Origin of the sequence: Kitasatospora sp. NPDC048365 (assembly GCF_043200835.1) — a bacterium.
Classification (GTDB): Bacteria; Actinomycetota; Actinomycetes; order Streptomycetales; family Streptomycetaceae; genus Kitasatospora; species Kitasatospora terrestris.
The window spans coordinates 56913-113619 of record NZ_JBICYJ010000029.1 but is presented as its reverse complement, the minus strand read 5'-3'; the positions used below and the strand labels follow the sequence as shown (position 1 = coordinate 113619).

At 73.1% G+C, this 56707-nt stretch carries 47 protein-coding genes and 1 riboswitch (2 of these 48 only partly in view); of the genes, 24 read left to right on the top strand and 23 right to left on the bottom strand.

Annotation, left to right across the window (positions count from 1 at the left end):
* Together ACGFX4_RS26975 and ACGFX4_RS26970 are read right to left on the bottom strand one after the other, a co-directional pair.
* Positions 1 to 730: the 5' portion of an SDR family NAD(P)-dependent oxidoreductase gene (locus ACGFX4_RS26975; RefSeq protein ID WP_393079369.1), read on the bottom strand. The gene continues 17 nt to the left of window position 1, outside the view; only the first 730 of its 747 coding nucleotides appear in the window; it begins with the start codon at positions 728 to 730; its stop codon lies beyond the left edge, outside the window.
* Positions 727 to 2127, bottom strand: a complete 1401-nt coding sequence (locus ACGFX4_RS26970) for a DUF6421 family protein (RefSeq protein ID WP_393079366.1) — start codon at positions 2125 to 2127, stop codon at positions 727 to 729. The genes ACGFX4_RS26975 and ACGFX4_RS26970 overlap by 4 nt, the downstream gene beginning before the upstream one ends.
* Before the next feature lie 329 nt (positions 2128 to 2456).
* Here ACGFX4_RS26970 and ACGFX4_RS26965 point away from each other — a divergent pair, with 329 nt between their 5' ends.
* The 3 genes from ACGFX4_RS26965 to ACGFX4_RS26955 all read left to right on the top strand — a co-directional run bounded on the left by ACGFX4_RS26965 (position 2457) and on the right by ACGFX4_RS26955 (position 8771).
* Positions 2457 to 2984 carry a DUF5134 domain-containing protein gene (locus tag ACGFX4_RS26965; protein ID WP_393079363.1) on the top strand — a complete coding sequence of 176 codons (528 nt, stop codon included), beginning with the start codon at positions 2457 to 2459 and terminating at the stop codon, positions 2982 to 2984.
* A 144-nt stretch (positions 2985 to 3128) separates the two neighbouring features.
* Positions 3129 to 4073 carry a M56 family metallopeptidase gene (locus ACGFX4_RS26960; protein WP_393079360.1) on the top strand — a complete coding sequence of 315 codons (945 nt, stop codon included), beginning with the start codon at positions 3129 to 3131 and terminating at the stop codon, positions 4071 to 4073.
* A gap of 258 nt (positions 4074 to 4331) precedes the next feature.
* On the top strand, positions 4332 to 8771 hold the full coding sequence (locus ACGFX4_RS26955; protein ID WP_393079357.1) for an FG-GAP-like repeat-containing protein: 4440 nt from the start codon (positions 4332 to 4334) through the stop codon (positions 8769 to 8771).
* A 70-nt stretch (positions 8772 to 8841) separates the two neighbouring features.
* Here ACGFX4_RS26955 and ACGFX4_RS26950 read toward each other — a convergent pair whose 3' ends face one another.
* Positions 8842 to 9276, bottom strand: coding sequence for a MarR family winged helix-turn-helix transcriptional regulator (locus tag ACGFX4_RS26950; protein WP_393079354.1), 435 nt, complete (start codon positions 9274 to 9276; stop codon positions 8842 to 8844).
* A gap of 88 nt (positions 9277 to 9364) precedes the next feature.
* Between ACGFX4_RS26950 and ACGFX4_RS26945 the strand changes: the two genes are divergently transcribed.
* Positions 9365 to 10888 (top strand): MFS transporter, encoded by a 1524-nt coding sequence (locus tag ACGFX4_RS26945; RefSeq protein WP_393079351.1) that lies wholly within the window; start codon positions 9365 to 9367, stop codon positions 10886 to 10888.
* 144 nt (positions 10889 to 11032) lie between these two features.
* Entirely contained in the window at positions 11033 to 11662 is a 630-nt protein-coding gene (locus ACGFX4_RS26940) for a TetR/AcrR family transcriptional regulator (protein ID WP_393079350.1), read from the top strand.
* Positions 11663 to 11683: 21 nt separating this feature from the next.
* Here ACGFX4_RS26940 and ACGFX4_RS26935 read toward each other — a convergent pair whose 3' ends face one another.
* A complete protein-coding gene (locus ACGFX4_RS26935) occupies positions 11684 to 12550 on the bottom strand; it encodes a helix-turn-helix domain-containing protein (RefSeq protein WP_393079348.1) in 867 nt (288 codons plus the stop codon).
* Positions 12551 to 12966: 416 nt separating this feature from the next.
* Here ACGFX4_RS26935 and ACGFX4_RS26930 point away from each other — a divergent pair, with 416 nt between their 5' ends.
* Positions 12967 to 13479, top strand: coding sequence for an ATP-binding protein (locus tag ACGFX4_RS26930; protein WP_393079346.1), 513 nt, complete (start codon positions 12967 to 12969; stop codon positions 13477 to 13479).
* A 97-nt stretch (positions 13480 to 13576) separates the two neighbouring features.
* On the opposite strand, the gene ACGFX4_RS26925 is transcribed toward ACGFX4_RS26930, so the two are convergent.
* Complete coding sequence (locus tag ACGFX4_RS26925) at positions 13577 to 13822, bottom strand: DUF397 domain-containing protein (protein WP_393079343.1); 246 nt, start codon at positions 13820 to 13822, stop codon at positions 13577 to 13579.
* Positions 13823 to 14173: 351 nt separating this feature from the next.
* Between ACGFX4_RS26925 and ACGFX4_RS26920 the strand changes: the two genes are divergently transcribed.
* Positions 14174 to 15070 carry a sirohydrochlorin chelatase gene (locus ACGFX4_RS26920; protein WP_393079339.1) on the top strand — a complete coding sequence of 299 codons (897 nt, stop codon included), beginning with the start codon at positions 14174 to 14176 and terminating at the stop codon, positions 15068 to 15070.
* Between the two features lie 77 nt (positions 15071 to 15147).
* Here the strand turns inward: ACGFX4_RS26920 and ACGFX4_RS26915 are convergent, their stop codons facing one another.
* Positions 15148 to 17280, bottom strand: a complete 2133-nt coding sequence (locus tag ACGFX4_RS26915; protein WP_393079336.1) for a hypothetical protein — start codon at positions 17278 to 17280, stop codon at positions 15148 to 15150.
* A 238-nt stretch (positions 17281 to 17518) separates the two neighbouring features.
* Positions 17519 to 17681, top strand: a riboswitch (cyclic di-AMP (ydaO/yuaA leader).
* A gap of 7 nt (positions 17682 to 17688) precedes the next feature.
* Here ACGFX4_RS26915 and ACGFX4_RS26910 point away from each other — a divergent pair.
* Entirely contained in the window at positions 17689 to 18912 is a 1224-nt protein-coding gene (locus ACGFX4_RS26910) for a transglycosylase family protein (RefSeq protein WP_393079333.1), read from the top strand.
* 110 nt (positions 18913 to 19022) lie between these two features.
* Positions 19023 to 19223, top strand: coding sequence for a hypothetical protein (locus ACGFX4_RS26905; protein ID WP_393079330.1), 201 nt, complete (start codon positions 19023 to 19025; stop codon positions 19221 to 19223).
* A 67-nt stretch (positions 19224 to 19290) separates the two neighbouring features.
* Here the strand turns inward: ACGFX4_RS26905 and ACGFX4_RS26900 are convergent, their stop codons facing one another.
* The 7 genes from ACGFX4_RS26900 to ACGFX4_RS26870 form a co-directional block, all read right to left on the bottom strand.
* Positions 19291 to 20334: a LacI family DNA-binding transcriptional regulator gene (locus ACGFX4_RS26900; RefSeq protein ID WP_393079327.1), complete on the bottom strand. Its 1044-nt coding sequence runs from the start codon at positions 20332 to 20334 to the stop codon at positions 19291 to 19293.
* Position 20335: 1 nt separating this feature from the next.
* Entirely contained in the window at positions 20336 to 22066 is a 1731-nt protein-coding gene (locus ACGFX4_RS26895) for a glycoside hydrolase family 13 protein (protein WP_393079324.1), read from the bottom strand.
* Positions 22067 to 22143: 77 nt separating this feature from the next.
* Positions 22144 to 22974: a sugar ABC transporter permease gene (locus ACGFX4_RS26890; protein WP_393079321.1), complete on the bottom strand. Its 831-nt coding sequence runs from the start codon at positions 22972 to 22974 to the stop codon at positions 22144 to 22146.
* Between the two features lie 2 nt (positions 22975 to 22976).
* Positions 22977 to 23999, bottom strand: a complete 1023-nt coding sequence (locus ACGFX4_RS26885) for a carbohydrate ABC transporter permease (RefSeq protein WP_393079318.1) — start codon at positions 23997 to 23999, stop codon at positions 22977 to 22979.
* Positions 24000 to 24013: 14 nt separating this feature from the next.
* Positions 24014 to 25312: an extracellular solute-binding protein gene (locus ACGFX4_RS26880; RefSeq protein ID WP_393079316.1), complete on the bottom strand. Its 1299-nt coding sequence runs from the start codon at positions 25310 to 25312 to the stop codon at positions 24014 to 24016.
* A 257-nt stretch (positions 25313 to 25569) separates the two neighbouring features.
* The gene (locus tag ACGFX4_RS26875; protein ID WP_393079313.1) at positions 25570 to 26637 is read right to left on the bottom strand and encodes an aldose epimerase family protein; all 1068 of its coding nucleotides are present in this window, start codon (positions 26635 to 26637) and stop codon (positions 25570 to 25572) included.
* Positions 26638 to 26815: 178 nt separating this feature from the next.
* The gene (locus tag ACGFX4_RS26870; protein ID WP_393079311.1) at positions 26816 to 29779 is read right to left on the bottom strand and encodes an ATP-binding protein; all 2964 of its coding nucleotides are present in this window, start codon (positions 29777 to 29779) and stop codon (positions 26816 to 26818) included.
* Between the two features lie 254 nt (positions 29780 to 30033).
* On the opposite strand from ACGFX4_RS26870, the gene ACGFX4_RS26865 reads away from it, so the two are divergent.
* Together ACGFX4_RS26865 and ACGFX4_RS26860 are read left to right on the top strand one after the other, a co-directional pair.
* A complete protein-coding gene (locus tag ACGFX4_RS26865) occupies positions 30034 to 31008 on the top strand; it encodes a terpene cyclase (RefSeq protein ID WP_393079308.1) in 975 nt (324 codons plus the stop codon).
* Positions 31009 to 31111: 103 nt separating this feature from the next.
* Complete coding sequence (locus tag ACGFX4_RS26860; RefSeq protein WP_393079305.1) at positions 31112 to 32635, top strand: aldehyde dehydrogenase family protein; 1524 nt, start codon at positions 31112 to 31114, stop codon at positions 32633 to 32635.
* Between the two features lie 28 nt (positions 32636 to 32663).
* Here the strand turns inward: ACGFX4_RS26860 and ACGFX4_RS26855 are convergent, their stop codons facing one another.
* The gene (locus ACGFX4_RS26855; RefSeq protein ID WP_393079302.1) at positions 32664 to 32819 is read right to left on the bottom strand and encodes an SHOCT domain-containing protein; all 156 of its coding nucleotides are present in this window, start codon (positions 32817 to 32819) and stop codon (positions 32664 to 32666) included.
* Between the two features lie 70 nt (positions 32820 to 32889).
* Positions 32890 to 33318, bottom strand: a complete 429-nt coding sequence (locus ACGFX4_RS26850) for a DUF6325 family protein (RefSeq protein ID WP_393079300.1) — start codon at positions 33316 to 33318, stop codon at positions 32890 to 32892.
* Between the two features lie 220 nt (positions 33319 to 33538).
* Here ACGFX4_RS26850 and ACGFX4_RS26845 point away from each other — a divergent pair, with 220 nt between their 5' ends.
* The 5 genes from ACGFX4_RS26845 (at position 33539) to ACGFX4_RS26825 (ending at position 38567) form a co-directional block, all read left to right on the top strand.
* On the top strand, positions 33539 to 33865 hold the full coding sequence (locus ACGFX4_RS26845; RefSeq protein ID WP_393079297.1) for a nuclear transport factor 2 family protein: 327 nt from the start codon (positions 33539 to 33541) through the stop codon (positions 33863 to 33865).
* 178 nt (positions 33866 to 34043) lie between these two features.
* A complete protein-coding gene (locus ACGFX4_RS26840) occupies positions 34044 to 35060 on the top strand; it encodes a LacI family DNA-binding transcriptional regulator (protein ID WP_393079395.1) in 1017 nt (338 codons plus the stop codon).
* A gap of 177 nt (positions 35061 to 35237) precedes the next feature.
* Positions 35238 to 37268: a TIM-barrel domain-containing protein gene (locus ACGFX4_RS26835; protein WP_393079295.1), complete on the top strand. Its 2031-nt coding sequence runs from the start codon at positions 35238 to 35240 to the stop codon at positions 37266 to 37268.
* A gap of 34 nt (positions 37269 to 37302) precedes the next feature.
* Positions 37303 to 37566 (top strand): DNA-binding response regulator, encoded by a 264-nt coding sequence (locus tag ACGFX4_RS26830; protein ID WP_345696228.1) that lies wholly within the window; start codon positions 37303 to 37305, stop codon positions 37564 to 37566.
* Positions 37566 to 38567, top strand: coding sequence for an acetylxylan esterase (locus tag ACGFX4_RS26825; RefSeq protein WP_393079292.1), 1002 nt, complete (start codon positions 37566 to 37568; stop codon positions 38565 to 38567). The genes ACGFX4_RS26830 and ACGFX4_RS26825 overlap by 1 nt, the downstream gene beginning before the upstream one ends.
* On the opposite strand, the gene ACGFX4_RS26820 is transcribed toward ACGFX4_RS26825, so the two are convergent.
* The gene (locus tag ACGFX4_RS26820) at positions 38523 to 39746 is read right to left on the bottom strand and encodes a serine hydrolase domain-containing protein (protein WP_393079289.1); all 1224 of its coding nucleotides are present in this window, start codon (positions 39744 to 39746) and stop codon (positions 38523 to 38525) included. The genes ACGFX4_RS26825 and ACGFX4_RS26820 overlap by 45 nt on opposite strands.
* Positions 39747 to 39831: 85 nt before the next feature.
* Here ACGFX4_RS26820 and ACGFX4_RS26815 point away from each other — a divergent pair, with 85 nt between their 5' ends.
* On the top strand, positions 39832 to 40344 hold the full coding sequence (locus ACGFX4_RS26815) for an NUDIX hydrolase (protein WP_393079285.1): 513 nt from the start codon (positions 39832 to 39834) through the stop codon (positions 40342 to 40344).
* On the opposite strand, the gene ACGFX4_RS26810 is transcribed toward ACGFX4_RS26815, so the two are convergent.
* Together ACGFX4_RS26810 and ACGFX4_RS26805 are read right to left on the bottom strand one after the other, a co-directional pair.
* Positions 40320 to 40994: a cytochrome b/b6 domain-containing protein gene (locus tag ACGFX4_RS26810; protein WP_393079282.1), complete on the bottom strand. Its 675-nt coding sequence runs from the start codon at positions 40992 to 40994 to the stop codon at positions 40320 to 40322. The genes ACGFX4_RS26815 and ACGFX4_RS26810 overlap by 25 nt on opposite strands.
* A complete protein-coding gene (locus tag ACGFX4_RS26805; protein ID WP_393079392.1) occupies positions 40936 to 41589 on the bottom strand; it encodes a molybdopterin-dependent oxidoreductase in 654 nt (217 codons plus the stop codon). Before ACGFX4_RS26805 ends, ACGFX4_RS26810 begins: the two co-directional genes overlap by 59 nt.
* Before the next feature lie 385 nt (positions 41590 to 41974).
* Here ACGFX4_RS26805 and ACGFX4_RS26800 point away from each other — a divergent pair, with 385 nt between their 5' ends.
* From ACGFX4_RS26800 to ACGFX4_RS26790, 3 genes are all read left to right on the top strand, one after another.
* On the top strand, positions 41975 to 42760 hold the full coding sequence (locus ACGFX4_RS26800; RefSeq protein ID WP_393079279.1) for a TetR/AcrR family transcriptional regulator: 786 nt from the start codon (positions 41975 to 41977) through the stop codon (positions 42758 to 42760).
* A 107-nt stretch (positions 42761 to 42867) separates the two neighbouring features.
* The gene (locus tag ACGFX4_RS26795; RefSeq protein WP_393079276.1) at positions 42868 to 45204 is read left to right on the top strand and encodes a hypothetical protein; all 2337 of its coding nucleotides are present in this window, start codon (positions 42868 to 42870) and stop codon (positions 45202 to 45204) included.
* Between the two features lie 326 nt (positions 45205 to 45530).
* On the top strand, positions 45531 to 47783 hold the full coding sequence (locus tag ACGFX4_RS26790; protein WP_393079273.1) for a glycosyl hydrolase family 18 protein: 2253 nt from the start codon (positions 45531 to 45533) through the stop codon (positions 47781 to 47783).
* Between the two features lie 9 nt (positions 47784 to 47792).
* On the opposite strand, the gene ACGFX4_RS26785 is transcribed toward ACGFX4_RS26790, so the two are convergent.
* The 4 genes from ACGFX4_RS26785 to ACGFX4_RS26770 form a co-directional block, all read right to left on the bottom strand.
* Positions 47793 to 48479, bottom strand: coding sequence for a spermidine synthase (locus ACGFX4_RS26785; RefSeq protein ID WP_393079270.1), 687 nt, complete (start codon positions 48477 to 48479; stop codon positions 47793 to 47795).
* Between the two features lie 69 nt (positions 48480 to 48548).
* On the bottom strand, positions 48549 to 48800 hold the full coding sequence (locus ACGFX4_RS26780; protein ID WP_393079267.1) for a LapA family protein: 252 nt from the start codon (positions 48798 to 48800) through the stop codon (positions 48549 to 48551).
* A 105-nt stretch (positions 48801 to 48905) separates the two neighbouring features.
* Positions 48906 to 50678, bottom strand: a complete 1773-nt coding sequence (locus ACGFX4_RS26775; RefSeq protein ID WP_393079264.1) for an ABC transporter ATP-binding protein — start codon at positions 50676 to 50678, stop codon at positions 48906 to 48908.
* On the bottom strand, positions 50675 to 52441 hold the full coding sequence (locus tag ACGFX4_RS26770) for an ABC transporter transmembrane domain-containing protein (RefSeq protein ID WP_393079261.1): 1767 nt from the start codon (positions 52439 to 52441) through the stop codon (positions 50675 to 50677). The genes ACGFX4_RS26775 and ACGFX4_RS26770 overlap by 4 nt, the downstream gene beginning before the upstream one ends.
* A 188-nt stretch (positions 52442 to 52629) precedes the next feature.
* Between ACGFX4_RS26770 and ACGFX4_RS26765 the strand changes: the two genes are divergently transcribed.
* Complete coding sequence (locus tag ACGFX4_RS26765; protein WP_393079258.1) at positions 52630 to 53484, top strand: aldo/keto reductase; 855 nt, start codon at positions 52630 to 52632, stop codon at positions 53482 to 53484.
* A 92-nt stretch (positions 53485 to 53576) separates the two neighbouring features.
* Here the strand turns inward: ACGFX4_RS26765 and ACGFX4_RS26760 are convergent, their stop codons facing one another.
* On the bottom strand, positions 53577 to 54377 hold the full coding sequence (locus ACGFX4_RS26760; RefSeq protein ID WP_393079255.1) for a MarR family winged helix-turn-helix transcriptional regulator: 801 nt from the start codon (positions 54375 to 54377) through the stop codon (positions 53577 to 53579).
* A gap of 505 nt (positions 54378 to 54882) precedes the next feature.
* Here ACGFX4_RS26760 and fabG point away from each other — a divergent pair.
* From fabG to ACGFX4_RS26745, 3 genes are all read left to right on the top strand, one after another.
* A complete protein-coding gene (gene fabG, locus ACGFX4_RS26755; protein ID WP_393079252.1) occupies positions 54883 to 55650 on the top strand; it encodes a 3-oxoacyl-ACP reductase FabG in 768 nt (255 codons plus the stop codon).
* 195 nt (positions 55651 to 55845) lie between these two features.
* Complete coding sequence (locus tag ACGFX4_RS26750) at positions 55846 to 56037, top strand: hypothetical protein (protein WP_393079249.1); 192 nt, start codon at positions 55846 to 55848, stop codon at positions 56035 to 56037.
* Positions 56038 to 56321: 284 nt separating this feature from the next.
* Positions 56322 to 56707: the 5' end (the start) of a phosphatase PAP2 family protein gene (locus tag ACGFX4_RS26745; RefSeq protein ID WP_393079246.1), read on the top strand. 673 nt of this gene lie beyond the right edge of the window; 386 of the gene's 1059 nt are visible here — the first part of the coding sequence; it begins with the start codon at positions 56322 to 56324; its stop codon lies beyond the right edge, outside the window.

Below are 56707 nucleotides of genomic sequence, written 5' to 3'. Positions count from 1 at the left end.
ACAGGTGCTGTCCGTTCAGGTCTGCTGCGGGGCGGTCCCAGAGGCCCGCGAGGTGGTCGGCCAGGTCGGCGGTGTCGGTGAAGCCGGCGAACTTGGCGTCGGGCTTCTCGGCGCGCATCTCCGGGGAGACCAGGGCCTTGATCACCAGGATGGCAGCCGCGGCGGTGGGGACGCCGTCGCCGCTGGTGGTCTCCTTGACGAAGGAGTCCGCCATGGCGAGGGTCCAGGCCTCGGTGGCCGCCTTGGCGGCGGCGTACGCGGCGCCGCCGGCGGTGGGCTTGTGCGCGGCCGCGGCGGAGATCATCGCGTACCGGCCGGACTCGCTGCGGACCAGCGCGGGCTGGAAGGCGAGCGAGGTGTGCTGCAGGGTGCGGACGACGGTGTCGTGCAGGAAGTCCCAGTCGTCGATGCGGCTGTCGAAGAAGGTCTTGCTGCCGCGCCAGCCACCGACCAGGTGGAACACGCCGTCGACGTGGCCGTGCTCGGCCTCCAGGTGGTCGGCCCAGTCGTGGACCTCCTGCGGGTCGAGCAGGTCGATGACCTGGCCGCTGATCTGCGCGCCGGGCACGTCGGTGCGGACGGCGGCGAGGGCCGCGTCCAGGCGGTGCTGGTCGATGTCGGCGCCGATCACGACGGCGCCCTCGGCGGCGAGCTTGCGCATGGTGGCGCGTCCGGCGGGGCCGCTGGCCCCGGCGACGGCGACGACCTTGCCCTCGAGTCGGCGGGTCACGCGGCGACCCCCTGGGCGTCGGCGCCGGTGATGCCCTTGGTGTCGGCGATCACGCGGCTGAGCTTCTTCGACAGCGCCTCGAAGAACATCGAGAGCGGGAACTCGTCCGGCAGGACGGCGTCGCAGAGCGCCTTCTTCAGCGCCTTCTCGTCGGCGAGGTCGAGCGGCAGCGCCTCGGGGCCCTTGGCCCAGGTGGAGGCGGGGTGCGGGGTGAGGTACTTCGAGACGAGCTCGTACGCGGCGATCCAGTGCGCGGTCTTGGGGCGGTCGATGCCGGCCCGGTAGAGCGCCTCGATCTCGGCGCAGAGGCCGTTGGTGACCTCGGCGACGCGGCTCCAGTCGATGGTGAGCCGGTTGTCGCGCCAGCGCAGCGCGTCGTGCTGGTGGAGGTAGGCGAAGAGCAGCTGGCCGCCCATGCCGTCGTAGTTGCGGACGCGGTCGCCGCTGACCGGGAAGCGGAACATCCGGTCGAAGAGGATCGCGTACTGGACGTCGCGGCCCTGGGCGTAGCCCTCGGCCTCCAGCTTCACGGCCTCCTTGAAGGTGTTCAGGTCGCAGCGGAGCTCCTCGAGCCCGTACATCCAGAACGGGCTGCGCTGCTTGATCATGAACGGGTCGAAGGGCAGGTCGCCGTGGCTGTGGGTGCGGTCGTGGACCAGGTCCCACAGGACGAAGGTCTCCTGGGCGCGCGCCTGGTCCTTGAGCAGGCCCTCGGCGTCGGCCGGGATCTCCAGGCCGAGCTGGCGGACGGCGCTGGTGGAGACGGCGCGGAAGCGGGCCGCCTCGCGGTCGCAGAAGATGCCGCCCCAGGTGAAACGTTCCGGCGCCTGGCGCACGGCGACGGTCTCCGGGAAGAGGACGGCGGAGTTGGTGTCGTAGCCCGCGGTGAAGTCCTCGAAGGCGATGCCGAGGTAGCCGGCGTTGTCGAAGCGGGTGCGCTCCAGCTCGGCGATCCACTCGGGCCAGACGACCTTCAGCAGGACGGCTTCCAGGTTGCGGTCGGGGTTGCCGTTCTGGGTGTACATCGGGAAGACGACCAGGTGCTCCAGGCCGTCCTCGCGGTGCGCGTCCGGCTGGAAGGCCAGCAGCGAGTCGAGGAAGTCGGGCTCCCGGTAGCCGGTGTCCGCCCACTTGCGCAGGTCGGCCCGGACGGCCTCCAGGTACGCGGCGTCCTGCGGGAAGAGCGGGGCGAGCTCGGCGACCGAGGCGAGCACCGTCTCGACCAGCGGGTCGACGCTCTGGCGCTGCACGGCGGCCAGGTCGATCGAGCCGTCCTTGGCCTGGAACGGCCGCAGGGCCTCGACGGCATCCTTCAGGCGCAGCCAGGCGGGGTGGCCGGCGACGGACGCGGCGGGCGCATCGGCCGCCACCGCGAGCTTCGGCGAAAGATTCTGCATCAGAGACTCACTTCGACAGGACTTATTTCGACGAGACCACCATACGAACGAAAGGTTCTCCTGTTCAAGGGGGGTCGGACGGGATCCGGAGGTCTCGCGCTCCACTTCGGCAGGTTGTCCCGTACACGCCCTCCGGACTGGCAGCTGTACGCCGACCATCTCCTGTGCTCGGACGGCCCGCCACCGGACGCCTTCGCCGGTGGCGCGCGAGGCGACCGGGCCGGGCCGACCGCTCCCGTGCGCCCCCGTGTGCGCCCTGCTACGGACGCCCACGATCGGTGACCGTGGACGGTGAACGCCCATGGTCAGCGGGGGAAGGGTGGGGTGCGATGCACGGTCCGGCCGTCGTCACCTGGCTGCTGGCCGCGCTCGCGGCCGGCACCGGCGGGTACTGCCTCCACCGCGCCCACCGGGGCAGCCACGACCACCGCGCGCACCGCGCGCTCGACGCCGCCGAGGCCGCGATGGGGCTGGGGATGGCGGGCATGGCCCTGCTGCCCGGCGTCCTGTGGGCCTGGCTCGCCGCCCTGCTGGCCGGCGGGCTGCTGCTCGGCACCTTCGGCCCGCACACCGCCGGGCTGCGCGCCCACCGCCTCCACCACGGCATCGGGGCGCTGGCGATGGCGTACATGGCCCTCGCCATGGCCGCTCCGGCCACGGCGCACCACCATCACCAGGGCATGGGCCTCCCCCCGCTCACCGGGGTGCTGCTGCTCTACTTCGGCGCCTACGCGGTGTGGGAGGGCAGCCGGCTGCTCGCCCCCGCCGGGGTGACCGCGGCGCACGTGGTGCGGCTGTCCGGCGCCTGCCGGGCGGCGATGGGCATCGGGATGTTCGCGATGCTGCTGACGATGTGACGCCGTGAGCGGTACGGCCGCGCGGCAGACGACGCGTGGTGTTGGTCACTGGCCGCCCGGAGCCGTTCCCCCGGGCGGCGGGGCGGCATAGGTTGGGGGCAAGCGCATCGTCGCGCCTCGAATTCTCCTCGGGGGAGCGCCGCCATGACGGCCCTGCTGAGCCTGCTGCTGCTCGGAACCGTGCTCGCCACCGTGGTGCCCGGCCGTCTGGCCCGGGCCGGGTGGGCCGAGCGAGAACCCGTGCTGGCCCTGCTGGCCTGGCAGTGCCTGGTGGTCGCGGTCCTGCTCTGCTGCGCGCTCAGCCTGCTGCTGGCCGGTGCGGCCGCCCTGCCGGAGCTGCGCGCCGCGGTGTTCGCCGGCGCGCCGGCCGGGGTCGAGGCGGCGTACGGACTGGCCGGGCTGGAGGGCTGGGGTCGGCTGACCGCGACCGTCCTGGCGGCCGGCGGGGTGTGGACGGCGGTCTCGCTGGCCCGGGAGATCCGCGCGGCCCGCGCCCTGCGCGACCACCGGCACGCCCAACTCACCAGCCGGGCACCCGAACTCCCGCTCGGACTCGTACCCGCCCGGCCGACCGGCGAGCGGCTCGTCGTCCTGGAGTCGGTCCGGCCGGAAGCGTGGTCGCTGCCCGGCCCGCAGGCCCGACTGGTCGTCACCACCGGCGCCCTGCGGCAGCTCAGCGACCGCGAGCTGGCCGCCGTCCTCAGCCACGAGCGCGGGCACGTCCGGGCGCGGCACCACTGGCTGGCCCAGTGCGCGGAGGCGCTCGCCACCGGGTTCCCGGGGGTGGGCGTGTTCGCCGCGTTCCGCCACCAGGTCGCCGTCCTGGTCGAGCTCGCCGCCGACGACCGGGCGGCCCGCCGCCACGGCCGCCTCACCACGGCCGGCGCCCTGGTCGAGCTCAACAGCCCGCTCTTCAGGACCTGCCCGCCCGGTCAGCTCGCGCAGTCGCCCGCCCGGGTCGACCGCCTTCTGCTCGGCGCGCCCCGCCTCCCGGTGCCGAGCCGGCTCGCCCTCACCCTCGCCGCACTCGCCGCGCCCGCCGCCGTCCTGCTGCTCGCCGTGGCCCCCGGGCTCGGCACCCTGGTGTGACGCGCATTACATCTCACTGTGCGACTGCGCACGGTTCGGCAGCGAAGGTCCGAAACGCACCGTCAGAAAAGCGCTTCGAATGGCGCGGCCATGAAAAACCTTTGCCCCGGCGGTCTCTGACTCCCACTAGCATCCCCCCGCATCATCATTCGTGTCCCACAGGGGGGTTCACTCGGCATGACCATCACAAACGGGCGGGGGGCGAGACGGCGACGTCTCCTCGCAATCCTGACAACCAGCGCAATACTCGGAACGCCATTGGCGGCCCTGAGCAGTTCGCCTGCGGTCGCTGACACCGCGTCACCCAAGGCCGCTGCTCCGCAGTCGCCGGAGGCGCGGGCGCAGGCCGAGGCGAAGAAGTCCGGCAAGCCGGTGGAAATCGCCGAGCTGGCCGACGAGTTCAACGAGACTTTGGCGAACCCGGACGGGACGTTTACCCGCCGCGCCCATGTCGAGCCGGTCCGCGCCAAGGTGGACGGTGCCTGGCGCACCCCCGACGCGACGCTGAAGAAGGCCGCCGACGGGCGCCTCTCCCCGACCGCGTCGACGTTCCCGATCGCGTTCTCCGGCGGCGGCACCGCCCCGCTGGCGACGATGACCCGCGACGGGCAGACCCTGTCGGTCAGCTGGCCGACCGCCCTGCCGACGCCGACCGTCTCCGGAAGCACTGCGGTCTACGCGGAGGTGCTTCCCGGTGTGGACCTGAAGGTCCTGGCGAACGTGGACGGCTTCGCCGAGCACCTGGTCGTCAAGACCCGGGAAGCCGCGGCCAACCCGGCCCTCGCCGAGCTGAAGCTCCTCACCGAGGCCGACGGCCTCACCGTGGAGAACGCCGAGGACGGCGGCATCAAGGCCAAGGGCAAGGACGGCAGGACCGTCTTCCAGGCCCCGGCGCCGACCATGTGGGACACCCCGAAGAAGGCCAAGGCCCCCCGCGGCATGGCCGTCTCCGAGGCCCAGGAGGGCACCGAGCCCGCCGCGCTCCCGGTCAAGGCCGCCCGCATCGGCGTGAAGCTGGACAGGAACGAGATCCGCCTCACCCCCGACAAGAGCCTGCTGACCTCCCCCGACGTCCAGTTCCCGCTGGTCATCGACCCGGTCTTCACCGGCGGCGGTCGACAGAAGTGGTCCTTCACCGCCTCCTCCTATCCCAACAGCGCCTTCGTCTCGGGCAGCGGCTGGACGTCCAACAACCCGACCGACGAGTTCCGGGTCGGTTACTCGGGCGACTCCAAGCACCAGTCGTTCTTCACGATCGACACCAACGGCCTCGGCGGCGCGCAGATCCTCTCCTCGACCCTGCACACGGTCGAGACCCACTCCTGGGGCTGCACCGCGTCGTCCGCCGGCTACACCGACCTGTGGGTCGTCAACGGCTGGGACCACGACCCGACCTGGAACAACCCCCTCGGCCGGCTCAACAAGGTCGCCTCCGACAGCTTCGCCGGCGGCAACGACACCTACTGCCCGAACGACCTCGGCCACGACTTCAGCTCCGACGGCCTGAAGTCCACGGTCCAGCAGATGGCCGACTGGAACGCGGGCGCGCTCACCCTCAGCCTGGCCGCCGAGGCCGGCATGGAGGGCAACACCTTCAGCTACAAGCGGTTCAAGAACAACCCGTACCTGGAGATCACCTACAACCGCGCGCCCGTGGTGAACGAGTACGGCGCGTACGAGGGCTCCTGGCTGCCGAGCGGTGCGAGCAACAAGTCCGTGCCGTGCGTGACCGATCCGGCCAACGCGCCGATCATCGGCAACAACGACTTCACCCTCACCGCCCGCGTCTCCGACCCGGACGGCACCAACACCAAGGCCTTCTACCGGGTCTGGAAGGAGGGCTGGTCCTGGTACCACGACCAGGAGGAGTGGGTCGGCAACGGCAGCTGGTCCTCCCGCACCTGGCCGGCCTCCGAGCTCCAGGAGAACACCCTCTACCGCTTCGCCGTGCGGGCCGAGGACGGCATCACCGTGTCCGGTTACCTCCCCGGTGACCCCTACTGCACCTTCAAGGTGGACAAGACGGCGCCCACCGGCCTGACCGTCACCGCCACCGACGGCAAGCGCCTGGACGTCGCCGAGGTTCCGGCCCGCACCGCGCGGACGCTGAAGTTCACCGCGACCGACACCAACATGGCGGGCTTCTGCTGGACCCTGGACCAGCCGATCTCCACCTCCAACACCCGCTGCCAGAACGGCAACTGGGTCGACGCCACCAGCGGCACCGCCACCGTGACCGTCACCCCGACCGGCTGGCCGCAGAGCACGCTGCACGTCGCCGCGTACGACAAGGCGGGCAACCGCAGCGCGTACGACGGCACCGGCACCGGCACGACCGGTGACACCGTCACCGTCAAGACCACCCCGGCCTCCTACGTCCGGCCGGCCGGCTCCACCGGCGACTGGACCGCCGGCGAGGCCAAGAGCGACATCGCGGGCGACCTGACCGGCGACGGCTACGCCGACCTCGTCGCGGTCTCCCCCGACGGCGTCCTCCGGCTGTACCCGGGCAACGGCACCGGCGCCCACGGGACCCGGCTCGACGTCGGCACCGGCTACACCGGCGCGCTGATCACCCACCGCGGTGACTTCACCGGCGTCACCGCCGCCACCGCGGGCGCGGACGGCTACGAGGACTACCTGATCCGGCTCTCGACCGGCCTCGACGCCGGGAAGCTCTTCATCTACCCGGGCAACGGCCTCGGCTACCCCAACGCCTCCACCCGGGTCGAGATCAAGCACCCGACCCTGCCGAGCTGGTCCTCGACCACGCAGATCCTGGCCGCGGGCAACCTCGACGGGAAGGCCGGGAACGACCTGCTGACCGTCGAGGGCGGCAAGCTGTGGCTGTACAGCGGCAAGGTCCTCCCCGGCACCTCCGTCTCGAACCACACCTCGCCGTTCGACCTGACCGGCCGCACCCAGCTCGGCAGCGAGACCTGGTCCGACTACATCGTGCTCGCCCCCGGCGACGTCAACGGTGACGGCACCCCCGACCTGATCGGCCGCCGCACCGGCGACGGTGTGCTCTTCCTCTTCCCCGGCAGCACCGCCGGCGGCGTCTACACGCTCGGCGCGAAGACCGTCTGGGGCACCGCTCTGGCCGGCCGCCCGCAGGTCCTCTCGCTGGGCAACCTGCAGGGCTCGGTCACCACCCAGACGGGCTGGGCCGACACCAACGACAACGGTGTCCAGGACCCGGGCGAGACCGCCTCGTTCAAGCGGTTCGACCCCACCGCCGGCCAGAACGGCGGCGACCTGATCGCGGCCACCCCGGCCGACGCCTCCGCCGCCGTCAACTACACCGACGACGGCACCACCACCAAGTCCGTCACCTGCCCGACCGGCTGCCTGCTCTTCTACCCGGGCGGCACCAGCGGGCTGGACGCCCTGCCCCGCCTGATCGGCAACGGCTCCTGGGCGAGCTACGTCGTCGAGGGCCCGTCGCTGCTCGCCAACCGGCTGCTGCGCGAGCGGACCGAGCACGCCGGCGACTTCAACGGCGACGGCCGGACCGACCTGGCGCTGACCGGCGGCCCCAACTGGGACTGCCTGCCGGTGGCCACCTCGAAGGGCGACGGCACGGTCAGCACCACGTGCAACGCCCCGCAGGGCGGGTCCTGGGGCTACTGGGCGCACACCGCCAACGTCCGGGCGCTCTCGGGCGACTTCAACGGTGACGGCCGCTCCGACATCGCCCTGACCGGCGGTGCGGGCTGGGACTGCCTGCCGGTGGCGCTCTCCAAGGGTGACGGCAACACCGACGTCACCTGCTACGCCCCCGAGGGCGGGTACTGGGGCAGCTGGGCGACCGACTCCGGCCGGCAGTTCCTCACCGGCGACTGGAACGGCGACGGTCTCACCGACCTGGCGATGACCGGCGGTGCCGGCTGGGGCTGCCTCCCGGTCGCGTACTCCAAGGGCAACGGCGCCTTCGCCGTCGGCTGCACCGGCACCGGCTCGTCCTGGACCACCTGGGCGAACGCCTCCGGCGTCAAGGCGGTCACCGGCGACTACAACGGTGACGGCCGCACAGACATCGCCCTGACCGGCGGCCCGAACCTGGGCTGCCTGCCGGTCGCGCTCACCAAGCCGGACGGCAGCCTCAACGTCACCTGCACCGCGTTCACCAGCGGCTGGTGGGGCGGTTGGGCCTCGTCCGCGGACGTCCAGACGATGTCCGGCGACTTCAACGGCGACGGCCTGACCGACCTGGCGCTGACCGGCGGTTCCGGCTGGGACTGCCTGCCGGTCGCCCTCGCCAAGGGCGACGGCAGCTTCACCATCACCTGCAACACCACCGGCACCAACTGGACCGGGTGGGCGCACGCCTCCGGCGTCAAGGCCGTGGCCGGCGACTTCAACGGTGACGGCCGCACGGACGTCGCCCTGGTCGGCGGGCCCGACCCCGGCTGCGTTCCGGTCGCCACCTTCAACGCCGACGCCACCTTCGCCGTGACCTGCAACGCCGCGCAGGGCGGGTCCTGGGGCTACTGGGCCGCCACCGCGGGCGTCAAGGTCCGGGTCGGCGACCTGGACGGCGACGGCCGCAGCGACCTGGTGATGACCGGTGGCTCCGGCTGGAACTGCCTCCCGGTCGCCACGGCCAAGGGCGGCGGCAACTTCGCCGCCACCTGCGCCGCCCCCGGCGGCTACTGGGGCAACTGGGTGAACGAGGCGGGGGCGCAACTGCTGTAGCTCCCGGCACCACCGCAGCACCGAAAGGCCTGCCCTCCGCCTCCCGGCGGAGGGCAGGCCTCCTGCGTTCCTACCGGTCGCCGTCGGGCGGGGTGAGGGTGGCGGCGAGGACCGCGCGGTGGGTCGGCCGGGCGTCGAGGTACCGGGCCCGGCCTGCGGCGGTGAGGGTGACGTAGATGCCGCGGCGGTCGACCTCGCAGAGCGTCCGGGCCACCAGACCGGCCTTCTCCAGGCGGGTGATGAGGCGGGAGAGGGCGCTCTGGGAGAGGTGGACGGTGCAGGCGAGGTCCTGCGAGCGCTGGCCCTTGCCGTCGGGGAGGTCGGCCTCCCAGAGGCGTTCGAGGACCTCGAACTCGCTCATGCCGAGGTCGTGCTTCTCGCCGAGCTCCCGGTCGAGGGCGCAGGAGGTCGCCGCGTGGCGGGCGAGCAGGTCGCGCCAGGCGGTGGCGAGTTCGTTGTCGGTGCCGGCGCCGACGGGCGCGGCCGCCGTGTCGAGATCGGTCACGCCTCCACGCTAGCACATGAGTGCGCATTTATTGCATGTGCATTAAATCCGCTTGCATTGGATGCACATGCATGTAGTGTCTTGGCCCATGACCACAGCAGCGCCTTCACCTGCCGGCACCCACGCCCACGACACGCACTGGACCCCACGCCTCTGGGGCACCCTGGTGGTGCTCTGCGCCGCGATGTTCCTCGACGCGCTCGACGTCTCGATGGTCGGCGTCGCGCTCCCCTCCATCGGCACCGACCTGCACCTGTCCACCTCGGCCCTGCAGTGGGTGGTCAGCGGTTACGTCCTCGGCTACGGCGGCCTGCTGCTGCTCGGCGGCCGGGCGGCCGACCTGCTCGGCCGGCGCCGGGTCTTCCTGGTCGCACTCGCCGTCTTCGCCGCCGCCTCCCTGCTCGGCGGCCTGGTCGACAACGGCGCCCTGCTGATCGGCGCCCGCTTCCTGAAGGGCGTGGCCGCCGCCTTCACCGCGCCCGCCGGCCTGTCGATCATCACCACCACCTTCGCCGAGGGCCCGGCCCGCAACCGGGCGCTGGCCATCTACACCACCTGCGGCGCGAGCGGGTTCTCGCTCGGCCTGGTGCTCAGCGGGCTGCTCACCTCGGTCGGCTGGCGCTGGACCTTCCTGATGCCGGTGCCGGTCGCGCTGCTCGCCCTCGCCTTCGCGTTCAAGCTGCTGCCCCGTCAGGCCGACGACGACCGCCCGCACGGCGGCTACGACGTGGCGGGCGCGATCACCGGCACGGGTGCACTGCTGCTCCTGGTGTTCACCGTGACCGAGGCGCAGGGCGCGGGCTGGACGAGCGCGCGCACGCTCGGCTCGCTGGCCGTGGTCGCCGTCCTCGCCGCTGCCTTCCTGGTGATCGAGTCGCGGACCGCGCACCCGCTGGTGCGGCTCGGCATCTTCCGCAACGGCCGGGTGGCGCGGGCCAACCTCACCGCGGTGACCATCTTCGGCTCGTACGCGGGCTTCCAGTTCATCGTGACGCTGTACCTGCAGCGGCTGCTCGGCTGGTCGGCACTGGAGATGGCGTTCGCACTGCTGCCGGCCGGCGCGCTGGTCGCGCTCTCGGCGACCCGGATGGGCGCGGTGGTCGACCGCTTCGGCACCACCCGGCTGCTGCCGGTCGGCGTGCTGGCGCTGGCCGCGGGGTACGCGCTGTTCCTCCGGCTCGGTGAGCACAGCGACTACCCGACCCTGGTGCTGCCCAGCATGGTGCTGCTCGGCGTGGGCTTCGCGCTCGCCTTCCCCTCGGTGAACATCGCCGCCACCAGCGGCGTCGCGGACGAGGAGCAGGGCCTGGCGTCGGGCCTGGTGAACACCGCGTTCCAGGTCGGCAGCGCGATCGTGCTGGCGGTCACCACCGCGGTGATCACGGGCGGCAGCGGCGGCGGCGAGAGCCCGCAGGCCCAGCTGGACGGCTACCGGCCGGCGCTGCTGCTGGTGACCGGCGTGGCCGCCGTCGGCCTGGCGGTCACCCTGGTCGGTGCCGTGCTGGAGCGGCGCCGGGCCGCGGCCCCCGCCGCCCCCGTGCCGGACTACCGCTACCCGGCCGCGCCGACCGGGCAGGACGTCACGGACGCGCAGGTGCTCTCGGAGCGCTGACCTCGGAAGGACCCCGGCTCCACCAAACCCCCGTGTTGGTGGAGCCGGGGCTGTGTCCGTACGCCTACCAGTATATTGGCTGGGAGCCAACGAACGTACGGAGCAGACACGATGGCACCTCGCGGGGAATCGGTCAATGAGGAGATGCGCCGACGTTCCCGCCGCCGCATCATGCGGGCCACGGTGGAGCTGGTGGACCAGTACGGATACGCCGGGACGACCCTCGGGGACATAGCCGAACGGGCAGGCCTGGCCCGCGGGTTGGTGTCCTACTACTTCGACGGCAAACGGCTGCTGATGCAGTCGGCGACGCACCGGATGATGCACCTCACGCTCGCCGAGGCGCTGGACGGGCTGCCGGACGGCGCCTCCGCCGACGCCCGGCTGGCGGCGGCGATCGACGCGGTGCTGGGGCTCGCGCTGGAGCACCCCCGGGTGATGCGCTCCCACCTGGCACTGATCCTCGACCCGGACGTCGGCGCCTTCGTGCAGGATCCGGAGCAGCAGCAACTGGGGTCCATCCTGCGGGAGTTGCTGCGGGAGTGGGGCGCGGCGGACCCGGTCGCCGAGCACGCGGTGCTGCGCAGCGCGCTGATGGGCGGGTGCATCGGCGTCCTGCTGCCGGGCGCCTCGGCGCCGCTGGCGCCGATCCGGGCGGACCTGTTCGCCCGCTACGGACTGGACTGGACGATGGGCGTGCCGCCGCAGCCGGAGGCGCCGGAGCGGCCGCGGCCGGTCCGGTGCGACGCCGAGGAGCTGCGGCGCGCCAGGTAGGCCGCGCCGGGCGGGTGCCGCTCAGCGCTCCTTGAGGATGGCGGCGAGCAGGTCGGTGGTCTGCTGCGGGGTGAGGCTGTCGACGCAGAGCCGCTCCATCACCTGCACGTACTCGTCGACGTCGTCGCGCTTGTCGAGGTAGAGCGCGCTGGTCAGCTGCTCCAGGTAGACCACGTCGGCCAGGTCCTGCTCGGGGAAGCGCAGGATGGAGAAGGCCCCGCTCTCGCCGGCGTGCGCGCCGAAGCGGAACGGCATCACCTGGACCACCACGTTGGGCTGCTCGGCCATGTCGAGCAGGTGCTGGACCTGGGCGCGCATCACCTCGGGCCCGCCGACCGGCCGGCGCAGCGCGGCCTCGTCGATGACGGCCCACAGGCGCGGGCCCTCGCCGTCGGTGAGCGCCTTCTGACGGCGCATCCGGAGGCTGACCCGGCGCTCCAGCTCCTCCTCGGCGAGCACCGGGCGGCTCTGGGCGAAGATCGCGCGGGCGTACGGCTCGCACTGCAGCAGGCCGGGGACGAACTGCACCTCGTAGGTGCGGATCAGCGCGGCGGCCTCCTCCAGACCGATGTAGGTCTGGAACCACCCGGGCAGCACGTCGTTGAAGCTGTGCCACCAGCCGGACTTGTTGGCCTCGCGGACCAGGCCGAGCAGCGCCTCGCGGTCGTCGCCGTCGTGGACGCCGTAGAGGCTGAGCAGGTCGGCGACGTCGCGCTCCTTGAAGGAGACGCGGCCGAGCTCCATCCGGCTGATCTTCGACTCCGAGGCCCGGATCGCGTACCCGGCGTCCTCGCGGGTGATCGCGCAGCCCTCACGCAGGCGGCGGAGCTGGGAGCCGAGCAGGATCCGGCGCACCATCGATCCGCTGCCGGGCTGAACTGTGGTCATGCGGACCCAACCTCCACCTCGGACAACAGCTGCACAGTCTGCCATCAGTTGAGCGCGCTCGGTGCCGGTAGTGACGGAACGATCTACCGGTTCTGCATCACACCCGCCCGGATGCACGTGCATCCGGTGCATGCATATGCCAATCCCGCGACTGCACGTGAATCCACTCTTGCATCTGCAGTGAGCGCAGAGGACCATGGTGCACGTGCACTTGCACGCCCCTGGCAATCCCGCGGGCTCCGCGTCGACCCCACACGCGTAACCGCACATGCTCCCGGCGGCGCCCCCGCGTCGCTGGGTTTACGTGTGCGCACAGCAGGGTCGGGGAGGCGGTCGCGCGACCGAGCGAGTCGGAGGTGACCGGCATGACCCCGGTGGGTCCAGCCGTGTCCGCCCCCTTATGGGAGGAGCTCTTCATGAGCACCGGTACGGCCCTGGCGACCGACCCCCATGTGGTCAGCTGCACCCTCGCTCCTCGCTTCGAAGCCGTCAGAACCGCACGGGAGTTCGCCAGATCGACCCTCCAGGGATGGGGCCTCGGCGAACTCTTCGACGACGTCTCGCTGGTCGCCTCCGAGCTGGTCACCAACGCGCTCCGACACGCCCTCGGCGCCGTCGAGCCGGCCCGGCTCCCGGCCCAGCCCGGTCCGCACCAGGCGCCCGACGCGATGCTGCCGATCCGCATCAGCCTGGTCCACCGCGCGCCGCAGGTGGTGTGCGCGGTCAGCGACCCGAGCAGCGCCGGCCCGGTCGCCCGCGAGGCCGACTTCGTCGCCGAGTCCGGCCGCGGCCTGCACCTGGTCGACTCCTTCAGCCGCTCCTGGGGCTGGCACCCGCTGGCCGGCGCGGGGAAGGTGGTGTGGGCGCTGTTCGAGGCCGCGCCCGCGACCTGTCCGGACAACCTGGGCCTGCACCGCCGCTCCGCCTGAGCGGGCCGCCCGGCCGGGGAGAGGCCGGCGGAACGCTGAGGCCGTCGCAGGTGAACCCCCGCGACGGCCCGGACAGTGACGGTGCGTCAGGCGCGTGTCAGCCGGAGGGCTGGACGAGGTGGTCGAACTCGCCGTCCTTCACCCCGAGCAGCATCGCCGTCATCTCGTCCCGGGTGTAGATCAGGGCGGGCCCGTCCGGGAAGCGCGAGTTGCGCATCGCCACCGCCCCGCCGGGGAGCGCGGCGAACTCCACGCAGTTGCCCTTCGAGTTGCTGTACAGGCTCTTCTGCCAGACCACGCCCTCGAGGTCCGCAGCCGCCATGCCGTTGTACGCCTCACGCATCGTTCTCTCCCCTAGAAGCCAGGCGAACACCTCACTTGACGTGATGATAGCTCGGATGCACGTGCATCAGCAGGGGAAAAAGCTCGTGCAAATGTACGTGCGAAGGTCCCCACGAACACTTCACACCCGGCAAGTTGACACGCCATAAGCGGACATATCCGGGCGAAACGGCGCCACGGGCATGACCGTCCGCACACGTGCGGCGGCGCGTTGTCGATCTTCATGGCGCCCTGCGGGCCTCACCGACCGTCACGGCCCGTCGATGTGAGCCGCGTCACCTGGCGGACGGGAAATGTTTACGTACGGCATCCGACTGCAGCACCGGCTGGTCAATGTCCTACGATCTCCGGCATGAGCACCGCAGCCATTCCGGGCGCGCCACTGCCCGTCCGTCAGCCAGGCTCCCGTGCGCGGGGGCGCCACCGTCGTCCCGAGCGCCCCGAGATCCCGGCCGGCTCGCCGGCCCTGATCCTGGCCGTCCCGGCCGCGGCCGGGCCCGACGCCCGGCCCGTCGTGGACGAGCTGCTCTCCATCGTGCGCGGCGAGCAGCCGGGCATCGAGATCGCGGCCGGCTACCTCGGGGGCGAGGACGCCGACACCGTCGCCGGGCTGATCGCCCAGGCCCTCGACGCCGGTATGCCGGCACCCGTCCTGGTGCCGCTGCTCCCCGGCCCGCACGGGTTCCTGGAGGAGCTGCACCGGCTCGCCGCCGAGACCGGCGCCGTCGTCACCGACACCCTCGGCCCGCACCCGCTGCTCGCCGAGGCCGTCCACGTGCGGCTGTCCGAGGCCGGGCTGGCCCGCGCCGACCGCGCCCGCCTCTTCGCCATCACCACCGCCGCCGACGGCGTGGTGCTGACCACCGCCGGCGGGGAGGACGCCGCCGCGTCCGCCGGGATCACCGGCGTGCTGCTCGCCGCGCGGCTCGCCGTGCCGGTGGTCGCCGCCGCCCTGGACGTGCCCGGCTCCGTCGCCGCCGCCGTCGAGCACCTGAAGGCGACCGGCTCCGAGCGCCCGGCGCTGGCGCCGCTGGTGATCGGCCCCGAGGCCGACCCGGAGCTGCTCGCGGCCGCCGCCGAGGAGACCGGCTGCCCGAGCGCGGCCCCGCTCGGCGCGTACCCGACGGTGGGCCAGCTGATCGCCTCCACCTACCTCGCCGTCCTGCCGGCCGCCCCGGTCGAGCAGCAGGCGGAGCACGCGGAGCAGAGCGGGTCGGCGGCGCACGCCGGGGAGCCCGCGGCGGAGTAGTCCGGGAATCCCGGAACAGACACGAGGAAGGGCCCCCGCGGGGGCCCTTCTTCACGTCGCGGCACCTGCCGGCGGGCTCACGGCTGCGTGCGGGTGGTCCTGCTCGCCGCGTCCGGGAGGGTGAGGGTCAGCGGCGCGACGGCCTTCTGGACCGGCGGCGCGTCCGCGGGGGTGCTGGCCGCGTTCCACTGGGGGACGGCGGTCGGCGCGGTGCCCGGCTTGCTGAGGGCGACCGCCTGCCCCTGACCCGCCTTGCGGAACAGGATCCGCTTGGGCGCGGGCGCCTCCGGGTCGAGCCAGACCTCGTTGCCGCCGAACTCGCAGTCGAGCACCGCGATGTCGTCCGGCTTCCCCTCCGGGTCGGCCCGGAAGGCCACGCCGGCCTTGCGGTAGCCGGTCATCCGGCACCGGCTGATCGTCACGGTCTCGCCCGCGAGCTGGTGCTTGGCGGTGGCGACCGCGTAGTCGGACTGCCCGGCGGCGTCGATCAGCAGGCCGTCGAAGCGCGTCCCCTTCTCCCGCCCCAGCGCGTGGACCGCCACTCCCCCGCTCGCGTTGCCGTACAGCACGCTCGACAGGTAGTCGAAGTCGTTGAGGTAGGCGCCGTGCTCGATGCCCCAGCCGCCGTTGTGGTAGGCCACGAACTGGGCGACGGTGTGGTGGTGCTGGGCGTTGAGCCAGACGAAGATGCCGTTCTCCAGGTTGTTGTGGGCCAGGCAGCGCTCGAAGGTCCACACCCCCTCGCTGGTCTCCGGCCACTCGTACCCGGAGGCGCCGGTGGCGCCCTGCACGCCGACCGCGACGCAGCCGCGCGCGCTCGAACCGCTGCCCGCGCCCAGGCTGAAGCCCGTCAGGCGGTAGGCGCGCGGGTTGGGTTCGAAGACGGTGCGGGAGGCGACGCAGGCGTCGTACGCGATGTCGTCGGACGGGCCCTGCGGGGTGCGGGTGTCGAGCGGACCGTCCCACCAGTAGGCGTCCTCCCAGGTCTCGTGGCTGATGCACGATCGGAAGGTGATGCCGTGACTGGCGTGCGGCACGAAGGCGTGGTTGCCGGTGTCGCGGACCACCACGCCCTCGACCACGGTGCCCCGGGAGGAGTCGGCGAGCATGTGGAAGTGCAGCCCGTACCGGCCCAGCACCGGTTCGGTGACGGGCTGTCCGTTCCACTTGTCCTTGCCGGCGGCGCGCGGGCCGAGCCAGCGCAGCGCGGCGTGCCGGACGTCGGCGTGCCGGGAGCTGGTGATGTGGATGTGGGCGCGGCCCTCGGCGGTGCCCTCGACCCGGACGGTGCGGGTCAGGTTGAGCACCTCGGCGCCGAGGGTGAGCCCGGCGCCGACGGCGACCCGCGGGTGGGCCCGGCGCAGCGGTGCGTCGAGGGTGACGGTGGCGCCGTCGACCGAGCGGACGGTGGCGTAGTCGTAGGCGGTGGAGAAGCCGTCCGTGTCGGGGGCGAGGGTCGGGGTGATCGCCAGCTCGTCGCCGGCCCGCCACCCTTCCGGGGCAGTTGAGAGCTTGATGGTGGTTTCGCCCGGTTTGAGCGCCGTCGCGGCCCGGACCCAGGCGGTCTTGGCTGCGCCGTCGAGCCGGAGGTAGCCGGTGCCGGCGACCCACAGACCGGTGTCGCTGCCCACCAGGGCCATTCCGCCGCCCTGGAAGCGCTTCTCGTCGACCTTCGGGAAGCGCAGGGTGTGGATGGCCGCCCCGGTCGGCGCGAGGGCCAGGGAGCCGCGCACCTCGACGTTGCCGGCGCTCGCCAGCGCCAGGGTCTGCTCCCGGGCGAAGACCAGCGACCCGGTGGGCTCGATCAGCAGCGAGCCGACGGCGGCGTCGGTGTCGAGCAGCACCCGGTCGGCGATCCGGACGGCCGTGGTGGGGCCGGGCACGGCGCCGCCCCAGCCGGCCGGGTCGGACCAGCGGCGGCCGGACTCGTCGACCGGCGGCGGAGGTTCGCTCGGACTGGGCGGCGGGGCGCCGTGGGTGTGCTCCGCCGAGGGGGCCGGGGAGGCCGTCGCGGGCAGCGGGGGCGCGGGTCTGCGGGTCTTCGCGTCGGCGAGGGACTGGCGCAGCACCTCCCCGCCGGTCACGGCGGCGACCGTCCCGACGGCCAGCCAGGCGAGCATCCTCCGGCGGGCGACCGGCCTCCGGTGGCGGGCCGGCCGGGGAGCAGGGTCTCCCGGATCCGGCGGCGGCGCATTCTCAGTGGGCGTCATCGGCTGCCCCTCCCGCGGGCTCCGCATCCGGCGCTGTCGCCTGAAGCATAGGCAGCTCCCTCCTACGGCACGGGTGTTGCGCGAAAGCGGTCGAATCCGACCGGCTCCGCCTGCAAAAACGCCATGTGAGGTATATCACACCTATTTGCAGTTTCAACTTAACTCTGCCTAACGTGCTGCCCACGTTCGTGGTCACACGGACCCATCCCACCCGGAACGCCGAGTCCTGCCGCCGGGTCGGTCGGCAGCGCTCAACGCACCACGGCAGGGGCGGGGGAACCAGGTAAGTCGCCCGGGACGAGGTCAGACCTCCCCCGGGCTTGGGGTGAAGCCGTGCTTGCACGGCCGGGCAACTCCAGCCCGAATCCGACAGCTCACCTCGCAGGCGTGGGAGAGGAACACGTCTTCATGCTGTCCGCAAACGCCAAGCGCGCCCGACGCGCCATCGCCACCACCGGCGTGGTGGGCCTCGGCCTCTCGATCCCGTGCCTGCTCTCCGGCACCGCCTCCGCCGCCTCGGTGTCCACCTGGGACAAGGTCGCGCAGTGCGAGTCGACCGGCGACTGGTCCATCAACACCGGCAACGGCTTCTACGGCGGTCTCCAGTTCACCTCCAGCACCTGGGCGGCGTTCGGCGGCCACGCGTACGCGCCGCAGGCCAACCAGGCCACCAAGGCCCAGCAGATCACCGTCGCCGAGAAGGTGCTGGCCGAGCAGGGCCCCGGCGCGTGGCCGGTCTGCTCCGTCAAGGCGGGGCTCACCAAGGGCGGCGAGGCGCCGCAGGTCGACGCCGGCACCCCGAGCACCGGCTCCACCGTCCAGGCCGCCCCCAAGCCGCAGGCCCCGAAGCAGCAGGCGCCGAAGCAGGCCACCCCGCAGCAGGCCGCCCCGAAGCAGGAGGCCCCCAAGCCGCAGGCCGCCCAGCCGCAGGCCGCCACCGAGACCTACACGGTCGCCGCCGGTGACTGGCTGTCGGCCATCGCCGAGAGCCACCACGTCGACGGCGGCTGGCAGCGCCTGTACGAGCTCAACCGCTCGGTGCTCACCGAGGGCCCCGACATGATCTACCCGGGCCAGCAGCTCGCCCTGGGCAACGTCGCGGTGGCCACCCCGGCCAAGCCGGAGACCGCCACCAAGTCGTCCTCCTGGAACGGCTCGTGGAAGTCCGCCGGGACCTCCAAGAGCGCCGCCTCCACCACCGCGCCGGCGAAGACCACCACCGCCAAGACCACGACCGCCGCGAAGAGCACCACCGCGGCCGTGAAGGCCACCGGCTCCAAGGCCGCCGCGATCGACTTCGCGCTGTCCAAGCTGGGCCAGGCCTACATCTACGGCGGCGCCGGCAACGGCGGCTGGGACTGCTCCGGCCTGACCCAGGCCGCGTTCCGCCAGGCCGGCATCTCGCTGCCCCGCGTGGCCGCGGACCAGGCGGACTACGCCACCCGCGTCTCGCTGGACAACCTGCTCCCGGGCGACCTGCTGTTCTGGTCCAACAACGGCGGCAACTCGGGCGTCTACCACGTCGCCGTCTACATCGGCGACGGCAAGTACGTCGAGGCGGCCAACCCGCGCGCCGGCGTGCGCACCGAGACCGTCGCCAACTGGGCGCCGGACTTCGCCGGTCGCGTCTGACCGCAGGCGCGGTGAGCGCCGCCCGCTGCCCCCGGAGAGCCTGGTCGGTTCCGGGGGCAGCGGCCTATGCTTCGGCCCACCAGCCGTCCCGCAGAAAGCCAGGAGCCGCCATGGCCAAGGTGACCGTGTCCCTCGACGCCGACCTCGCCATCGAGGTGATGCTGCTGGCCGGCACCAAGAGCCCGCAGGACGCCGTGGAGCTGCTCGTCCGCGACTTCCTGGCCACCCGGCGCCGGACCGAGGCGCGGACCGGCGACGCGGCCGACGAGAGCCGTCTGGCGGCCCCGCAGGCGCCCGTCCAGGAGGGCTGAGGCAGCCGGGGGACAACGCCGAAGGGCCCCGGAGAGAGACCGTCTCTCCGGGGCCCTTCACGTACGCTCAGCGCGCGTTGGCGCCGGTGGAGCCGCGCATCACCAGCTCCGGCTGGAACATGAACTCCGAGCGCTGGCCCGGGTTCCCGCCGACCTCCTCCAGCAGGGCGTCGACGGCGGCGGTGGCCATCGCCTCGACCGGCTGGCGGATGGTGGTGAGCGGCGGCTCGGTGAACGCTATCAACGGCGAGTCGTCGAACCCGACCACCGAGACGTCCTGCGGCACCGACAGCCCGCGCTGGCGGACCGCGCGGATCGCGCCGAGGGCCATCATGTCGCTGCCGCAGACGATCGCCGTGCAGCCCTTGTCGAGCAGCGCGTTGGCGGCCGCGTGGCCGCCCTCCACGCTGAACAGGGTGTGGTGGACCAGCGCCTCGGCCTCCTCCGGGGAGGCGCCGAGCAGCTGCCGCACGGCGGCGGTGAAGCCCTCGATCTTGCGCAGCACCGGGACGTACCGCTTCTGGCCGACCGCCAGGCCGATCTTCTCGTGCCCGAGTTCGACCAGGTGCTGGACGGCCATCGCCATCGCGGCCCGGTCGTCCGGCGAGATGAACGGCGCGGCGATCTTCTCGCTGAAGCCGTTGATCAGCACGAACGGGACCTGGCGACCGGTGAGCTTGGCGTACCGGTCGTGGTCGGCGGTGGTGTCGGCGTGCAGGCCGGAGACGAAGACGATGCCCGCCACCCCGCGTTCGACCAGCATGTCGACCAGTTCGTCCTCGGTCGACCCGCCCGGGGTCTGGGTGCACAGCACCGGCGTGAAGCCGTGCCGGCTGAGCACCTGTTCGATCACCTGGGCGAGAGCGGGGAAGATCGGGTTGCTGAGCTCCGGGGTGATCAGGCCGATCAGACCCGCGCTGCGCTGTCGCAGCCGGGTGGGCCGCTCGTACCCGAGCACGTCGAGTGCGGCCAGCACGGTCTGCCGCGTGGTCGCGGACACACCCGCCTTGCCGTTGAGGACGCGGCTGACGGTGGCCTCACTGACCCCCGCCTGCGCCGCGATGTCGGAGAGTCGCGCCGTAGTCACGATCCCAGAGCCTATTGCAACCATGTCAGACCGCCCACCAAACGGTGCTGTCCGCCGGAAGAATCGCCTCACCGTCCACCGCGACGGTCTCGGTGGAGGAGAGCAGGATACGGCCGGGGGCGGCGATCCGGACAGCCTCGCCCGTCGTGTTGACGGTGCACACGAACGAGCCCTCGGCGCTGTCCCGGCGGAAGGTCAGGGTGCCCTCCGGCGACTCCAGCCAGGCCACCTCGGTGCCGCCGCCGAGCGCCGGGTGGGCCCGGCGGACGGCCAGCGCGGAGCGGTAGAGCTCCAGGGTGGAGGTCGGGTCACCGGTCTGGACCTCGACGCTCAGCCCGGCCCAGGAGTCGGGCTGCGGCAGCCAGCTGGGGCCGCCGGCGTTCGGGCCGAAGCCGTACGGCGCCTCGGTGCCCGACCACGGGATCGGCACCCGGCAGCCGTCGCGGAAGCCGTCCTGGCCCTCCGCCCGGAAGAACGACGGGTCCTGGCGGACCTCGTCGGGCAGGTCGGTGACGTCCGGCAGGCCGAGCTCCTCGCCCTGGTAGACGTACGCCGAGCCGGGCAGGGCGAGCATCAGCAGGGAGGCCGCCCGGGCGCGGCGCAGGCCGAGCTCGCGGTCGCCGGCGGTGCGGATCTGGGTGCCCAGGCCCGGCTCGTTGGCGAACCGGGTGGCGTGCCGGGTGACGTCGTGGTTGGACAGCACCCAGGTGGTGGGGGCGTCGACCGGGCGCATCGAGTCCAGCGAGAGGTCGATCACCTCACGCAGCTCGTCGGCCGCCCAGGAGGTGCCCAGGTACTGGAAGTTGAAGGCCTGGTGCAGCTCGTCCGGGCGGACGTAGTTGGCGGTGCGCTGGACGGTGGGGGTCCACGCCTCGGCGACGCCGATCCGCTCGCCCGGGTACTCGTCGAGGATCTTGCGCCAGCTGCGGTAGATGGCGTGCACGCCGTCCTGGTCGAAGAACGGCATCACGTCGTTGCCGAGCAGCTTCAGCTGGTCGTGCGAGCCGAGGTCGGGCAGGCCGGGGGCCTTGACCATGCCGTGCGCGACGTCGATCCGGAAGCCGTCCACGCCCATGTCCAGCCAGAACCGCAGGATGGAGCGGAACTCGTCGGCGACGGCCTGGTTCTCCCAGTTGAAGTCGGGCTGCTCCGGGGCGAACAGGTGCAGGTACCAGTCGCCCGGGGTGCCGTCCGGGTTCGCGGTGCGGGTCCAGGCCGGGCCGCCGAAGATGGACTCCCAGTCGTTCGGCGGCAGCTCGCCGTCCTCGCCCTTGCCGGGGCGGAAGTGGTAGCGGTCGCGCAGAGGGGACGCAGGGCCCTCGCGCAGCGCCCGCTGGAACCACTCGTGCTGGTCGGAGGAGTGGTTGGGGACCAGGTCGACGATGATCCGCAGGCCCAGCGCGTGGGCGTCGCGGATCAGCCCGTCGGCGTCCAGCAGGGTGCCGAACATCGGGTCGACGGCGCGGTAGTCGGCGACGTCGTAGCCGGCGTCGGCCTGCGGCGAGGCGTAGAACGGGGACAGCCAGACGGCGTCCACACCCAGGTCCTTCAGGTACGGAAGGCGGCTTCGGATGCCCGGGAGGTCACCCATGCCGTCGCCGTTGGCGTCCGCGAAGCTGCGCGGATACACCTGGTAGATGACCGCGTCCCGCCACCAGCCTCTGGACGCGTCGGCGCTCGCGGCAGTCGTCCGGGCAGTGGGCACTGCGGCGGGGGCGGCGGCGGGCCGGGCCGCGTCGGCCAGGTTCTGGGTCATGGGCGGTATCCCTCGGGGACGTAGGAAGCGGTGGGTCTGGGGCTGTCCGGCGGATGCTGCCGGATCGGACCGCAGGGCTACTTGATCGAGCCGGCGGTCTGGCCGGCCACCAGGTGGCGCTGCACGAGGATGAAGACGACGGCCGCCGGAATGGCGATCAGCACCGAGGCGGTCGACATCATCTGCCAGTTCTGGCTGTACTGGTTGACGAAGGTCTGCAGGCCTCCGGCCAGCGTCATCTTGTCCAGGCCGGTCATGAACTGGGAGGCGTAGGCGACCTCGCCCCAGGCCGTGATGAAGGAGTAGAAGGCGGTGACCGCCAGGCCCGGACGGGCCAGCGGCAGGATCAGCCGCCAGAAGGTGCCGAACGGGTTGAGCCCGTCGATCCGGCCGGCCTCGTCGATCTCGGTGGAGATCGTGTCGAAGTAGCCCTTCATGGTCCAGGCACAGAACGGCACCGAGATCGTCATGTAGGTGAGGATCAGGCCGAGCGGCTGGTTGAGCAGGTGGAACTTGCCGAGCAGCTGGTAGATCGGGACGATCAGGATCGCCACCGGGAACATCTGGGTGACCAGCAGGGTCCACATCAGCGGCCGCATCCCGGGGAAGCGGAAGCGGCTGACCGCGTAGCCGGTGGTGGCGGCGAGGAAGACGCCGAGCACGGTGGTGAAGCCGGCGATCAGGACGGTGTTGCCGAACCAGGTGAGGAACTCGGTCTTCGTCAGCAGTTCGGTGTAGCCGACGAACGTCGGCTGGTCGAAGAACTTCGCGCTGGTCTCGTGGCCGGACGGCTTCAGCGAGGTGAGGAAGACCCACAGCACCGGGAAGACCGCGATCAGCGAGGCGGCCATCAGGCCGCCGTGCAGGCCGGCCGACGCTGCGAACGTGCGCTTCTCGTTGCGCGCCATGGTCACCACACCTCGCCTTGCTTGCGCAGCGAGCGCCGGTAGAGCACGGCGAACACCACGAGGATCAACAGGATGAGCACGCCCCACGCGGAGGACTCGCCGAACTGGCGCAGGCCGGTGAAGGCCTTCTGGTAGGCAGTGGTGACCAGCAGCTGGGTCTGGTCGCCGGGGCCGCCGTTGGTCAGCAGGAAGATGACCGGGAACATGTTGAAGGTCCAGATCGTGCTGAGCAGGATCACGGTCGAGCTGACCGGGCGCAGCGACGGCATGGTGATGTTCCAGAACTTCTGCCAGGCACTGGCGCCGTCCATCTCGGCCGCCTCGTACAGCTCGGCGGGGATGGACTGCAGACCGCCGAGCACGGCCACCATCACGAACGGGAAGGCCAGCCAGACGTTGACCAGGACGACGGAGATCTGGGCCATCGTCGGGTCGTTGAGCCAGTCGAAGGTCGGCAGGCCCATGGCGTCCAGGGCGTGGTTCAGGAAGCCCCGGTCGTTGTTCATGATGAAGCGCCAGCTGAACGTGGAGACGAAGGCCGGGACGGCCCACGGCAGGATCAGCAGGGTGCGGTAGACCGAGCGGCCGCGCACCTTGCGGTTCAGCATGATGGCCAGGGTCAGGCCGACCACGAAGCTGACGGCGACGCAGGAGACCGTCCAGGTGACCGTCCAGCCGAGGCGCGCCCAGAAGGTGCTGTGGGCGCCGAAGAGGATCTCGGTGTAGTTGTCCAGGCCGACGCTCTTGTAGCTGGCCGGGATGTGCAGGAACTGGCCGATCTGCTTCTCGGAGTTCTTGTCGTTGGCGTCCGTGGTCGACAGGTACAGGCCCTGCAGCAGCGGGTAGCCGACGAGAACCGCGACGACGATGCAGACCGGTGCCACCAGGGTCCAGGCGTACCAGTGCTTGCTGATTGCCAGGCGCAGTCGCCCGGGGGTGCCTGCCGTGCGGCGGGGACCGCGGGCGGGAGAGTTCCCGCCCGCGGCCTCGACCGTCGGCCGGCTGGTGGTGGTGTCCACAGCCATGCCCGGTTACTTCCTTACTTCCAGCCGAGGTTCTTGCGGTAGGCGTCGCCGGTGTTCTTGGCGGCCTGCTCCGGGGTCTCCTTGCCCGAGAGCATCGCGGTGTACTCGGTCACCAGCGGGGCGAACAGGGTGCCGCCCTCGGGGATCCACGGACGCTGGTGGGCCTTGTCGATGGCGTCCTTGAAGAACTTGACGCTCTCGATGGAGGCGACGTCCGGCTGGGCGAAGACCGACTTGCGGGTCGGCAGCACGCCGAGCTCCTTGGTCAGCGTGGCCTGGGTCTCGGCGGAGGCCATGTACTGGACGAAGAGCTCCGAGGCGGAGATGCTCTTGCTGCCCGCGTACACCGCGTAGGAGTGGCCGCCCTGCGGGGCGCCCTGGCCGCCGGAGCCCGCCGGGACGACGGCGATGCCGAGGTTGGCCTTGTCGGCGAAGGCGTCGCCGCCCTTGTTGACGGTGGCCAGCGCCCACGGGCCGTTGATCATCATCGCGGTGTCGCCGGACTGGAAGGACGACATCATGTTCGCCCAGCCGTCGGTGACGGAGGTCTTCGCGGCGCCCGAGTCGACCAGGTCCTTCATGGTCTTGAAGGCCTTCACGCCGGCGGCGTTGTCGATGGTGACGGTCTTGGCGTTGGCGTCCACCAGGTCGCCGCCCTCGCCGTACAGGAACGACAGCGTCCAGTAGGCGTCGTCGCCGCGCAGGTAGAGGCCGGTCTTGCCGGACTTGGCCTTGATCTGGGCGGCGGCGGCCTTGAGCTCCTCGACGGTCGCCGGGGGCTTGGTGATGCCGGCGTCGGCGAACATCTTCTTGTTGTAGAAGAGCGCCATGGTGTCGGTGACCTGCGGGACCGCGTAGGTCTTGCCCTCGTACTTGGTGGCGGCGACCGGGTTGGGCAGGAAGTCGTCGGCCTTGTCCAGGGCGATGGTGCCGTCGAGCGGGGCCAGGTAGTGCAGCGAGGCCAGCTCGGGGGTCCAGGCCACCTCGGAGCGGATGACGTCGGGCGCGTCGGTGCCGGTCGAGAAGGCGTTCTTGATCTTGTTCTGGGCGTCGGCGAAGGGCACGTTGACGTACTTCACCTTGACGTTCGGGTACTTCGCCTGGAAGCCCTCGATCACCTTCTGGTAGGTCGGCGCCTCAGCCTTGGCGTCCGACGTGTCCCACCAGGTCACGGTGCCGGAAACCTTGGCCGGGTCGACCGAGGCGCCGGCTGCCGGGGCGCTGTTGTTGCTGCTGTCGCCGCTGCTGCCACAGGCCGCCATGGAAACGGCAAGAGCCGCAACGAGAGCGGAGGCCGCGATGCCACGCCGCATGTGAACTCCTAGGAAAGGGGTGGGGGTGCCCTGGTCGGGACAGGAGGCGCATACTTGCCTTCGCCCCCTCGGGCTTGGGGAGGAACGTAACAGCGATGCAATCGCTCCTGAAAGCCCTTGCAGCAAGTTTCTGAAAGGTTCGGGCGGATCGTTACGTCCGCGTGTCCTGAGGGTTGCCGCTCCGCACCCGGGCACCACGAAGGCCCGCCCCCGACGGGGACGGGCCTTCGCCTTGCGACGTCTTGCGGAAACCCCGGTCAGGCGACGCCCGGCCGGAACACCGTGGTCGAGCGGAACTCCTCGCCCGGGCGCAGCACGGTGGACGGGTAGCTCGGGTGGTGCGGCGAGTCCGGGTGGTGCTGGGTCTCCAGCGCCACGCCCGCGTACGGGCCGTACGGCACCCCCGCGGCGCCCGTGACGGCCCCCTGGAAGCCGTTGGCGGTGTAGACCTGGATGCCCGGCTCGGTGGTCAGCACCTCCAGCGTGCGGCCGCTCACCGGGTCCTCCAGCAGCGCGGCCCGGGACGGGCTGCCGTCCGCCGGACGCTCGCGCAGCACCCAGTTGTGGTCGAAGCCGCCGGCCGCCTTGATCTGCGGGTGGTCCTCGCCGATCGCCTTGCCGATCGGGCGGGCGGCGGTCAGGTCGAACGGGGTGCCGGCCACCGCCTCGTACGGGCCGAACGGGATCTGCCGCTCGTCCACCGGCGTGTACTGGTCGGCGTCCACCGTCAGCAGGTGGCCGAGGACGTCGCCGCTGCCCTCGCCGGACAGGTTGAAGTAGGCGTGGTTGGTCAGGTTGATCACGGTCGGCTTGGTGGTGACCGCGTGGTAGGCGATGGTCAGGCCGTCGGGGGCCAGGGTGTAGGAGACGCTGACGTCCAGCGCGCCGGGGAAGCCCTGGTCGCCGTCCGGGCTGTGCAGGCTCATCCGCACCCCGCCGGGGATCTGCTCGGCCGCCCAGACCCGGTGCGAGAAGCTGTCCGGGCCGCCGTGCAGGGTCACCCCGTTGCCGGTCGGCGCCAGCGGGTGGTCCTCGCCGTCGATGGTGATCCGGGAGTCCGCGATCCGGTTGGCGTACCGGCCGACCGTGACGCCGTAGTGCTTGGCCGGGCCGAGCAGCGCGCCGATGTCCTCGGCGGAGAGCAGCAGCTGCGCGGGGCGGCCGTCCCGGTCCGGGGCGGTCAGGGTGTGCAGGGCCGCGCCCAGGGTGATCACGGTCGCCTCCAGGCGGCCGCTGCGCAGCGTCCAGCGCTCGATGCCGACCCCCGCCCCGCTGGAGTCGAAGGGTGCCCGGTGCACCTCGGTCAGCTCTGCGGACGCCGTCATCGCGTGGTCCTCCTCGACTCCTCGACCCCCTCGGACCCGGCGTGTGCGGACCCGAGTGATCATGTTCGTTCGTCGGGGCCAGCCTAGCCCGCGCGGGGCACCCCGGGGCGGCGTTGCGCCCCGGTGTGCCCCGGTCGGCCAGCTGTCCGCGCGGACTGTGCGATCTCCCGGCGGTCCGTCAGCCCTGCGGCGCGGCACCGCCCTCGTGCAGGCCCAGCGCGGCGGCCAGGCCCTCCGGGCCGGTACCGGCCTTGCGGTGGACCGCGGCCAGCCGGCGGTGCACCAGGCTCAGCGGCAGCGACAGCTCCTCCGCGATCCGCTGCGGCGGCACCCCGCGGACGGCCAACTCGGCCACCTCCCACTCGGGTTGGGTGAGAGCGTCCTTGGAGAGCGTGCGCAGCCGGTTGGGCCGCAGCCCGGCCACCGCGAGCTCCCGGCGGGAGCGCGCCACCAGACCGTCGGCGCCGCAGTGCTGGGCCAGCTCCATGCCCTGGTAGAGGTACTCGGCGGCGTCCGGGATCCGCCCGACCCGGCGCAGCGCCGAGCCCAGGTCGACCAGCGCGTAGGCGTGCTCGTACGAGGCCGGGGACTGGCCGAGGTAGCCGACCGCGTCCAGCAGCAGCTCCACCGCGCGCGGGCCCTCGCTCACCGCCGCCTCCAGGCGCAGCGCGACGCCGACCGCCGAGGGCGAGCCGAAGACCCGGGCCCGGTTGACCGCCTCGTGCGCCAGCTCCCGGGCGCGCTCCGGCTCGTCGGGCGCGATCGCCTCGGCGAGGTGGCCGGCCCAGGGCGCCCAGACGGTGTTGTGCCAGCCGCGGGCGTCCAGCACCGCGCCGACCTGGGTGAAGACCGCGATCGCGCCGAGCCGGTCGCCGCGGGCCAGCAGCAGCTTGCCGTAGAGCGTGGAGGCGTCGGGCAGCACCATCGCGGTGCGGTGCCCGGGCGGGGCGAAGCCGTACTTCTGCACCAGCTCCCAGGCGTCGTCGGCCCGGCCGCGGGCCAGCAGGGTGTCGGCGAGGACGCCGACGATGTCCCACTCCAGCGGGATGCCGGGGGCGATCCGCTCGGACAGCCGCAGGCCGCGGCGCAGGAAGTCCTCCGCCTCCAGCAGCAGGCCGCGCCGGAACCGGGTCAGGCCCATCAGGAAGTAGGCGAAGCCGCGGTGCGCGCCGGACCAGCCGGCCTTCTCGAACTCCAGGATGGCGTCGGAGAACAGCCGCTCGGCGCGGGCGAGTTCGTCGGTGTAGGCGAAGGTCAGGCCGACCAGGGCGGGCAGCTCCAGGCCCCAGGTGAGGCCCGTCCAGGCCAGGCCGGCGGGCAGCCGGCCCTGCACCAGGGCGGCCTCCGCCTGCTCGATCGCCTCGGCGGCGGAGACCCCGCGCAGCGTCAGGTCCCAGGCCCGCAGGGCGTGCAGCGCGTGCTTGGCGTCCCGGGTGGCGGGGGTGAGCGGCAGCTGCTCGGCGAGCTGCCGCAGCCGCCGCGAGCGGCCCGGACCGTCCGACTCCTCGCGGGCCAGGGTCTGGTACATGAAGACCGCGATCTGCAGCCGCAACCGGTCGGGCCCCGGTTCGGCGCGCTCGGCCTCCTCGGCGCACAGCTCGGCGGCGGCCTCCAGGTCGCTGCTGTGCGCCAGCACCTCGGAGAGCCGGAACACCGCGTCCACCCGCATCGAGGGGCTCAGACCGTACTCGTCGTCCAGCGCGAGGCGCAGCTGGTTGACGGTGGCGGCCGGGTCGGTGAGCAGCGCGGAGCAGCCCAGCTCGTAGAGCACCACGGCGCGGACCTCGTCGCTCGGCGGCTCGGCCAGGGCGCGCTTGAGGCAGCGCTGCGCGGCGTCCGGGGCACCGATCCGCAGGTGCTCGGCGGCGGCCCGGCGCAGCTTGCGCACCATCTGGTCGTCGCCCTCGGGGTGCGTCTCCAGCAGGTGCCGGGAGGCCACCACCAGCCCGCCGCCCGCGTCCTCGATGGCGCTGGCGGCGATGCCGTGCATCGCGGTCTTCATCGCGTCGGGGATCGACTGGTAGATCGAGGTGCCGATCAGCGGGTGGACGAACTCCAGCCGGCCGTTCGGCTGGGTGGTGAGCACCCGGTGCCGGACCAGCTCGCGGACCGACCTGGCGGCCTGCTCCGGCCCCTGGGTGGAGATCGCGGCGGCCAGGTCGTCCTTGATGTCGGTGCCGAGCAGCGCGGCCGCCCAGGCGAACTGCAGGGTGACCCGGCCGAGCTTCTCCAGCCAGAACTGGAGGGTCTGCCCGCGGGCCGCGGCAGCCAGGTCGCGCAGCCGCGGGGTGGACTCCTCGACCGGCTCGATCCCCTGGTCCCGCACGTCGCGCAGCAGCGCCACGGTGTCGTACGGGGTGCCCGCGGTGACCGCCCAGACCTGCCGGCAGAAGGCGTCGTCCGCCTTGTCGCCGAACGCGCTGCGGACCAGGTCGGCGACCGACTCGGGGCCGAGGGTGTGCAGTTCGTGGTGGCGGGTGGCCATCTGCTGGATCTGCCGGACCAGCCCGTCGGCGTCCTCGGCGAACTCGTTCCGGTAGGCCAGCACGACCAGCACCGGCAGCTCGCGGGAGCGGACCGCGAAGGAGGCCAGCCAGGTCAGCGACTCCCGGTCGGCCCAGTGCAGGTCGTCGATGACCATCACCAGGGGCGCACGCCGGGGCGCGAGTTGGGTGAGCACGTAGTCCAGGCCGTCGCGTACGCCCTGCGGGTCGATCCGCTCCACCTCGCCGGACGGCGGGGTCAGGCCGACCGCCGGGCCGACGATGCCGTACCAGTTGCCGAACACCTCGTCGCGCTCGGACTGGGTGAGCCGGCTGAGCACCGGCATCAGCAACTGCCGCAGCACGTGGAAGGGTTCGGCGCTCTGGCGCTCGCCGCCGCGGGCGAACAGCACCGTGCAGGACTCCTCGCTGCGGGCCAGCGCCCGCACCTCGTCCAGCACCGAGGTCTTGCCCATGCCGCCCGGGCCCGAGTAGAGCAGCAGCTCTCCGGTGGCGGCGCCACCGGTCATGTGCGCCCGGGCCAGCCGGGACACCGCGTTCCGGGCGGACTCGATCTCCAGCTCGCGTTCGCGCAAGCGGATCCCGGCCGACTCGGCGTCACCCCTCGTACCGCCCTGCCCGTTCAGCTCTCCGGCCACCGCCGCGCCCTCCACTCGCCCGTCCCCGTTCTTCGATCCGACCATAGCGCCGTGTGCGTCCGAAAGAGGGACATTCCCGCAGGCCGGAGGCGCTCGGAAGGGTTGAGCCCGGCCGCCCCGGGCAAATGCCCTGGTACCACTGCCGCCTGATGATGTGATCCGATAATCTGCCCCCCGTAGAACAAAGTTGATCTTTGGTCGGCAGTCAGACGCCAAGCCGGCCGCGCCGCACCCTGAGCACGCCCGGGAGTCCGATGTCCGACCTCACCTCACTTGAGGTTCCGTTCCCGCTCCGCCGCAATCCGCACTACCAGCACGCCAACGACGAGCATCAGCGCTGGCTGGAGCGCTTCCCGGAGCTCGCCGCGATCGCCTCCGAGTCGGTCTACGCCCGCTGGGACGTCGCCGACCTCGCCGCGGTCGCCTACCCCTCCTGCTCCGCCGAGAGCCTCACCCTCGCCACCGACCTGCTCGGCTTCTACCTGCTCTTCGACGACGGCTTCGACGGCGAGCTCGGGCGCCGCCCCGCCGACGTCGCCAGGATCTGCGAACGCCTCACCGACCTGGTGTTCGACCCGGACCCGGCGCGGGCCCGCACCGAGACCGAGCGCGCCTTCCTCGACCTCTGGGAGCGCTCCACCGCCGGCATGCCCGCCCGCTGGCTGGCCCGCGCCGCGTACAACTGGGAGCGCTACTTCGCCAGCCACCCCGCCGAGGCCGCCGGCCGGGTCTCCGGCCTGATCCCCGACCGGGAGAGCTACCTGGTGGTGCGTCGCGGCACCGCCGCGATGGAGACCGTCTTCGACATGATCGAGCGGCTCGACCACCTCGAGGTGCCGCAGGCCGCCCTGCACCACCCGGTCCTGCGACGGCTCCGCCAGATCGCCGCGGACGTCCCCTCCCTCAGCAACGACGTCTACTCCTACCCCCTGGAGGCCCCGCGCGGCGACGTCTACAACCTCGTCATGGTGGCCCGCCGCGAGCGCGGCTGCTCCACCGACGAGGCGTTCGAGGTCGTCCTCGCCGAAGCCCAGCAGATGATCGACCGCTTCGCCGAACTGACCCGACAACTGCCCGACGCCTACCGGCAGTTGGATCTCACCCCGGACGAACTGGAACCGACCCGCCGCTACGTCGACGGCCTCACGGCCTGGCTGGTCGGATATCTCGACTGGGAGGAGCGTACGGGGCGTTACGCCGCTCCGCAACCGGCCCCGCACGCACCGTAGCGAAGGGCGGGCGACCGGGTTAGGGTGCCCGAGCGGGAGCGACCACCGGTCGCCTCCCGCGCACTGCTTGTCAGGCCCCTGCCATCGTTGCGAGGAGACAGCTGTGACGGTCCACCAGCCCCCCGGCCGACCCGGATCCCCGGTCGAACTCCGCACCCGCTACCAGCACTGGATCGACGGGGGCTGGCAACCGCCGGTCCTCGGGCGGTACTTCGAGAACCCCACCCCGGTCACCGGCGAGATCTTCTGCGAGGTCGCCCGGGGCACCGCCGAGGACATCGAGGCCGCCCTGGACGCCGCCGAGGCCGCCGCCCCCGCCTGGGGCCGCACCCCGCCCGCCGAGCGCGCCCAGGTCCTGCTCCGCCTCGCCGACCGGATCGAACAGCACCTGGAGGCGCTCGCCGTCACCGAGACCTGGGACAACGGCAAGCCCGTCCGCGAGGCCCTGGCCGCCGACCTGCCGCTCGCCGTCGACCACCTGCGCTACTTCGCCGGCGCCCTGCGCGCCCAGGAGGGCGGCCTCTCCCAGCTCGACGAGGACACCGTCGCCTACCACTTCCACGAGCCGCTGGGCGTGGTGGGACAGATCATCCCGTGGAACTTCCCGCTGCTGATGGCCGTCTGGAAGCTCGCCCCGGCCCTCGCCGCCGGCAACACCGTCGTCCTCAAGCCCGCCGAGCAGACGCCCGTCTCCGTCCTGCTGCTGATGGAACTCACCGCCGACCTGCTGCCGCCGGGCGTGGTCAACGTGGTCACCGGCTACGGCCTGGAGGCCGGCAAGCCGCTCGCCTCCAGCCCCCGGGTCCGCAAGATCGCCTTCACCGGCGAGACCGGCACCGGCCGGCTGATCGCCCAGTACGCGGGCCCCAACCTGATCCCGGTCTCCCTGGAGCTCGGCGGCAAGAGCCCTAACCTGTTCTTCGCGGACGTCGCCGCCGAGCGCGACTCCTTCTACCAGAAGGCCCTCGAAGGCTTCGCCATGTTCGCCCTCAACCAGGGCGAGGTGTGCACCTGCCCCAGCCGGGCGCTGATCCACTCCGCGATCTACGACCGCTTCCTCGGCGACGGCCTGGAGCGCACCGCCCTCATCCGGCAGGGCAACCCGCTCGACACCGACACCATGGTCGGCGCCCAGGCCTCCCGCGAGCAGCTGGAGAAGGTCCTCTCCTACCTGGAGATCGGCCGCGCGGAGGGCGCCAAGGTCCTGGCCGGCGGCGAACGGGCCGAGCTCGGCGGCGAGTTGAGCGGCGGCTACTACATCACGCCGACCGTCTTCGAGGGCGACAACCGGATGCGGATCTTCCAGGAGGAGATCTTCGGGCCGGTCCTCGCCGTCACCCGCTTCGACACCTTCGAGGACGCCGTCGAACTCGCCAACGACACCCCGTACGGCCTCGGCGCCGGCGTCTGGACCCGCGACGGCTCCACCGCCTACCGCGCCGGCCGCGCCATCCAGGCGGGCCGGGTGTGGACGAACTCGTACCACCTGTACCCGGCCCATGCCGCGTTCGGCGGCTACAAGAACTCCGGCATCGGCCGGGAGACCCACAAGATGCTGCTGGAGCACTACCAGCAGACCAAGAACCTCCTGGTCAGCTACTCCGACCGCCCGATGGGCCTCTTCTGAGGCCTGTCCGACAAGCCTCAGGGTCGCGTCAGCCGAGCAGCTTGGCCTTGGCGGCGCTGAACTCCTCGGGGGTGAGCAGGCCCTGCTCGGCCAGTTCGCCGAGCCGGGTCAGCTCGCCGCTCAGGCCCGGCGCGGGCGCGGCGCGGCCGGCGGCGTAGGCGCCGCCGACGACGAGTCCGCGCACCAGGGGCGCTCCCACCGGGCGGACGACGCGGACCGGCCGGATGGGCCGCAGGGGTCGGAACACGGCTGCCTCACTCTCCCGACGCGCCGCGCGCCTCGGCGGCGCGCACGGCCTCTTCGATGTTCTCCGGCGGGATCCGCACCCCGGAGGCGATCCGCCCGCCCACCTCGTACAGCGCCCGGGCCGCGTCCTCGGCCCAGACGTGTTCGATCAGCACGATCACGGCGACGGTGCCCGGGCGCAGCAGTTCGGCGGCCTCCTGGGCGTCCTCGGGGCCGATCAGCGGGAGTCCCTGACCGCCGATCCCGACGACGCCCTTGAGGTGCTCGAAGTCGGCGAACTCGCCGTAGGTCGCCTCGCCGTCGGCGTGCCGGGTGACCACCAGCGAGTCGATCACCCGGATGTCGCCGGCGGTGCGCAGCTTGGCGAGCGCGGTCGCGGCCTCGACGGTGATGGTCTCCTGCGGGAAGGTCAGGACGAGCAGTTCGGCCGGCCCCATGCAGGGCTCCCTTCGGTGCGGCGCGTGCGGCGACGTCGGCGAGAGCGGCCGGCGGATGCCTACCCGCGGATCAAAGCACACCCACCGCTCCCCCGGCGGCGCCGCCACGCCCGCCCTCCGAACGGCGGGCGCGCGGCTGGCGGGCGGGCGGCGGCCGTGGTCTCTGGGAGTCAGCGCACCGCCGCCCGGCGGCGCCGCCGACCGCAGGGAGTACGCAGCCATGACCATTCCGCTCGACAAGCTGTCCGATCCGGCCGTGCGCCGGCTGCTGTCCGCGGTGAACGCGGGCGACCAGAGCGCCTTCTTCGCCTCGCTCACCGAGGACGCGACGATGGCGGACGACGGCACGGAGCGCGACCTCGCGCAGTGGGTGGACCGGGAGATCTTCTCCTCGCACGGGCACATCGACGTGCAGCGGGAGAAGGGCAACGGCCGGGCGCTGGTCGCCAACTACCGCAACGACACCTGGGGCGAGATGCGGACCTCGTGGCGGTTCACGGTGTCGCCGGACGGCCGGGTGAGCCGCTTCGAGACTGGCCAGGCGTAGCCCGGATCCGGCCGGAAACCCGGCCGGTCCGGTTGGTGAAGCGCTTCGACAGAAGGTCTGGACACAGTCCAGCAGCGTCTCTAAGCTCTCCCGGCAGGACAGCATCGAGCCGCACAGCAGACATCGTCGAAGCGCTTCACCAACCGGCGCGCGATAGTGTCGCGAGATGGAGCACCAGATGGTCACGCTCGCCCAGGTCGCCCGGCACGCCGGGGTGTCCCCGAGCACGGTCTCGTACGTCATCAGCGGCAAGCGGTCGATCTCGCAGGACACCCGGCTGCGGGTGGAGCGCTCCATCGCCGAGCTCGGCTACCACCCGCACGCGGGGGCCCGGGCGCTGGCCAGCAACCGGTCGAACGTGATCGCCCTGATGATCCCGCTGCGGACCGACATGTTCGTCCCGGTGATGATGGAGATCGCCATCGCGATCACCACCACCGCCCGCCGCTACGCGCACGACGTCCTGCTGCTGACCAGCGAGGAGGGCCCGTCCGCGGTGAAGCGGATCGCCGCGAGCGGCCTGGCCGACGCGATGATCCTGATGGACGTCGAGCTGGAGGACGAGCGGATCCCGCTGCTGCGGCAGACCGGCGCGGCCGCGGTGCTGGTCGGCCTGCCCGCCGACCCGGCCGGGCTGACCTGCATCGACCTGGACTTCGAGGCCACCGGCCGGCTCGCCGCCGACCACCTGGCGGACCTCGGGCACCGGGAGGTGGCGCTGGTCGGCGCCGCCGAGTCGGTGTACCGGCGGCACACCGGCTTCGCCGAGCGGACGCTGGCCGGGTTCCGGCAGCAGGCCGAGGCGCGGGGCCTGAGCTTCCTGCACCGCCCGTGCGGGGTGGGCCACGAGGCGGCCACCGGCACGCTCTCGCGGATCCTCGCCGAGCGGCCGGGCACCACCGCGCTGGTGGTGCAGAACGAGTCGGCCGTCCCGCACCTGCTCAACCACCTGCGGCAGTCCGGCCGGGCCGTGCCCGAGGACATCTCGGTGGTGGCGATCTGCCCGGACGAGGTCGCGCTGCACTCCGCCCCACAGCTCACCTCGGTCTCCATCCCGGCCCAGGAGATGGGCCGGCGCGCCGTCGAGCTGGTGATGGCGCAGGCCTCCGGCCGCCAGCACACCACCGGGCTGACCCTGCTCTCCCCCGTCCTGACCCCCCGGGAGAGCACCGGCCCGGCCCCCCGGTCCGTCTGACGCACCGTCGCACCGTCGCACCGTCCGCACCCGCAGTCCGCACCCGCAGTCCGCACCCGTAGTCCCCACCGGCTCGCGCGCATCGCCGATCCATCCCCGGCCCCAACCCCCACCGCGCCCGCCGTCGCGCCAGCGTGCCCGACGGCGTGCCCCGCCCTGCCCGCGCGAGGAGCCCCCGTGACCTACCCGACCGTCCCCGCCGTCCAGCCGCCGGAGAAGCCCGAGGGCCCCGGGGTGCTGCGCGAGGCGGGCAGCGCCCTGGAGTTCCACGGCCATCTGGAGACGCTGCGGCTGGAGCCCTGGGGTCCGGACGCGATCCGGGTGCGCGCGGTGCGCGGCGGGCGGCTGCACGAGGGCCTGCCCGGCGCACTGCTGGAGACCGCGCTGCCGGCCGCGGCCACCGTCAAGGTCGAGGGCACGGTCGGACGGATCGTCAACGGCGCGATCACCGCCGAGGTCACCGACCGCGGCATCGTCCGCTTCCTGCGCGCCGACGGCAGCGAGCTGCTCTCCGAGCAGCCGGCGCACTTCTGGTGGCCCGGCGCCCGGCTCTGCACCCCGACCGGCAACGGCTACCACCGTCTGGAGCAGCGCTTCCGCGCCTACGACGGCGAGCGGCTGTTCGGCCTCGGCCAGCACCAGCACGGCCTGTTCGACCAGAAGGGCGCCACCGTCGACCTGGTGCAGCGCAACGCCGAGGTGTCCGTCCCGGTGCTGCTCTCGAACCGCGGCTACCTGCTGCTGTGGAACAACCCGGCGATCGGCCGGGTCGAACTGGCCGTCAACGGCACCCGCTGGGTGGCCGACAGCGCCCGGCAGTTCGACTACTGGATCACCGCCGGCGCACCCGCCGAGACGCTGTCCCGGTACGCCGACGCCACCGGCCACTCCCCCGAACTCCCGGACTGGGCCTCCGGGTTCTGGCAGTGCAAGCTGCGCTACCGGACCCAGGACGAGCTGCTGGCGGTGGCCCGCGAGTACCGCCGCCGGGGCCTGCCGCTGTCCGTCATCGTCAACGACTTCTTCCACTGGACCCACCTCGGCGACTGGAAGCTCGACCCCGCCGAGTGGCCCGACCCGGCGGGCATGGTCCGGGAGTTGGACGACATGGGCGTCAAGCTGATGGTCTCGGTCTGGCCCTCGGTCAGCCCGCTCAGCGAGAACCACCGGGAGATGGAGCGCCGCGGCCTGCTGATCGGCACCGAGTACGGCCCGCCGACCCACGCCGAGTGGCCGGACAAGGGCGTCGCCTCCACCGTCCAGGTCGCCTTCTACGACGCCACCAACCCGGAGGCCCGGGAGTTCGTCTGGCAGAAGGTCCGCGACAACTACCTGTCGTACGGCATCAAGGTGTGGTGGCTGGACGCCTGCGAGCCGGAGATCAACCCCGGCCACCAGGCCAACCTGCGCTACCACGCCGGGCCCGGCCTGGAGGTCGGCAACCTGTACCCCCGGGAGAACGCCCGCGCCTTCCACGAGGGCATGCTGGCGGCCGGCGAGAGCGAGGTGCTGACCCTCAACCGCTCCACCTGGGCCGGGGCGCAACGCTACGGCGCCGCCCTGTGGTCGGGCGACATCGGCACCGACTTCGCCACCCTGCGCGACCAGATCAAGGCGGGCCTCAACGTGATGCTCTCCGGCATCCCGTGGTGGACCACCGACATCGGCGGCTTCCACGGCGGCGACCCGGACGACCCGGCGTACCGCGAGGTGATGGTCCGCTGGTTCCAGTACGGCGCCTTCTGCCCGCTGTTCCGCCTGCACGGCTACCGCGAGCCGTGGACGGCGCTCGGGCCGGAGATGACCGGCGGCCCCAACGAGGTCTGGTCGTACGGCGAGCAGGCCTACGGCATCCTCGCCTCCTACCTGCACCTGCGCGAGCGGCTGCGCCCGTACGTGCTGGCGCAGACCCGGCACGCCGCCGCGACCGGGGTGCCGCCGATGCGGCCGCTGTTCCTGGAGTTCCCCGAGGACCCGGCGAGCTGGGAGGTCGACGACGCCTTCCTGCTCGGCCCGGACCTGCTGGTCGCCCCGGTCACCGAGGCGGGTGCCCGCTCCCGCGCGGTGTACCTGCCGGCCGGCGCCGAGTGGCGCTGCGCGTGGACCGGCGCCGCGTACCGGGGCGGCACCGCCGTGACCGTCGACGCGCCGCTGGAGCGGATCCCGCTGTTCCTCCGGGACGGCGCCGAACTGCCCGTCCTGCCCTGACCGTTCAGCCCGACCCCCACCGAGGAGGCTCCCCGTGCAGACCCCGACCCCCGCCCGGCCGCAGTCCCCCGCACTGCCCGTGCCGCAGCCCCGGCGGCCCGCCGCCGGACTGCTCGCGCCCGAGGAGCACCAGCTCCTGCTGCTGCTCACCGAAGGCCTCCCGCTGGACGCCATCGCCCGCCGGCTCTCCACCTCCAGCCGGACGCTGCGCCGGCGGATCCGGGTGCTGTGCGACCGGATCGGCGTCCGTACCCCGCTGCAGGCGGCGGTCTGGGCGGCGCGGCGCGGGCTGATCTGATGCCGCTCACCGACCTGCCGCTGGAGCAGTTGCTGGCGTACCGTCCGGAGGTCGACGCGCCCGCCGACCTGGACGCCTTCTGGGCCGGGACGCTGGCCGCCGCCCGCGCGGCCGGCGGCTCGGCGCGGCTGCTGCCGGTCGAGGGCTCGCCGCTGACCGGCGTCGACGTGTGGGACGTCCGCTTCCCCGGCTGGCGCGGCGAGCCGGTCGCCGGGTGGCTGCTCGCGCCGCGCGGCGCCCCGGGGCCGCTGCCGGTGGTGGTCGAGTACCTCGGCTACAGCCAGGGCCGGGGGCTGCCGCTGGAGCACCTGCTGTACCCGGCGGCCGGCTGGGCGGTGTTCGTGATGGACAGCCGCGGGCAGGGCCACGAGACGCCGGACGCGCACGAGGGTCCGGCCGCGCAGTGGGTCGGCGGTTTCATGACCAAGGGCGTGGACGCGCCGCAGCACCACTACTACCGGCGGCTGTACGCCGACGCGGTGCGGGCGGTGGACTTCGTCCGCGGCCTGGACGGCCTGGTCGACCCCGGGCGGGTGGTGGTCGCCGGCAACAGCCAGGGCGGCGGCGTCGCGCTGGCCGTCGCGGCGCTGGCGGACGGGTTGGTGGCGGGGGCGATGGTCAACGTGCCGTTCCTGCAGCACTTCCGCCGCTCGGTGGAGATCGCCGGGGACGGACCGTACCCGGAGGTCGCCGAGTACCTGCGGTTCCACACCCCGGGCGCGGTGGAGCGGACCTTCCGGACGCTCTCGTACTTCGACGGCGTCAACCTGGCGGCGCGGGCGGGCGCCCCGGCGCTGTTCTCCGTCGCGCTGATGGACCCGGTGTGCCCGCCGTCCACGGTGTACGCCGCCTACCACCGCTACGCCGGCCCGAAGGAGATGGCGGTCTGGCCCTTCGCCGACCACGCGGGCGGCCGGGCCGCGCAGCTGGACCGCCAGCTGCGCTGGCTCGCCCGGCTAACCGGTCACGCAGGCGCGGACGGCGTTGATCAGCGTCCGTGAGCGGATGTCACCGGTCACGCCCGGCATCATGCCGTTGGTGACGTAGCCGAAGCCGATGCCCAGCTCCGGGTCGGCGAAGCCGAGGGAGCCGCCGCGGCCGGGGTGGCCGAAGCTGGCCGGCGAGGCCATCGGGGCGGTCGGGCCGTGGCGGAAGAAGCCGTGGCCGAAGGTGGTGTTGACGATCAGGATGCGGTCGGGCCCGTGCACCGCGGGGCCCATCGCCTCCGCCAGGATGTCCGCGCCGAACACGGCGGGCAGCCGCTCGCCGGGGGCGCCGCCGTGCCGGTCGGCGGCGCCGATCAGCGCGGCGTAGAACCGGGCCACCGAGCGCGCCGTGCCGATGCCGCCGGCGCCGGGCACCTCGACGGCCTGGACCGCCGGGTCGTTCAGGTCCACGCTGGTCCGCACCGCCGTGAAGGCCCGCGCGGTGAGCGACATCGGGTCCCGGTAGGCGTCGACCACCGACTGCTTCGGGCGGACCTTCATGCCGTTCGGCCCGACCTTGGCCGCCTCCGGCGCGGGCAGGTCGACCAGCCGTCCGACCCGGGCCGCGGCGCCGGCCGGCAGCCCGATCCACAGGTCCAGGCCGAGCGGGCGGGCCAGCTCCTCGGCGAAGTACTGGCCGATCGACCGGCCCGAGGCCCGCCGGACGACCTCACCGACCAGCCAGCCGAAGGTGAGCGGGTGGTAGCCGTGCGCGGTGCCGGGCTCCCACGCGGGGGCCTGGGCCGCGACGGCGGCCGCCGCGGGCTCCCAGGCGATCACGTCCTCGATCCGCAGCGGTACGTCGAGCACCGGCAGTCCGGCCTGGTGCGAGAGCAGCCAGCGGACCGGGATCCGGTCCTTGCCGTGCACCCGGAACTCCGGCCAGTAGTCGCCCACCGGCGCGTCCAGGTCGACCTTGCCCTGCTGGGCCAGGTGGAGCAGGGCGGCGGCGCTCAGGCCCTTGGTGACCGAGCGCAGCACCTGCGCGGTGTCGGCCGTCCAGGGGACGGCGGGCGCGGGCCGGGCGCCGACCTCCGGGCGGGCGTCGCCGCCCCACAGGTCGACCACCTTGCGGCCGTCGGCGTAGAGGGTGAAGGCGGCGCCGAGCTCGCCGTACTCGCGGAAGTTGCGTTCGAACGCCTCGCGGACCGGCTCGAACCCGCTCGCCGTCTCGCCCCAGATCTCCACCGTCACCGCTCGCCGCCCTCTCCGAACGCCCTGTCACCTGGAACGATAATCCGCCGCCCGGCTCGGGGCCGACTCGGTAGCGTGGTCGACCATGACGAACCCTGCCGAAGAACTGCTGGACGTGGTCGACGCCGAGGACCGGGTGATCGGCACCACCACCCGCCCGGTGGCCTACCGGGACGGCCTCACCCACCGCTGCGTGTTCATCCTGGTCCGCGACCCGAAGGGCCGGATCTTCACCCACCGCCGTTCGGCGCAGAAGCTGTTCGCGCCGAGCGCGTACGACTGCTTCGTCGGCGGGGTGGTCGCCTCCGGCGAGACGTACCCGCAGGCCGCCGTCCGGGAGGCCGAGGAGGAGCTCGGCGTGTCCGGGATCGAGCCGCGGCCGCTGTTCAAGTTCCTGTACTCCGACGGCGACCGGATGAGCTGGTTCTGCGACATGTACGAGGCGGTCTGGGACGGGCCGGTCTCCCCGCAGGTCGAGGAGGTGGACTGGCACGACTGGCTGACCGAGGAGGAGCTCGCCCAGCGGCTCACCGAGTGGGAGTTCGTGCCGGACGGCCTGGAGGCGTGGCGGCGCTACCGGGAGTTCCGGGCCTCCTGAGCCTCGGCGCCGTGGTCCCAGTCGGGGTGCTCGCGGGTGGCCCACAGCGGGTCGACGCTGCCCGTGCGCATCCCGCGCCGGGCCTCCGGGTCGCGGACCGCGAGGTACACGTGCCCGCCGACCGCGACCGCGATCGCCAGGGCCAGCCAGTCGTGGACGAAGGTCGAACCGGTCCGCCAGGCCAGCGGAGCCAGGTTGGTGAACCACATCAGCAGCCCGGTGCCGATCATCACCAGCACCGCGCCCGCGATCCACGCCGCGTACAGCTTCTGCCCGGCGTTGAACTTCCCCGCCGGGCGGCGCGGCGAGCGGTGGCGCACCGCCCGCAGCCACTCCCGGTCGCCCGGTGTGAAGCGGTTGAGCCGGACCAGGTCGGCGCGCAGCGCCCGCGAGGCCAGGCCGAGCAGCAGCGGGACGGGCAGCAGCAGCCCGCACCACTCGTGCACCACCGCGACCGGGCGGCGGCGGCCGACCAGCTGCGAGACCGGCGGGTAGTACAGCGCCAGCGCGGTGGCCAGGCAGACCAGCATCAGGCCGGCGGTGGCCCGGTGCACCCAGCGCTCGGCGCGGGCGAAGCGGGCGATCCGGCCGTCAGCCGGTCGGGGCGTCGTCGCGTCCGTTGGACCGGCCGACCCAGGCGTCGACGTCATAGCCGTAGTTCTCCCAGTAGCCGGATTGCACGGTCGGGGTGAGGGTGATGCCCGCCAGCCACTTGGCGGACTTGTAGAAGTACATCGGCGCCACGTACAGCCGGACCGGGCCGCCGTGCTGGTGGCCGACCGGTCGGTCCTCCATCCTCAGCGCGACCAGGACGTCGTCCCGGCGGGCCTGCTCCAGCGTGAGGCTCTCGCTGTAGCTGCCGTCGAAGCAGGTGAACCGCACCGCGGTCGCCTCCGGCCGCACCCCGGCGGCGTCCAGCAGCGTCGAGAGCCGCACGCCCTCGAACGGCACGCTCGGCACCCGCCAGCCGGTCACGCACTGCACGTCGTGGACGATCCGGGTCTGCTCCATCGCCTGCAGCGCGGCGAAGCTGTGCGACGCGGGGCGCTCGACCAGCCCGTCCACGGTCAGCGTGTAGTCCTCGGGGCGGCGTTCCGGGACGGAGTCGACCACCGAGTAGTAGCGGAACCCGCCGCCGCCCGGCAGCAGGTCGGCCAGCCCGGTCGGGTCCCGGCTGGTCACCTGCTCCACGGCACGCTGCAGGAACGGCCCGGCGGCCACCCCGGCCGCACCGAGCCCCAGCATCCCCAGCACCACGCGCCGTCCGACCGGCGCCCCGGCTCTCTCGTCCACACCTCTGATTCCAGCAGCCGACAGGTCCCCTGACCAGCCCCGGCGTCCGCGCGTCAGGATTCCGTAACCCCGGCCCACCGCCCTCGCGGCCCGCCCCGGGGAACCAGGCCCTCTCTTTCGGATCGCGTCGGATCAGCGGGCGTCGGTGGAGTGCGTGCATCGGCGGCGCCGAGGATGGGGGCACCTCCCGGCCGGAGGCTGGGGGAGAGTCCATGCGGTGGGGGCACCTCCCGGCCGAAGGCTGGGGGCCATCGGCGACCGACGAGAAGCCGGCGAGGTGCGTGCTCCGGCGGCGACCGCCCGGCATGATCCGAAAGAGAGGGCCTAGGGTTGGGGCATGGCTTCCCGTACGCCGTCGGCGGCGCCCAAGTCCGAGGAACAGCGCAGCGGTGCCGAACGGGCACCCCGGCGCCGGTTGAGCGTGGACGAGCGGCGCGAACAGCTGATCGCCGTCGCGCTGGAGCTGTTCAGCGCCCACCCGCCGGACGAGGTGTCGATCGACGACATCGCGGCCGCCGCCGGAGCCTCCCGACCGCTGGTGTACCACTACTTCCCCGGCAAGCAGGCGCTCTACGAGGAGTCGCTGCGCCGGGCCGGCAAGGAGCTGGCCGGCCGCTTCGAGGAGCCCGCCGACGGCCCGCTCTCCGAGCGGCTGTACCGGGTGATGGGCCGTTACCTCGAGTACGTGGAGAGCCACGCGGCCGGCTTCACCGCGCTGCTGCGCGGCGGCTCGGTGGTGTCCAGCCCGGGCGCGGACGCGGTGATCGACCAGGTCCGGCGGGCGGCCGGCGAGCAGATCCTGCTGCACCTGGCGGTGCCGGACCCGAGCCCGGCGCTGCGCCGGACCGTCCGGGCATGGATCGCCAACGCGGAGATCTCCTCGCTGGACTGGCTGGGCGAACGCGCCGTCCCGCGCGAGGAGCTGCAGTTGCAGCTGGTGCAGGAGCTGGTGGTCTCGCTCGCCGTCACCGCCGCCCGCGAGCCGGCGCTGGCCGCGCACCTCGCCGAGTACTGGGCGACCGAGACCCCCGAGGGCCCGACCGGTCGGCTGTTGCACGACTTCACCGCGCTGCTCGCCACCCCCGGCCTGGGCGACACCCTGCTCCGGCTGGCCACCGGCTGAGCCGGGCTCCGACCACCGGCCGGTGACCGCCAGGTGCCGGTCCGTCAGCACGTTCTGATAGAAAGTGGCTGGACAGTCCACACCGAGAGCGAGGGGGGCTCGGCGCCATGACTCAGGACGGCTTCGCCGCTGCCGAACGGATCGCGGCCACGCTGGACGCGGTCGGGGCCGCACTGGTCGGCGAGCGGGCGACGCACTATTCCGCCGCCACCCTGGCCGGTTTCCGGCGCACGGCCCACCGCTCCGCCGACGCCCTGTTCGGGCTGCGGATCAGCCCCGGCGGCCCCGGTCTGCTGACTGTGCACGGCCTCGGGCAGGTCGTCGAGACGGGATCGCGGCGCGGCCGCCAGGCCGGCGCGGGCGCCGAGGCGGTCGCCGCGCTGCGCGGCAAGCTCGGCGCGGGCCCGGTGCTCGGCGCCGGCGACGGGGCGTCCGCCGCCGCGTTCCAGCTGCCGGTGGCACCCGAGCCGGCCGATGCCAAGCTCCGCCCCGCCTTCGCCCCGGCGCTCGCCGCGCTCGCCTCGCCGCGGGCCACCGCCGCCCCCGACGAGCTGTCGACCGGCTCCGGCGTCGAGGCCCGGCTGGTCGTGCCCTCGGTGTTTCACCCGCTCTCGGTGCGCGGCGCGGGCACCGCGCTGGCCGCCCATCTCACCGAGGTGGCCGAGGAGTTGTTCGCCGGGGCCCGCCCCGCCCGGCGCGATTGGGCGCTGGTCGCCGCCGCCCTCGCCGACGAGTTCGCCGCCGCGGACGTGCAGTACGCGGGCCTGTCCGCGCTCACCGTGGACGGGCAGCGCTCGCGCGCCTCCCTGGTGGTGTCGCTGGCCCGCCACCCGCTGCCGGTGCAGGAGCTGGCGGTCGCGCTGTCGACCGAGCGGCCGCACGCCGAGGTGTGGACCGTCCTGCTGCCCGCCGGTCCGGCGGCGCTGCTGGTGGAGGCGCGCACCGCGCCGGTGCCGGCCGCGCTCACGGCGGACGGCCAGCGCGGCTGGGTGGTCAGCTCGGTCGTGGAGGCGTTCCTCCCGCTGCCGGACGGCTCGACGGTGCTGACCGTGCAGCTGTCCACCCCGCAGGCCGAGCACTGGGAGCTGTACACGGAGGCCTTCGCCGAGCTGCTGCAGTCGGTCCAGCTCGGCTGGGACGGCGTGGTCACCGCTCCGCCCGCCGCCGCTCCCGCCGCGGTGCCGGCGGCCGCCCCCGCCACGACCGCCGCACCCACCCCGCCGCCGAGCGCGCCCGCCGTGCCCGCCACCCCGCCGCCGGCCGCGCCGACCCCGGTGCCCGTCGCCGCGGAGCCTGTCGTCCCGCAGGCCGTGCCGGCTCCCGTACCCGCCGCCGCGGAGCCCGTCGCCGCGCAGGTCGCGCCGCCCGCCCCGCCGGTGGACGCCGCCCCGCCCGCGACGCAGCTCGCGTCCACCGACGCCACCCTGCCCGCGCAGGCGGCGGCGCCGCTGGAGGAGCAGGACCCGGCCCGGCGCGGCACCCCGGTCGCCATCCCGCCCGCCGACTTCGACCCCTTCGCCCCGCAGCCGCCCGCGGCCGCCATCGCCGCTCCGGCCGCTCCCGCGGCCGCACCCGCCGACCCGTTCGGTGCCCTCCCCCCGCAGGCGCCCGCGCCCGCCGCCGAGCAGGACCCGGCCCGGCGCGGCACTCCCGTCGCGATCCCGCCGGCCGACTTCGACCCCTTCGCCCCGCAGGCACCCGCGGCCACCACCGCCGCTCCGGCCGCTCCCGCGGAGCAGGACCCGGCCCGGCGCGGCACCCCGGTCGCCATCCCGCCCGCCGACTTCGACCCCTTCGCCCCGCAGCCGCCCGCGGCAGCGGCACCGGCGGACGGGACGCCGAAGACCAAGGGCACCCCGGTCAACATCCCGCCGCCGGACTTCGACCCGTTCGCCCCGCAGGCGCCGTCGGCCCCCGCCGCGGCCCCGGCCGCCGGCAAGGGCACCCCGGTCAACATCCCGCCGCCGGACTTCGACCCGTTCGCCAACCTCTCGGCCGCGCCGTCCACCCCCGCGCCGGTCGCTGCACCGGCGCCGGTCGCCGCGGCCCCCGCGCCCGCCCCCGTCGCCGACCCGTTCGGCACCGTGGTCGGTCCGGCGGACCCGTTCGGCACCGTCACCAACCCGCAGCCGGCGGCACCCGCACCGGTCGCCCCGCCGATGCCGACCGCCCCGCCGACCGTGGGCACCCCGGCGGCCGGCCCCGGCAAGGGCACCCCGGTCAACATCCCGCCGGCCGACTTCGACCCCTTCGCCCCGCAGGCACCCGCGGCCACCACCGCCGCTCCGGCCGGGGACGAGGCGCCGAAGACCAAGGGCACCCCGGTCAACATCCCGCCGCCGGACTTCGACCCGTTCGCCAACCTCTCGGCCGCGCCCGCGGCCCCGGCCGCTCCGGCCCAGCCCGCCGCCCCGGAGCCCCCGGCCAACAACCCGTTCGGCTGACCCGGCCGCACAGCAAGCACCCCGAGACCCCCGCCGCCACGGGCCCAGCCCCGGCGCGGGGGTCTCGGCGTCCCTCCGTCCGTCCGGCCGCGCCCGACGCACTGTCAGGTCCACGCTCCGCCAGTTGGTCCAGACCTATTGCCAGTCGAGTACGCGGTCCCTACCCTCCAATGCACAGGACCTCCGCGGCAACCCGACGGCCCGAGGCACCCTCCGCTCCGCGCTGCCCCAACTGCCCGGAGTGCGCACGCCCTTGCACCTGGCACCTCCCCCACAGGTAGTGGAGCCGCACCGTGAGGGCGCGCTCCCGGACAGGAGCTCAACACATGCGCAGACGTCGGCACCGCCTCTCCCTCCTCGCCGTCGGGAGCCTGCTCGTCCCGCTCATCGCGGTCGTCCTGCCCGCCACCGCCGCACACGCGGCGGAACCGACCGCCACCTTCACCAAGGACCAGGACTGGGGCACCGGGTACGGCGGCAGCTACACCGTCAACAACGCCTCCTCGGCCGCGCTGAACAACTGGGTGCTGGAGTTCGACCTCCCGACCGGCAACAGCGTCGCCTCGCTCTGGAACGCGACCTACACCGCGGCGTCCTCGCACGTCACGGTGAAGCCGCCGAGCTGGCAGACCTCGATCCCGGCCGGCGGCTCGTACAACTTCGGCTTCAACATCGCCTACTCGGGCGCGTACACGCCGCTGAAGAACTGCAAGCTGAACGGCAAGCCGTGCGACGGCGCCGGCTCGGACACCCAGGCACCGACCGTGCCGGGCAACCTGCAGGCCTCGCTGGTGGGCGCCAACGGCGCCTCGCTGACCTGGACGGCCTCCACCGACAACGTCGCGGTGGCCGGCTACGACGTGTACGACGGCGCGACCAAGGTGGGCAGCTCGGCGACCAACTCGCTGTCGCTGACCGGGCTCGCGGTGGGCACCCACACCTTCACGGTGGTGGCGTACGACTCCTCGTCCAACCGTTCCGCGGCCTCCAACGGCGCCCAGCTGACCGTGCCGCAGCCGCCGGTCGACAACCAGCCGCCGACCGTCCCGGGGACGCCGTCGGTGACCGGCACCAGCTCCAGCTCGATCTCGCTGAGCTGGACGGCCTCCACCGACAACGTCGGCGTGGTGGCGTACGACGTGTACAACGGCTCGACCATCGCCAAGACGGTGACCACCAACGCCGCGACGGTGGACGGCCTGGCCGCCGACACCTCGTACACCTTCACCGTGAAGGCGCGGGACGCGGCCGGCAACACCTCGGGCGCCTCCGGCCCGGTGACCGGGAAGACCCAGAAGGGCGGCACCACGCCCGGGACGACCATCGGGTACTTCACCCAGTGGTCGATCTACGCGCGCGGCTACAGCGTGAAGAAGCTGGACACCTCGGGCAGCGCGGCGAAGCTGAACTACCTCAACTACGCCTTCGCCAACATCCACCCGACCACCAAGCAGTGCTTCATCACCAACAAGGCGGCGGGCAACGACTCCGACCCGAACGCCGGTGACGGCGCCGGTGACGCCTGGGCCGACTTCGGCAAGGGCTGGGACGCGGGCAACTCGGTGGCCGGCACCACGGACACCTGGGACCAGCCGCTGGCGGGCAACTTCAACCAGCTGAAGCAGCTCAAGGCCAAGTACCCCAACCTCAAGATCCAGATCTCGATCGGCGGCTGGTCGTACAGCAAGTGGTTCTCCGACGCGGCCGCCACCGACGCCTCCCGCAAGGCGCTGGTGAGCTCCTGCATCGACATGTACATCAAGGGCAACCTGCCGGTGATCGACGGCCGCGGTGGCGCGGGCTCGGCCGCGGGCATCTTCGACGGCATCGACCTCGACTGGGAGTGGCCGAACTCCGACGGGCACCTGGGCAACGTCTTCAAGCCCGCCGACAAGGCCAACTACACCCTGCTGGCCCAGGAGTTCCGCCGCCAGCTGGACGCGCTGGGCGCCACCACCGGCAAGCACTACACGCTGAGCGCCTTCCTGCCGGCCGACCCGGCGAAGGTCTCCGCGGGCATCGACATCCCGGGCCTGTTCGGGGCGTTCGACTTCGCCACCATCCAGGGCTACGACTACCACGGCGCCTGGGAGACCACCACCAACCAGCAGTCCGCGATCAAGCTGGCCGCCGGTGACCCGAGCACGCCCGACCGGCAGTTCAGCTCGGAGATCGCGATCAACGCCTACCTGCAGGGCGGTGCGCCCAAGTCCAAGCTGACCCTGGGCGTCCCGTTCTACGGCCGTGGCTGGACGGGCGTGCCGCGCGGCACCACCAACGGGCTGTTCCAGACCTCGACCGGCCCGGCCCCGGGCACCTACGAGAACGGGTACGAGGACTACCACAAGCTCAAGGACATGGCGGCGAGCGGTGGTTACACCATCTACCGCGACCCGGCCTCCGGCCACGCGTACATCTACAACGGCACGGTGCTGTACACCTACGACGACCCGACCGAGATCGCCCGCAAGGCCGCCTGGATCAAGTCCCAGGGGCTGGCCGGCGCGATGATCTGGTCGTTCGACGGTGACACCGCCAACGGCGAGTTGATGACCGCGCTGTCCAACGGCCTGAAGTAGCAGGGTGGTTCAGGCGCGGCGTGCCAGGTGGACGACATCCGGCACGCCGCGCTCGACCGTCACCTGCAGGGTGTGCACCTCGGCGAAGCCGGCGTCCCGCAGCGCCTGCTCGAAGGCGGCGGAGGGCTGGGCGCTCCACACCGCGAGCACCCCGCCGGGGTTGAGCCGCCGGTGGGCGGCGGCCAGCCCGGCCGGGCCGTACAGGCCGGCGTTGGCGTCGCTGACGGTCCAGTCCGGGCCGTTGTCGATGTCGAGGCAGAGCGCGTCGTAGCCGGGTCCGTCGGCGGCCAGGTGGGCGACCAGGTCGGCGTGGACCACCGTGACCCGCGGGTCGTCCAGCGCCCCGGCGGAGAACGCGGCCAGCGGCCCGGCGCGGTGCCAGTCGACGATCGCGCCCTCCCGCTCGACCACCGCGATCCGCTCCCAGCGCGGCTCGGCGGCGGCGTGGGCCAGCGAGAAGCCGACGCCCAGGCCGCCGATCAGCACCGACCGGCCGGCCCCCGGCAGCAGGTCGAGCGCGGCCCGGACCAGCAGCCGCTCGGAGCGGCCGTCGGCGGTGTCCATCAGGAAGCAGCCGTTGGCGATGATCTCGTAGTGCCCACCGCGCCGGCGCAGCACCACCTCGCCGTACGGCCCCTCGCGCCGGTCGACGGTGACGGGCGGCTCCAGGCCCTCCCGGGTCGGCAGCACGGACATCCTCGGCCCCCTCCGGTGCGGTCGATCACGAACGGTCCGACTCTACCCGCCGGGGAGCCGCCGCCGCGGTCATCTCTGCTGACGGCCTTTCAGCAGCCAGCCCAGCGCGGTGCCGGCCAGCAGGGTGGCCAGCAGGGCGATCCACAGCGGGCAGGTCACCGTGAACACCCAGAACTGGATCTGCACCCTGTCGAGGTTGGCGAACAGGAACCAGACCGCCAGCACCACGATCACGCCGATCGCGATGTACCGGGTCGGAACGCCCGCGATCTCGCCGCGCTGCCGGGAACCGCCTGAGGAACCACCGGATGTCTTGGTCACAGCGGCAGTCTGCGCCCGCCCGCCGCCGCGGACCGGCGCGCCGCCCGGGACTCGCCCGAGCGGCGCAAGGCCATTCACCCCTGCGGGGAGCCGGGTGACCCGGGGTCAGCGCTCGTCCCGCCAGGACCGCCACAGCGCGGCGTACGGGCCGCCCGCCGCGACCAGGGCCGGGTGCGGGCCGTACTCGCTGATCCGGCCCTCCTCCACCACCGCGATCACGTCGGCGTCGTGCGCGGTGTGCAGGCGGTGCGCGATCGCCACCACCGTGCGGCCCTCCAGCACCCGGGAGAGCGAACGCTCCAGGTGCCGGGCGGCCCGCGGGTCCAGCAGCGAGGTCGCCTCGTCCAGCACCAGGGTGTGCGGGTCCGCCAGCACCAGCCGGGCCAGCGCCAGCTGCTGCGCCTGCGAGGGCGTCAGCACCGCGCCGCCGGAGCCCACCTCGGTGTCCAGCCCCTCCGGCAGGGCCTCGGCCCAGTCCGCGGCGTCCACTGCGGCCAGTGCCTCGCGCAGCTCGGTGTCGTCCGCGTCCGCCCGGGCCAGGCGCAGGTTGTCGCGCAGGGTGCCGACGAAGACGTGGTGCTCCTGGTTGACCAGCGCGACCTCGGCGCGGATCCGCTCGGCGGGCATCCGGGCCAGCGGCACCCCGCCCAGGGTGACCCGGCCGCGGCCCGGCGCGTAGATGCCGGCCAGCAGCCGGCCCAGCGTCGACTTGCCCGCGCCGGAGGGCCCGACCAGCGCGATCCGGCTGCCCGGCGCCACGTCCAGGGTGATCCCGTGCAGCACGTCCGCGCCCTCCCGGTAGCCGAACCGCACCTCGCGCGCCTCGACCCGGCGGCCGTCCGGGCGCAGCGCCGCGTCGGTGTCCGGGTCCGCGACCTCGCGCACCCCGACCAGCCGGGCCAGCGACGCCTGGCCGGTCTGCAGCTCCTCGTACCAGCGCAGGATCATCCCGACCGGGTGCACCAGCGCCTGCGCGTACAGCACCCCGGCGGTCAGCCGGCCCGCGTCCAGCCAGCCCTGCATCGCGAACAGCCCGCCGATCACCAGGGTCGAGATCACCGCGATCGCGTAGGTGCCGTCCACCGTGGGGAACCAGACCGTGCGCAGCCACAGCGTGTACCGCTCCCAGTCCACCCACGCGTGGATCTTGCGGTCCGTCAGCCGGATCCGCTCCGGTCCGAGCCGCAGCGCCTCCACCGTGCGGCCGGCGTCGACCGTCTCGGCGAGTACCGTGTTCACCGCCGCGTACCCGGCCGACTCGGCGCGGTACGCCTGCGGGGCGCGGCGGAAGTACCAGCGCGAGCCGACCAGCAGCGTGGGCAGGCCCAGCATGGCGGCCGCCGCCAGCAGCGGCGAGGTCACCACCAGCGCGCCCAGCACCAGCACCACCGACACCACCGCGACCGCCAGCTCCGGCACCGCGTCGCGGACCGAGCGGGCCAGCCGGTCGACGTCGGTGGTGCCGCGGGAGACCAGGTCGCCGGTGCCGGCGCGCTCCAGCACGCCGGGTGGCAGCGCGACCGAGCGGGTCAGGAAGTCCTCCCGCAGGTCGGCCAGCACCGCCTCGCCCAGCACGCTGCCGCGCAGCGCCGACAGCCCGCCGAACACCGCCGCGACCGCCAGCGACCCCAGGTACCAGGCGACCGCGCCCAGGATCCGCTCCTCGGCCGTCCCCGCCGACAGCGACTCCACCAGTGCGCCGAGCACCGCCGGGCCGACCAGCCCTGCGACGGTGGCCCCCGTGTGCAGCCCCACCACCCCGGCCAGCCCCCACCGGTGCCGGCGCACCAGCACCCGCGCGTACGCCCGTACCGTCGCCCCCGACGCCACCGGCAGCATCGTCGCGGGCCCCTGCTCGGCCACCTGCGGTGCCTTCATCGCTCCTCCTCGGCCCCGGGCGGGGCGTCGTCTTCCCTGGTCACGACGGCGCGGTAGCGGGGCTCCCCCGCCAGCAGCGTGCGATGCGTCCCGGTCGCCACGACCCTGCCGTCCTGCAGCAGGTGGACCGCGTCCGCCTGGTCCAGCAGCAGCGGGCTGGTCGCCAGGACCACCGTGGTCCGCTCCTCGCGGAGCTTGCGCAGGCCCGCCGCGATCCGTGCCTCGGTGTGCGCGTCGACCGCGCTGGTCGGCTCGTCCAGCACCAGTACCGGCGGGTCCGCCACCAGCGACCGGGCCAGCGCCAGCCGCTGGCGCTGGCCGCCGGAGAGCGAGCGCCCGCGCTCGGTGATCCGGGCCCGCATCGGCTCGCCCCCGCACTCGGGCGAGCCGTCCACCAGCGCGTCCAGCACGTCCTCCGCCCGGGCCGCCGCCAGCGCGTCCGCCACGGCGACCCGGCCCGAACTCGGCACGTCCAGCAGATCCGCGAGCGTCCCGGAGAGCAGCACCGGCTCCTTGTCGTGCACCATCACCGCCGCCCGCACCTCGCCCGCGGCCACCGCGTCGAACGGCACCCCGCCCAGCCGGGCACTGGGCGTGCCGTCCCCCGCTTCCCCGCCGAGCCGGGCCGCCAGCTCGCCCGCGACGTCGGGGTCGCCGCACACCACCGCGGTCAGCCGCCCGGCCCGCGCGGTCAGCCCGCTCGCCGGGTCGTGCAGGTCGGAGCGGTCGGCGGCGGGCAGCACGGCGGTGGTCTCCCGCCGCCCCGCGGCGCCGGCCGACAGCACCCGGACCGCCCGCTCCGCGGAGACCCGGGCCACGCTCCAGGCGTGCGCGGCCTCGCCCAGGATCCGCAGCGGCGCCGCCAGGAAGGCCGTCGCGCCGTACACGGCGACCAGCTCGCCGACGCCGATCCGCCCGCGCGCCGCCAGCTCCGCCCCGTACCAGGTCACGCCGACCACGAACAGCCCGGGCAGCAGCAGCTCCTGGGCCCGGATCAGCGCGTTGATCCGGGCGGTCCGCACCGCGGCCGCCCGGACCCGCTGGGAGGCCTCCCGGTACCGGCGCAGGAAGAGCTCCTCCCCGCCGATGCCGCGCAGCACCCGCAGCCCGGCCACGGTGTCGGCGGCCAGCGCGGTGGCCTTGCCGCCGAGCGCGCGCTGCGCGGTGTACCGCCGTTCGTACGGGCCGAGCAGGGGCAGCACCGCCGCCGAGAGCACCGGGACGCCCAGCAGCACGATCAGCCCCAGCAGCGGCCGCCGGAGCAGGACCACGCCGCTGACGCCCAGCCAGACCAGCACGGCGGCGCGCACCCGGGCGGTCAGCTCGACGTACCAGCCGATCTTCTCGACGTCGCCGCTGGAGACGGCGACCACCTCGCCGGTGGCGATCCGCCGGGAGAGCCCGGCACCGAGGTGGGAGGCCTGCCGGGCGACCAGCTGGCGGACGGTGGAGGCCGCGCGGATCCAGTTCCACACCGCCCGGCGGTGCAGCAGCACGGTGGCGCCGGACTGGCCGGCGGAGAGCGCCAACGCCAGCAGCGCGGCGTGCCACAGCGCGCCACGGTCGTGGTCGACGACGGCCTGGATGCCGCGGCCGAGCGCCACCGGGAGGGCGGCGAGGCAGCTCATCTCCGCCACGCCCCAGAGCGTGGCGAGGTGCTGGCCGGCGCGCTGCTCGCGCCGCAGCCAGCGGAGGAATCCGGTCGGGGAGGACAGGTCGGGGCGGCCGGGGTCGGCGAGCGGAAGCGTTTCGAGCTGGTCCATGGTGCGAGGAGGTTCCCGACCGCGATGTGACGCACGCAACAGGTTTTCCGCCGGGGTGGCCATTTCAGGCCTCCGTCCCCAGCAGCACTCACTCGTCCCGGTGAACCGGCGCAACCCCGGGAATAGCGGAGCGTTCAGTCCGGTTCCGATGACGGAACCATCGGACGACCTGAAGGGCACCCCTTCTCGTGACCAGCATTCCCCACGTGACCCTCAACAACGGCGCGGAGATCCCGCAGCTCGGCTTCGGCGTCTGGCAGGTGCCGGACGCGGAGGCCGCCCCGGCCGTGCGCACCGCGATCGAGGCGGGTTACCGCTCCATCGACACCGCCGCGATCTACGAGAACGAGGCGGGCACCGGCAAGGCGATCGCCGAGGCCGGCGTCGCCCGCGACGAGCTGTTCATCACCACCAAGCTGTGGAACTCCGGCACCCGCGACTGGTCCGGCGTCCAGGGCCGCGACGCGGTGCGCAAGGCCTTCGACACCTCGCTCGACCTGCTGGGCCTGGAGTACCTCGACCTGTACCTGATCCACTGGCCGCGCCCGATGCACGGCAGCTTCCTCAACATCTGGCAGGCGTTCGAGGAGCTGCTGGCCGACGGCCGGGTCAAGTCGGTCGGCGTGTCCAACTTCGGCACCGTGCAGCTGGAGGCTCTGCTCAAGGAGAGCTCCGTCGTCCCGGTGCTCAACCAGGTCGAGCTGCACCCGCACTTCCCGCAGCACGAGCTGCGCGCCTTCCACGCCGAGCACGGCATCGCCACCGAGGCGTGGTCGCCGCTCGGCCAGGGCAAGGGCCTGCTCACCGAGCCGGCCCTGGTGAAGGTCGCGGCGAAGCACGGCCGCACGGTGGCCCAGGTGGTCCTGCGCTGGCACCTGCAGAGCGGTGTCGTCGCCATCCCGAAGTCGGTGACCCCGTCCCGCATCCGGGAGAACCTCGACGTCGCCGGCTTCGAGCTGGACGCGGAGGACATGGCCGCGATCGCCGCCGTCGAGACCGGCGAGCGCCTCGGCCCGGACCCGCAGGGCTTCGACTGGAACTGAGCCCCCGTCGACAGACCTGGGCCCGAACGCCTGAACGCCAGGCCCGCCACCTTTGTGGGGTGGCGGGGCCTGGCGTTCAGGGTGGCGAATCGTTACAGCCGGGCTGCCTTGCCGAGCAACGCCATCGCCGGCTCGTGCTCGTGCGGCTCCAGCGGAGCGAGCAGCGCCTCCTGGACCTCGCGCACACCGGCGGCGGAGCGGTGCAGCAGCTCCTGACCGGCCGGGGAGAGCGAGAGCAGGTTGCGCCGGCCGTCCGACGGGTCGCGTCGGCGCAGCACCAGGCCGCGCCGGACCAGCCGGCTGACCATCTCGGCCATCGTCGCCTTGTCGAGCGATGCCAGTTCGCCGACCGTCCGCTGGTCGGCTCCCGGCTCGGACTCGAGGGCGTCGAGCACCGCGTACTGCGGCGCGGTCAGCTCGGAGCCGACCTTCTCGGACCAGAGCTTGGTGTGCACCTGCTGGGCCACCCGGATCAGGTAGCCGATCGCACGCTGGGCGTCCAGCGTCGGGCGCGCGTCGTTCATGACGGCGACCGCGGCCGGTTCCAGCCTGGCTATCTTCGACATCACCCGGACGATTTCCAGCTGCTCGTCGGGGCTGAGCGGTTCGAAGAGGGTCCGCTGCACGCGGACCACGCCGCCGGTGGCCTCGCGGACGGCCTGTGCGCCGTTCTGCGAGAGCGCCAGCAGCTTGCGCCGGCCGTCGGCCGGGTCGCGGCGACGCAGCACCAGGCCGCGACGCACCAGGCGGGCGACCATTTCGGCCATCGTCGCCTTGTCGAGCGAAGCCCGCTCGCCGACCGTGCGTTGGTCGGCTCCGGGCTCCAGGGCCAGTACCAGCAGCACGGCGAACTGCGGAGCCGTGAGCTCGGTACCGACGTATTCGGACCACAAGCGGGTGTGCACCTGCTGGGCCACGCGGATGAGGTGACCGGGCGACTGCTGCAGTCGGCCGGGCACGCGGGTTGTCGGGATCTCCCCCAGCACCATGAAATCCGTCCCGGTGTCACGCCCGGTGTGTGTGGGACACCCGAGCGGGGCAGTAACGGCGAGTGAGCATCCCGCTGTGAGGGAGGACGCGTCAGCCGTGCAGCCGGTGGCTGCTGGCGCACACTATACAAACGGTCGGCCTGTGCTGGCAGGCAGGGGCCAATAGTAGACGCATGTTCGGCGAAGTTGGCATATTTCCGCCGCATGTCGGGGCCATGCCGGGGGGAGATTCACCCGCCCGGCCCCGCCCTCTCCTCACCCTCCGTCACCTGCGGCGCTGTCCTCTGGCCCGGAAGACTACCCGCCGGTAGGGTTGCCGCCGCAACGCGCTGTGCACCCCTCGTCGGGCCGAACCGCGGACAGCTCGCCGGCTCGCCCCGTCACCCCCGGAAGAGAGACGAGTACGAGCATGACCGAGCAGACCAGCATCTCCCGAGTCGCCGTCGTCACCGGCGCGGCCCGCGGCATCGGCGCCGCCACCGCGCTGCGGCTGGCCGCCGACGGGTTCGCGGTGGCCGTGGTCGACCTGACCGAGGAGGCCGGCCGGGAGACCGTGGCCGCGATCACCGCCGCAGGCGGCCGGGCCCTCGCGGTCGCCGCCGACGTCTCCGACGCCGAGCAGGTGCAGACCGCCGTCGACCGGATCGCGGACGAGCTGGGCGCGCCCGTCGTCCTGGTCAACAACGCGGGCGTGCTCCGCGACAACCTGCTGTTCAAGATGTCCGAGTCGGACTGGGACACCGTGATGAACGTGCACCTGCGGGGCGCGTTCCTGATGACCCGCGCGGTGCAGAAGTACATGGTGGACGCCGGCTACGGCCGGATCGTGAGCCTGTCCTCCTCCTCCGCGCAGGGCAACCGCGGCCAGCTCAACTACTCCACCGCCAAGGCCGGCCTGCAGGGCTTCACCAAGACCCTGGCCATCGAGCTCGGCAAGTTCGGCGTCACCGCCAACGCGGTCGCCCCCGGCTTCATCGCCACCGACATGACCGCGGCCACCGCGGCCCGGGTCGGCATGGAGTTCGAGGCGTTCAAGCAGGCCGCCGCGACCGCCATCCCGGTCCAGCGGGTCGGCACGCCGGAGGACATCGCGCACACCATCTCCTTCCTGGTGAGCGAGGGCGCCGGCTTCGTCTCCGGCCAGGTCGTCTACGTCGCGGGCGGCCCGCTCGACTGACCGGCGGTTCCGTCCGGCGCGGCGCGGGCCGCCGACCGGCGGTTCGCATCGCGCCGACCGGCGGTTCGCATCGCGCGGATCGGCCCCCGAAGGTCCACACTCGGAGTTGCAGAGGCCTGCCGCCCCCACCGGGCGGCCGGCACCGGACCGGCAGGGCCCGCGTCCCGGCCGGCGCTCCCCACCACGGAGGCATTGATGACCGAACCGACGGACAGCGACTCCCGACCGACGCCGGACCACCTGCTGCACACTGGCGCCGAGCACCCGGTCGACCCGGAGGACCTGGTGATGGCCTCCGGGCGCACCCCCACCCCCGAGCTCATCGAGAAGGCCCGCAAGGACCTCGAGGAGTACGGCGCCGTGGCCGTCGAGCGTCTGCTCCCCTGACGGCCCGCAGGAGCCGGCCCCGCAGGGGCGGTCAATTCAGTGACGGATCTCACTCCGACGAATTGGCCGCCCCTTTCGCGTGCGCACCACCCTTCGGGCAATTGGAGAAACATTCAGGAAACCGCGCCCCGGACCGCGCCCGGAGCGCCGTTCTGACGACCGCTCCGCTCAGCGGACGGCAATGACCTGGCCGGATGTGAAGAACCGGGCACTCGTGTCACCGCCCGGTGACAGATCCACGGAATCCGCCGGGAGGGTCCGCGGCAGCCGGTAATGTCGAGCGCGTGCCAGCCCAGAACCAATCCGTCGAACGACCGATAACCGAAGCAGACTGCGCAGATACCGGCGCGGAATCGCTCGAATACGGTCGTCCGCCGATCAGCAGACGACACGCCCTGCTCTTCGGCTTCACCGGGCTGGCCTACCTGCTGGTGGTCGTCGCCATCCTCTGCGACAGCCCTCTGGTCGACCTCGACTGGACGCTCCAGCAGCTGCGGCCCTACTACCGCTGGCCCGACCTGCTCCCCTACCTGGACATCTGGGTGGTGGCCGGCCAGCGCGGCCCCACCGCGATCGCCGCCAGCCTCTGGCTCGGCTGGCGCTGCTACCGGCAGCGCTCCGCCCGTCCGCTGCTGGTGATGGGGATGGCGCTGCTGCTGCTGAACTTCAC

Excerpts from the sequence above, each read along its gene's own strand:
- ACGFX4_RS26970 (WP_393079366.1), bottom strand. The coding sequence starts at position 2,127 with ATGCAGAATCTTTCGCCGAAGCTCGCGGTGGCGGCCGATGCGCCCGCC.
- ACGFX4_RS26965 (WP_393079363.1), top strand. The coding sequence starts at position 2,457 with ATGCACGGTCCGGCCGTCGTCACCTGGCTGCTGGCCGCGCTCGCGGCC.
- ACGFX4_RS26960 (WP_393079360.1), top strand. The coding sequence starts at position 3,129 with ATGACGGCCCTGCTGAGCCTGCTGCTGCTCGGAACCGTGCTCGCCACC.
- ACGFX4_RS26945 (WP_393079351.1), top strand. The coding sequence starts at position 9,365 with ATGACCACAGCAGCGCCTTCACCTGCCGGCACCCACGCCCACGACACG.
- ACGFX4_RS26940 (WP_393079350.1), top strand. The coding sequence starts at position 11,033 with ATGCGCCGACGTTCCCGCCGCCGCATCATGCGGGCCACGGTGGAGCTG.
- ACGFX4_RS26935 (WP_393079348.1), bottom strand. The coding sequence starts at position 12,550 with ATGACCACAGTTCAGCCCGGCAGCGGATCGATGGTGCGCCGGATCCTG.
- ACGFX4_RS26930 (WP_393079346.1), top strand. The coding sequence starts at position 12,967 with ATGAGCACCGGTACGGCCCTGGCGACCGACCCCCATGTGGTCAGCTGC.
- ACGFX4_RS26925 (WP_393079343.1), bottom strand. The coding sequence starts at position 13,822 with ATGCGTGAGGCGTACAACGGCATGGCGGCTGCGGACCTCGAGGGCGTG.
- ACGFX4_RS26920 (WP_393079339.1), top strand. The coding sequence starts at position 14,174 with ATGAGCACCGCAGCCATTCCGGGCGCGCCACTGCCCGTCCGTCAGCCA.
- ACGFX4_RS26915 (WP_393079336.1), bottom strand. The coding sequence starts at position 17,280 with ATGACGCCCACTGAGAATGCGCCGCCGCCGGATCCGGGAGACCCTGCT.
- ACGFX4_RS26910 (WP_393079333.1), top strand. The coding sequence starts at position 17,689 with ATGCTGTCCGCAAACGCCAAGCGCGCCCGACGCGCCATCGCCACCACC.
- ACGFX4_RS26905 (WP_393079330.1), top strand. The coding sequence starts at position 19,023 with ATGGCCAAGGTGACCGTGTCCCTCGACGCCGACCTCGCCATCGAGGTG.
- ACGFX4_RS26900 (WP_393079327.1), bottom strand. The coding sequence starts at position 20,334 with ATGGTTGCAATAGGCTCTGGGATCGTGACTACGGCGCGACTCTCCGAC.
- ACGFX4_RS26895 (WP_393079324.1), bottom strand. The coding sequence starts at position 22,066 with ATGACCCAGAACCTGGCCGACGCGGCCCGGCCCGCCGCCGCCCCCGCC.
- ACGFX4_RS26890 (WP_393079321.1), bottom strand. The coding sequence starts at position 22,974 with ATGGCGCGCAACGAGAAGCGCACGTTCGCAGCGTCGGCCGGCCTGCAC.
- ACGFX4_RS26885 (WP_393079318.1), bottom strand. The coding sequence starts at position 23,999 with ATGGCTGTGGACACCACCACCAGCCGGCCGACGGTCGAGGCCGCGGGC.
- ACGFX4_RS26880 (WP_393079316.1), bottom strand. The coding sequence starts at position 25,312 with ATGCGGCGTGGCATCGCGGCCTCCGCTCTCGTTGCGGCTCTTGCCGTT.
- ACGFX4_RS26875 (WP_393079313.1), bottom strand. The coding sequence starts at position 26,637 with ATGACGGCGTCCGCAGAGCTGACCGAGGTGCACCGGGCACCCTTCGAC.
- ACGFX4_RS26865 (WP_393079308.1), top strand. The coding sequence starts at position 30,034 with ATGTCCGACCTCACCTCACTTGAGGTTCCGTTCCCGCTCCGCCGCAAT.
- ACGFX4_RS26850 (WP_393079300.1), bottom strand. The coding sequence starts at position 33,318 with ATGGGGCCGGCCGAACTGCTCGTCCTGACCTTCCCGCAGGAGACCATC.
- ACGFX4_RS26845 (WP_393079297.1), top strand. The coding sequence starts at position 33,539 with ATGACCATTCCGCTCGACAAGCTGTCCGATCCGGCCGTGCGCCGGCTG.
- ACGFX4_RS26840 (WP_393079395.1), top strand. The coding sequence starts at position 34,044 with ATGGTCACGCTCGCCCAGGTCGCCCGGCACGCCGGGGTGTCCCCGAGC.
- ACGFX4_RS26825 (WP_393079292.1), top strand. The coding sequence starts at position 37,566 with ATGCCGCTCACCGACCTGCCGCTGGAGCAGTTGCTGGCGTACCGTCCG.
- ACGFX4_RS26815 (WP_393079285.1), top strand. The coding sequence starts at position 39,832 with ATGACGAACCCTGCCGAAGAACTGCTGGACGTGGTCGACGCCGAGGAC.
- ACGFX4_RS26810 (WP_393079282.1), bottom strand. The coding sequence starts at position 40,994 with ATGACGTCGACGCCTGGGTCGGCCGGTCCAACGGACGCGACGACGCCC.
- ACGFX4_RS26805 (WP_393079392.1), bottom strand. The coding sequence starts at position 41,589 with ATGCTGGGGCTCGGTGCGGCCGGGGTGGCCGCCGGGCCGTTCCTGCAG.
- ACGFX4_RS26800 (WP_393079279.1), top strand. The coding sequence starts at position 41,975 with ATGGCTTCCCGTACGCCGTCGGCGGCGCCCAAGTCCGAGGAACAGCGC.
- ACGFX4_RS26795 (WP_393079276.1), top strand. The coding sequence starts at position 42,868 with ATGACTCAGGACGGCTTCGCCGCTGCCGAACGGATCGCGGCCACGCTG.
- ACGFX4_RS26790 (WP_393079273.1), top strand. The coding sequence starts at position 45,531 with ATGCGCAGACGTCGGCACCGCCTCTCCCTCCTCGCCGTCGGGAGCCTG.
- ACGFX4_RS26785 (WP_393079270.1), bottom strand. The coding sequence starts at position 48,479 with ATGTCCGTGCTGCCGACCCGGGAGGGCCTGGAGCCGCCCGTCACCGTC.
- ACGFX4_RS26775 (WP_393079264.1), bottom strand. The coding sequence starts at position 50,678 with ATGAAGGCACCGCAGGTGGCCGAGCAGGGGCCCGCGACGATGCTGCCG.
- ACGFX4_RS26770 (WP_393079261.1), bottom strand. The coding sequence starts at position 52,441 with ATGGACCAGCTCGAAACGCTTCCGCTCGCCGACCCCGGCCGCCCCGAC.
- fabG (WP_393079252.1), top strand. The coding sequence starts at position 54,883 with ATGACCGAGCAGACCAGCATCTCCCGAGTCGCCGTCGTCACCGGCGCG.
- ACGFX4_RS26750 (WP_393079249.1), top strand. The coding sequence starts at position 55,846 with ATGACCGAACCGACGGACAGCGACTCCCGACCGACGCCGGACCACCTG.